The 57,671-nt window shown below is 71.3% G+C and carries 42 protein-coding genes, 1 tRNA gene, 3 rRNA genes, 1 pseudogene and 1 riboswitch (2 of these 48 only partly in view); of the genes and pseudogenes, 30 read left to right on the top strand and 17 right to left on the bottom strand.

Annotated elements, in window-relative coordinates:
* Together K0V08_RS08660 and K0V08_RS08655 are read right to left on the bottom strand one after the other, a co-directional pair.
* Positions 1 to 761 carry the beginning of a hypothetical protein gene (locus tag K0V08_RS08660; protein WP_231689067.1) on the bottom strand. The gene continues 1,141 nt to the left of window position 1, outside the view, so only the first 761 of its 1,902 coding nucleotides appear in the window; it begins with the start codon at positions 759 to 761; its stop codon lies beyond the left edge, outside the window.
* Between the two features lie 195 nt (positions 762 to 956).
* Positions 957 to 1,778 carry an oxygenase MpaB family protein gene (locus K0V08_RS08655; protein WP_012039238.1) on the bottom strand — a complete coding sequence of 274 codons (822 nt, stop codon included), beginning with the start codon at positions 1,776 to 1,778 and terminating at the stop codon, positions 957 to 959.
* A 247-nt stretch (positions 1,779 to 2,025) separates the two neighbouring features.
* Here K0V08_RS08655 and sucC point away from each other — a divergent pair, with 247 nt between their 5' ends.
* The 11 genes from sucC (at position 2,026) to K0V08_RS08600 (ending at position 19,378) form a co-directional block, all read left to right on the top strand.
* On the top strand, positions 2,026 to 3,189 hold the full coding sequence (gene sucC / locus K0V08_RS08650; protein ID WP_012039237.1) for an ADP-forming succinate--CoA ligase subunit beta: 1,164 nt from the start codon (positions 2,026 to 2,028) through the stop codon (positions 3,187 to 3,189).
* 27 nt (positions 3,190 to 3,216) lie between these two features.
* Positions 3,217 to 4,104 (top strand): succinate--CoA ligase subunit alpha, encoded by an 888-nt coding sequence (gene sucD, locus K0V08_RS08645; protein ID WP_012039236.1) that lies wholly within the window; start codon positions 3,217 to 3,219, stop codon positions 4,102 to 4,104.
* A gap of 160 nt (positions 4,105 to 4,264) precedes the next feature.
* Positions 4,265 to 5,545 (top strand): cell division protein PerM, encoded by a 1,281-nt coding sequence (locus K0V08_RS08640; RefSeq protein ID WP_012039235.1) that lies wholly within the window; start codon positions 4,265 to 4,267, stop codon positions 5,543 to 5,545.
* Positions 5,546 to 5,554: 9 nt separating this feature from the next.
* Positions 5,555 to 6,148: a phosphoribosylglycinamide formyltransferase gene (purN, locus tag K0V08_RS08635; protein ID WP_043561944.1), complete on the top strand. Its 594-nt coding sequence runs from the start codon at positions 5,555 to 5,557 to the stop codon at positions 6,146 to 6,148.
* Entirely contained in the window at positions 6,145 to 7,770 is a 1,626-nt protein-coding gene (gene purH / locus K0V08_RS08630) for a bifunctional phosphoribosylaminoimidazolecarboxamide formyltransferase/IMP cyclohydrolase (protein ID WP_079534264.1), read from the top strand. Before purN ends, purH begins: the two co-directional genes overlap by 4 nt.
* Positions 7,771 to 8,345: 575 nt before the next feature.
* Positions 8,346 to 9,865, top strand: a 16S ribosomal RNA gene (locus tag K0V08_RS08625).
* Between the two features lie 427 nt (positions 9,866 to 10,292).
* Positions 10,293 to 13,411, top strand: a 23S ribosomal RNA gene (locus K0V08_RS08620).
* Positions 13,412 to 13,528: 117 nt separating this feature from the next.
* Positions 13,529 to 13,645, top strand: a 5S ribosomal RNA gene (gene rrf / locus K0V08_RS08615).
* Together the 16S, 23S and 5S rRNA genes form the textbook arrangement of a ribosomal RNA operon.
* 276 nt (positions 13,646 to 13,921) lie before the next feature.
* On the top strand, positions 13,922 to 15,133 hold the full coding sequence (gene ddaH, locus K0V08_RS08610; protein ID WP_269435323.1) for a dimethylargininase: 1,212 nt from the start codon (positions 13,922 to 13,924) through the stop codon (positions 15,131 to 15,133).
* 673 nt (positions 15,134 to 15,806) lie between these two features.
* Positions 15,807 to 17,573, top strand: a complete 1,767-nt coding sequence (locus K0V08_RS08605) for an ABC transporter ATP-binding protein (protein ID WP_174240318.1) — start codon at positions 15,807 to 15,809, stop codon at positions 17,571 to 17,573.
* A complete protein-coding gene (locus K0V08_RS08600; protein ID WP_012039230.1) occupies positions 17,570 to 19,378 on the top strand; it encodes an ABC transporter ATP-binding protein in 1,809 nt (602 codons plus the stop codon). The genes K0V08_RS08605 and K0V08_RS08600 overlap by 4 nt, the downstream gene beginning before the upstream one ends.
* Positions 19,379 to 19,454: 76 nt before the next feature.
* Here the strand turns inward: K0V08_RS08600 and K0V08_RS08595 are convergent, their stop codons facing one another.
* From K0V08_RS08595 to K0V08_RS08585, 3 genes are all read right to left on the bottom strand, one after another.
* Positions 19,455 to 19,892, bottom strand: a complete 438-nt coding sequence (locus tag K0V08_RS08595; protein WP_227324698.1) for a hypothetical protein — start codon at positions 19,890 to 19,892, stop codon at positions 19,455 to 19,457.
* Between the two features lie 123 nt (positions 19,893 to 20,015).
* Entirely contained in the window at positions 20,016 to 20,336 is a 321-nt protein-coding gene (locus K0V08_RS08590) for an MGMT family protein (protein ID WP_012039228.1), read from the bottom strand.
* 3 nt (positions 20,337 to 20,339) lie between these two features.
* Entirely contained in the window at positions 20,340 to 20,792 is a 453-nt protein-coding gene (locus K0V08_RS08585; RefSeq protein WP_012298037.1) for a GNAT family N-acetyltransferase, read from the bottom strand.
* Positions 20,793 to 21,026: 234 nt separating this feature from the next.
* Between K0V08_RS08585 and K0V08_RS08580 the strand changes: the two genes are divergently transcribed.
* From K0V08_RS08580 to K0V08_RS08560, 5 genes and pseudogenes are all read left to right on the top strand, one after another.
* Positions 21,027 to 22,241 (top strand): NADP-dependent isocitrate dehydrogenase, encoded by a 1,215-nt coding sequence (locus K0V08_RS08580; protein ID WP_012039226.1) that lies wholly within the window; start codon positions 21,027 to 21,029, stop codon positions 22,239 to 22,241.
* Between the two features lie 247 nt (positions 22,242 to 22,488).
* Positions 22,489 to 26,088, top strand: a complete 3,600-nt coding sequence (locus K0V08_RS08575) for a S8 family serine peptidase (protein ID WP_079534959.1) — start codon at positions 22,489 to 22,491, stop codon at positions 26,086 to 26,088.
* A 309-nt stretch (positions 26,089 to 26,397) separates the two neighbouring features.
* Positions 26,398 to 30,015 (top strand): S8 family serine peptidase, encoded by a 3,618-nt coding sequence (locus K0V08_RS08570; RefSeq protein ID WP_079534957.1) that lies wholly within the window; start codon positions 26,398 to 26,400, stop codon positions 30,013 to 30,015.
* A gap of 132 nt (positions 30,016 to 30,147) precedes the next feature.
* Positions 30,148 to 31,026 (top strand): annotated as a pseudogene (locus tag K0V08_RS08565) (ATP-binding cassette domain-containing protein); the annotation flags it as partial.
* Positions 31,027 to 31,207: 181 nt separating this feature from the next.
* Positions 31,208 to 32,062, top strand: coding sequence for an ABC transporter permease (locus tag K0V08_RS08560; RefSeq protein WP_012039222.1), 855 nt, complete (start codon positions 31,208 to 31,210; stop codon positions 32,060 to 32,062).
* A gap of 30 nt (positions 32,063 to 32,092) precedes the next feature.
* Here K0V08_RS08560 and purU read toward each other — a convergent pair whose 3' ends face one another.
* Positions 32,093 to 32,965 (bottom strand): formyltetrahydrofolate deformylase, encoded by an 873-nt coding sequence (gene purU / locus K0V08_RS08555; RefSeq protein ID WP_012039221.1) that lies wholly within the window; start codon positions 32,963 to 32,965, stop codon positions 32,093 to 32,095.
* Positions 32,966 to 33,043: 78 nt separating this feature from the next.
* On the opposite strand from purU, the gene K0V08_RS08550 reads away from it, so the two are divergent.
* The 3 genes from K0V08_RS08550 to K0V08_RS08540 all read left to right on the top strand — a co-directional run bounded on the left by K0V08_RS08550 (position 33,044) and on the right by K0V08_RS08540 (position 36,706).
* On the top strand, positions 33,044 to 34,348 hold the full coding sequence (locus tag K0V08_RS08550; RefSeq protein ID WP_012039220.1) for an MFS transporter: 1,305 nt from the start codon (positions 33,044 to 33,046) through the stop codon (positions 34,346 to 34,348).
* 49 nt (positions 34,349 to 34,397) lie between these two features.
* Positions 34,398 to 35,327 (top strand): Cof-type HAD-IIB family hydrolase, encoded by a 930-nt coding sequence (locus K0V08_RS08545; RefSeq protein WP_043561052.1) that lies wholly within the window; start codon positions 34,398 to 34,400, stop codon positions 35,325 to 35,327.
* A gap of 128 nt (positions 35,328 to 35,455) precedes the next feature.
* A complete protein-coding gene (locus K0V08_RS08540) occupies positions 35,456 to 36,706 on the top strand; it encodes an Nramp family divalent metal transporter (protein ID WP_079534955.1) in 1,251 nt (416 codons plus the stop codon).
* Between the two features lie 21 nt (positions 36,707 to 36,727).
* On the opposite strand, the gene K0V08_RS08535 is transcribed toward K0V08_RS08540, so the two are convergent.
* Entirely contained in the window at positions 36,728 to 37,402 is a 675-nt protein-coding gene (locus K0V08_RS08535; protein ID WP_012039217.1) for a metal-dependent transcriptional regulator, read from the bottom strand.
* 118 nt (positions 37,403 to 37,520) lie between these two features.
* On the opposite strand from K0V08_RS08535, the gene K0V08_RS08530 reads away from it, so the two are divergent.
* The gene (locus K0V08_RS08530) at positions 37,521 to 38,552 is read left to right on the top strand and encodes an aldo/keto reductase (RefSeq protein ID WP_079534953.1); all 1,032 of its coding nucleotides are present in this window, start codon (positions 37,521 to 37,523) and stop codon (positions 38,550 to 38,552) included.
* On the opposite strand, the gene K0V08_RS08525 is transcribed toward K0V08_RS08530, so the two are convergent.
* Positions 38,461 to 39,927: an MFS transporter gene (locus K0V08_RS08525; protein ID WP_012039215.1), complete on the bottom strand. Its 1,467-nt coding sequence runs from the start codon at positions 39,925 to 39,927 to the stop codon at positions 38,461 to 38,463. The genes K0V08_RS08530 and K0V08_RS08525 overlap by 92 nt on opposite strands.
* 156 nt (positions 39,928 to 40,083) lie before the next feature.
* On the opposite strand from K0V08_RS08525, the gene K0V08_RS08520 reads away from it, so the two are divergent.
* Positions 40,084 to 40,941, top strand: coding sequence for a LysR substrate-binding domain-containing protein (locus K0V08_RS08520; RefSeq protein WP_012039214.1), 858 nt, complete (start codon positions 40,084 to 40,086; stop codon positions 40,939 to 40,941).
* Between the two features lie 30 nt (positions 40,942 to 40,971).
* On the opposite strand, the gene K0V08_RS08515 is transcribed toward K0V08_RS08520, so the two are convergent.
* Positions 40,972 to 41,466, bottom strand: a complete 495-nt coding sequence (locus K0V08_RS08515; RefSeq protein WP_079534951.1) for a hypothetical protein — start codon at positions 41,464 to 41,466, stop codon at positions 40,972 to 40,974.
* A gap of 40 nt (positions 41,467 to 41,506) precedes the next feature.
* Complete coding sequence (locus K0V08_RS08510) at positions 41,507 to 43,153, bottom strand: alpha-amylase family glycosyl hydrolase (protein WP_079534949.1); 1,647 nt, start codon at positions 43,151 to 43,153, stop codon at positions 41,507 to 41,509.
* 180 nt (positions 43,154 to 43,333) lie between these two features.
* Positions 43,334 to 43,417, top strand: a riboswitch (ZMP/ZTP riboswitch).
* 32 nt (positions 43,418 to 43,449) lie between these two features.
* Here K0V08_RS08510 and glyA point away from each other — a divergent pair.
* Positions 43,450 to 44,727, top strand: coding sequence for a serine hydroxymethyltransferase (glyA, locus tag K0V08_RS08505; protein ID WP_079534947.1), 1,278 nt, complete (start codon positions 43,450 to 43,452; stop codon positions 44,725 to 44,727).
* Positions 44,724 to 45,626 carry a bifunctional methylenetetrahydrofolate dehydrogenase/methenyltetrahydrofolate cyclohydrolase gene (locus tag K0V08_RS08500; RefSeq protein ID WP_079534945.1) on the top strand — a complete coding sequence of 301 codons (903 nt, stop codon included), beginning with the start codon at positions 44,724 to 44,726 and terminating at the stop codon, positions 45,624 to 45,626. Before glyA ends, K0V08_RS08500 begins: the two co-directional genes overlap by 4 nt.
* A gap of 63 nt (positions 45,627 to 45,689) precedes the next feature.
* Here K0V08_RS08500 and K0V08_RS08495 read toward each other — a convergent pair whose 3' ends face one another.
* From K0V08_RS08495 to galT, 3 genes are all read right to left on the bottom strand, one after another.
* Entirely contained in the window at positions 45,690 to 46,295 is a 606-nt protein-coding gene (locus tag K0V08_RS08495; protein ID WP_079534943.1) for a gamma carbonic anhydrase family protein, read from the bottom strand.
* A 73-nt stretch (positions 46,296 to 46,368) separates the two neighbouring features.
* The gene (gene galK, locus K0V08_RS08490; protein WP_079534941.1) at positions 46,369 to 47,529 is read right to left on the bottom strand and encodes a galactokinase; all 1,161 of its coding nucleotides are present in this window, start codon (positions 47,527 to 47,529) and stop codon (positions 46,369 to 46,371) included.
* On the bottom strand, positions 47,526 to 48,668 hold the full coding sequence (gene galT, locus K0V08_RS08485) for a galactose-1-phosphate uridylyltransferase (protein ID WP_079534939.1): 1,143 nt from the start codon (positions 48,666 to 48,668) through the stop codon (positions 47,526 to 47,528). Before galT ends, galK begins: the two co-directional genes overlap by 4 nt.
* Positions 48,669 to 48,760: 92 nt before the next feature.
* Here galT and K0V08_RS08480 point away from each other — a divergent pair, with 92 nt between their 5' ends.
* Together K0V08_RS08480 and K0V08_RS08475 are read left to right on the top strand one after the other, a co-directional pair.
* Positions 48,761 to 49,588, top strand: coding sequence for a DeoR/GlpR family DNA-binding transcription regulator (locus K0V08_RS08480; protein ID WP_079534937.1), 828 nt, complete (start codon positions 48,761 to 48,763; stop codon positions 49,586 to 49,588).
* A gap of 10 nt (positions 49,589 to 49,598) precedes the next feature.
* The gene (locus K0V08_RS08475; RefSeq protein WP_079534935.1) at positions 49,599 to 50,519 is read left to right on the top strand and encodes an aldose 1-epimerase family protein; all 921 of its coding nucleotides are present in this window, start codon (positions 49,599 to 49,601) and stop codon (positions 50,517 to 50,519) included.
* Here K0V08_RS08475 and K0V08_RS08470 read toward each other — a convergent pair.
* A complete protein-coding gene (locus K0V08_RS08470; protein ID WP_012039204.1) occupies positions 50,516 to 50,761 on the bottom strand; it encodes a hypothetical protein in 246 nt (81 codons plus the stop codon). The genes K0V08_RS08475 and K0V08_RS08470 overlap by 4 nt on opposite strands.
* Positions 50,762 to 51,002: 241 nt before the next feature.
* Between K0V08_RS08470 and K0V08_RS08465 the strand changes: the two genes are divergently transcribed.
* Positions 51,003 to 52,382 carry a hypothetical protein gene (locus K0V08_RS08465; protein WP_079534933.1) on the top strand — a complete coding sequence of 460 codons (1,380 nt, stop codon included), beginning with the start codon at positions 51,003 to 51,005 and terminating at the stop codon, positions 52,380 to 52,382.
* Between the two features lie 15 nt (positions 52,383 to 52,397).
* Here K0V08_RS08465 and K0V08_RS08460 read toward each other — a convergent pair whose 3' ends face one another.
* Together K0V08_RS08460 and K0V08_RS08455 are read right to left on the bottom strand one after the other, a co-directional pair.
* A complete protein-coding gene (locus tag K0V08_RS08460; protein ID WP_128516990.1) occupies positions 52,398 to 53,177 on the bottom strand; it encodes an SGNH/GDSL hydrolase family protein in 780 nt (259 codons plus the stop codon).
* 76 nt (positions 53,178 to 53,253) lie between these two features.
* Positions 53,254 to 53,982 (bottom strand): SGNH/GDSL hydrolase family protein, encoded by a 729-nt coding sequence (locus tag K0V08_RS08455; RefSeq protein WP_227266616.1) that lies wholly within the window; start codon positions 53,980 to 53,982, stop codon positions 53,254 to 53,256.
* A gap of 151 nt (positions 53,983 to 54,133) precedes the next feature.
* Here K0V08_RS08455 and K0V08_RS08450 point away from each other — a divergent pair, with 151 nt between their 5' ends.
* A complete protein-coding gene (locus K0V08_RS08450) occupies positions 54,134 to 55,174 on the top strand; it encodes an acyltransferase family protein (protein ID WP_079534926.1) in 1,041 nt (346 codons plus the stop codon).
* A gap of 45 nt (positions 55,175 to 55,219) precedes the next feature.
* Here K0V08_RS08450 and K0V08_RS08445 read toward each other — a convergent pair.
* Positions 55,220 to 55,292, bottom strand: a tRNA-Lys gene (locus tag K0V08_RS08445).
* A gap of 99 nt (positions 55,293 to 55,391) precedes the next feature.
* Between K0V08_RS08445 and K0V08_RS08440 the strand changes: the two genes are divergently transcribed.
* The 3 genes from K0V08_RS08440 to K0V08_RS08430 form a co-directional block, all read left to right on the top strand.
* The gene (locus tag K0V08_RS08440) at positions 55,392 to 56,024 is read left to right on the top strand and encodes a DNA-directed RNA polymerase subunit beta (RefSeq protein ID WP_079534924.1); all 633 of its coding nucleotides are present in this window, start codon (positions 55,392 to 55,394) and stop codon (positions 56,022 to 56,024) included.
* Between the two features lie 555 nt (positions 56,025 to 56,579).
* Positions 56,580 to 57,182, top strand: coding sequence for a sigma-70 family RNA polymerase sigma factor (locus tag K0V08_RS08435; protein WP_043561031.1), 603 nt, complete (start codon positions 56,580 to 56,582; stop codon positions 57,180 to 57,182).
* Positions 57,179 to 57,671: the 5' portion of an anti-sigma factor gene (locus tag K0V08_RS08430; RefSeq protein WP_079534923.1), read on the top strand. Its footprint extends 371 nt past the window's final position; the window shows 493 of its 864 coding nt (coding positions 1-493); it begins with the start codon at positions 57,179 to 57,181; its stop codon lies beyond the right edge, outside the window. Before K0V08_RS08435 ends, K0V08_RS08430 begins: the two co-directional genes overlap by 4 nt.

Genomic DNA, 57,671 nt, shown 5'->3' with positions numbered 1-57,671 from the left:
AGCCGCTGCGACGCTCCGTCATCGCCCACCGCGTCGAGGGCGTCTCCGTACGGGAGGGACGAGAATACGGCGCTCGCCGTCACGTGCAGCGTCGCCGACGATCCGGTCGCCCGCAGCGGCACCGCTGTGCCGTTCGCCACCTGCGCGGTCGTGCTCCCGTCGTCGAACACGGCGCCGTCGAGCGTGACGGCGCCGGTCTCGGATCCGGTCGGCACGTCCGAAGGCCCGCCCGCCACGAGGTCGGCCCGCAGATCGACGCGCACGGACCCGTTCCCGTCGTCCCCGAGGGTCACCGTCGCGGACGCGGACACCGAGCGCGACGCGCGAGCCGCCGTCTCCGCCAGCATGTCGCGCGCGCGGGCCTCGACGGTGCCCGCGTGGTCGCCGGCGCGAGCCGCGTACCAGGAGAGGTCGTGCGCGCCGAGGCCGGTGATGCTCCACGTCGCGAGCTGTCCTGCAGCGGCGGTGTCGGGATCCGCGGATCCGGCCCAGCGCCTCGAGATGTAGGCGAGCCGCGCCCGGTCGTCCGGCGATGCACCCGCGTCCTCGACAGGGGAGTACGCGTGGCCGGGTGGCGCGGCGAGCCCGACGTCGATGCAGAAGCCGAGCCGCCCGTCGTCCATCCGGTACGAGCCCAGCCAGCGGCCAGCCGACCCCGATGGGTAGCCGACTCCGTGCGAGACCGCGCTCAGCGCCTGCGCCGGCGGCACGGCGCTCGCCGCGAGGCCGAGCGCGAGGCCGACGCCGACGATCGCCGACACGAGCCGCGCGGCGCGCGGACGAAGGGGCGGGCGGTCCTGCCTGGGTCGGGCTGAGGAGGGTGAGGGGTGAGCTGCCGAGGGGTTCCGAGTCATGGCCGCACAGTGCGGGTCGAGCGCGGAGCCGCTGCACGCAGGTCGGCGAGCCGGGGACGGGTTCCGCCGCCGTGCGCCTGTGCAGGAGCGGCCGGGCGACGGCTACCCGGCGTCGCGGCGGAGGTACCTGCGGGTGATCACCGAGCGGTGCGCCTCGCGGACGGCACGCGGCAGCACCCGGTACACCGCGATGGCGGACCCCTGGAGCCGCGCGTGGCGCCGTTCGAGCCGCGCGTCCCACCGCATCCCGAAGCCCGACCTGATCCGAGGCGGCAGCAGCCCCGCCGTCATGAGCGCGACGAGGGGCATCACCGTCCGGATCACCGGGGGCCCGACGCGTCCGCCCAGGAGCGTCCGCGCCACGCGCCGCGCGTCCCCGGTCGGCTCGAGGGTCCGGATCCGGTCCTCCCAGTAGACGCGGAACGCCGCCCGGTCCGCGGGCCACCGGCCCTCGGGGACCTGCAGCGCGGTGCCGAGGACGGCGTACTCGCGGTAGACGCGGTCGGCGGCCTCCTCGGGCAGGCGGCCGAAGCACAGCTCGAACATCGTGATGGCCGAGTCGTACAGCGTCGCGGCCACCCACAGCTGCAGGTCGGGGTCGTACGCGGAGTAGGCCGGCGCGGATCCGTCGGCTGCGGGAGCAGCGGACCTGACCGGCGCGTGCGCGCGACCGACGATCCGCCGGGCGCGCGCGACCTCGTCCGGGGAGCCGAAGACGACCGCGTAGACGTAGCCGAGCGTGCCCTCCAGCCGGTCGAGCGGTCGCGACGCGAAGCCGCTGTGCTCGGCCACGCCGCGCGCGACGGACGGGTCGGCGATCTGGAGCAGGATGGCCCGTCCCCCCGCGGCCAGCAGGATCCCCTCGCCCGCGAGATCGCGGATGGATCCGTCCGGCCGGCATGCGGGATGCGTCCTCGACCTCATCCGCCCAGTCTCCCTCCCCAGGCCGCGGATCGCGCGTCGGCGCACGGCCCACGCGCACCCGGGCCGGCGCACCCGCGACCCGATAGGCTCTCCACGGTCGTCGACGCGGCGGGCCGGCCCACGCAGGTGGGCGGCGGGCACGTCGACCAGCCGCAACACACCGGGTGCCGCCGCCAGACGGTCGTGGCACCGCAGCCTCGAACGACGCACATGACCGCCGAGCGCGGGTGCGGATGGGATGACACGCGTGGATCTTTTCGAATACCAGGCCAGGGACCTCTTCGAGTCCTACGGCGTCCCGGTCCTCCCGGGGATCGTCGCCGACACCGCCGAGGAGGTGCGCGCCGCGGCCGAGAAGCTGGGCGGCACCGTCGTCGTGAAGGCGCAGGTGAAGACCGGCGGCCGCGGCAAGGCCGGAGGCGTGAAGGTCGCCCAGAGCGCCGACGCGGCCTTCGAGGCCGCCGAGGGCATCCTCGGGCTCGACATCAAGGGCCACACCGTGCACCGCGTGATGGTCGCGGCCGGCGCCCGCATCGCGCAGGAGTTCTACTTCTCGATCCTCCTCGACCGCGCCGAGCGCTCCTACCTCTGCCTCGCGAGCTACGAGGGCGGCATGGAGATCGAGGAGCTCGCGGTCACGCGCCCCGAGGCGCTCGCCCGCATCGAGATCGACCCGGTCGCCGGCATCGACGCCGCCAAGGCCGAGGAGATCGCCCGCGCCGCCTCGTTCCCCGAGGAGCTCATCGCCAAGGTCGCGCCCGTCTTCGAGCGCCTCTGGTGGGTCTACCGGGACGAGGACGCGACGCTCGTCGAGGTCAACCCGCTCGTCCTCACGGAGTCGGGCGAGATCATCGCCCTGGACGGCAAGGTCACGCTCGACGAGAACGCCGGCCTCCGCCACGAGGGCCACGCGGCCCTCGAGGACGCGGCCGCAGCCGACCCGCTCGAGGCGAAGGCCAAGGAGTCCGACCTCAACTACGTGAAGCTCGACGGCCAGGTCGGCATCATCGGCAACGGCGCGGGTCTCGTCATGTCCACGCTCGACGTCGTCAGCTACGCCGGCGAGCAGCACGGCGGCGTGCGTCCGGCGAACTTCCTCGACATCGGCGGCGGAGCGTCGGCCGAGGTCATGGCCGCCGGTCTCGACGTCATCCTCGGCGACGAGCAGGTCACGAGCGTCTTCGTCAACGTCTTCGGCGGCATCACGTCGTGCGACGCGGTCGCGAACGGCATCGTCGGCGCGCTCGACAAGCTGGGCGACGCCGCCACCAAGCCGCTCGTCGTCCGCCTCGACGGCAACAACGTCGAGGAGGGCCGCCGCATCCTCGAGGAGCGCGCCCACCCGCTCGTCACCGTCGTCGGAACCATGGACGAGGCGGCCGACAAGGCCGCCGAGCTGGCCGCCGCTTAACTCCCGAGAGAGAACAGGAACAGATAGATGTCGATTCTTCTCGACGAGAACAGCAGGATCATCGTCCAGGGCCTCACGGGCTCCGAGGGCACCAAGCACGCGGGCCGCATGCTCGCGTCCGGCAGCAAGGTCGTCGGCGGCGTCAACCCGCGCAAGGCCGGCAGCACGGTCACCATCGAGGGCGTCGAGCTCCCGATCTTCGGCTCGGTCGCCGAGGCCATGGCAGAGACGGGTGCCGACGTGTCGGTCATCTTCGTCCCGCCGGCCTTCGCCAAGAGCGCGGTGGTGGAGGCGATCGACGCGGCCATCCCGCTCGCGGTCGTCATCACCGAGGGCATCCCCGTCAAGGACTCCGCCGAGTTCTGGTCGCACGCCAAGAGCACCGGCGGGAAGACGCGCATCGTCGGCCCGAACTGCCCCGGCATCATCAGCCCCGGCAAGTCGAACGCCGGCATCATCCCCGCCACCATCACGGAGGCCGGCCCCATCGGCCTCGTGTCGAAGTCGGGCACGCTCACGTACCAGATGATGTTCGAGCTGCGCGACCTCGGCATCTCGACCGCCATCGGCATCGGCGGCGACCCGATCATCGGCACCACGCACATCGACGCCCTCGAGGCGTTCGAGGCCGACCCGGAGACGCGCGCCATCGTCATGATCGGCGAGATCGGCGGCGACGCCGAGGAGCGTGCGGCCGAGTACATCAAGGCGCACGTCACCAAGCCGGTCGTCGCCTACGTCGCGGGCTTCACCGCCCCCGAGGGCAAGACCATGGGCCACGCCGGCGCCATCGTCTCCGGCGGCAGCGGCACGGCCCAGGGCAAGAAGGAGGCCCTCGAGGCATCCGGCGTCAAGGTCGGCAAGACGCCGACCGAGACGGCGAACCTCCTCCGCGAGGTCTTCGCCGCGCTGTAGCGACGACGCTCTCGCGAGCGCACGACGACGGCCCGCATCCCCGGTGGATGCGGGCCGTCGTCGTGCCCGGGTCCTCCCCATGCGGATCGACCCGCGGATGCCCCGGCGCGCCCGTCGCCGCACGGGTCGCGCGCGGCCCGGCCGGTAGGGTCGTCGAGGCATGAACCGACACGCAACCGCCCTGTTCGCGGCACTCGAGGCGCTCCTGGTGGTGGGGGTCGGCGTCGCCCTGCCCCTCGTGCCGCTCACCGCGCTGTGGGCCGGCCAGTACGACCTGCAGATCGACTGGGGCGTCTTCGCGCGCACGGCCGTCGACCTGTGGCTCCTCGGCCACGGCGTGCCGCTCACGGCGTCGCTGGATCCGTCGCTCGCCTCGTCCCTCGGCCTGCCGGGGGTCGACGCGCCGTTCGCGCTCTCGCTGGCGCCCCTGGGCTTCGCGCTCCTCACGCTGCTCCTCGGGATCCGCGCCGGCCGCCGCATCGTCGAGACCGACCACCCCGGCGTCGGCGCGCTCTCCGCCGTGGCCACGACCGCAGTGCTGTCCCTCGGCCTCGCGCTCGCGGCCCAGCACGATGGCGTCTCGCCGGCCGTCGGCCGCGGAACGATCCTGCCGACGCTGGTCCTCGCGCTCGGCCTCCTCGTCGGCGGGATCGCGAGAGCCGATCGTGCGCGGGCCCGCCGGTGGTGGGGGTCCCTGTCGACGGGACGCGCGGCAGGTTCCATCCGTGGCGCTCGCGACGCCTTCGACCGCCTCCCGGACGGCGCGGCCTCCCTGGCGGCCACGGCCGTCCGCGGGGGAGCGGCCGCGGCCTTCGGCGTCGTCGCGATCTCCGCCGTGGTCGTCGCGGTGCTCCTCGGCCTCCAGTACGCGACCGTGATCACCCTCTACGAGACGCTGCAGACGGGGATCGTCGGCGGCGTCGCCCTCACGCTCGCGCAGATCGCGCTCCTGCCGAACCTGGTGATGTGGGCGGCGTCGTGGCTCGTCGGACCCGGCTTCGCCCTCGGCACCGGGTCGTCCATCTCCCCGCTCGGGACCACCGTCGGCCCGATCCCGTCCGTCCCGGTCCTGGGCATCCTGCCGCAGGGCGCGTTCGACCTCGGGTACCTGGGCATCCTCGTCCCGGTCGTCGTGTCCTTCGTCGCCGCGGTCGCCCTGTCGCCGCGGGTGGCCCGGATCCCCGAGCCCGAGGCGCGCCGCTGGCCGTGGTTCCTGGCCGCGGGTCTCGGCATGGGCCTCGTCGGCGCCGCCGTGCTCTCCCTGCTCGCGGTCCTCTCCGGCGGTGCCGCCGGACCGGGGCGCCTGGCCGACGTCGGCCCGGCAGGCGGGTGGATCCTCCTCGTCGCGTTCCTCGAGATCGGCGTCGCGGCCGTCGCGGGCATGTTCGTCTCGGGCCTCATGGCCCCCCTCGTCCGGCGCAGCCCCGAGGGACGCGGATAGGCTGTGCGCGTGCTCAACGTGGTCGTCCTCATCTCCGGCAGCGGGACCAACCTCCACGCCCTCCTCGAGGCGGCCGACCACGCGCGATACCCGGCGCGCGTCATCGCGGTCGGAGCCGATCGCGACGCCGACGGCCTCCGCTTCGCCGAGGAGCGCGGCATCCCCACCTTCACCGTGCCGTTCGCGAGCTTCCCCGATCGCGCCTCGTGGGGCGACGAGCTGGCGGCGGCGATCGCCGGGTGGGAGCCCGACCTGGTGGTCCTCAGCGGATTCATGCGGCTCCTCCCGCCGCGCGCCGTGGCGGCGTTCGCGCCCCGCATCGTCAACACCCATCCGGCGTACCTCCCGGAGTTCCCCGGGGCCCACGCCGTCCGGGACGCCATCGCCGCCGGGGCCACGAGCTCCGGAGCGTCCATCATCGTCGTCGACACCGGGGTCGACACCGGGCCGGTGCTCGCGCAGGAGCGCGTGCCCGTGGAGCCGGACGACACCGAGCACACCCTGCACGAGCGCATCAAGGTCGTGGAGCGCAGGCTCCTCGTCGACACGGTGCGCGCGATCTCCCTCGGCACCATCGACCTCAAGGAGCTGTCCCCGGCATGAGCGGACCCCGTCACGACCCGTCCCTGTTCCGCGATCGAGACGGGATCGAGGTGGCTCGCGCCCTCGTCTCCGTCAGCGACAAGACGGGGCTGCTCGAGCTGGCCGCGGCTCTCGCGGAGGCCGGGGTCGAGATCGTCTCGACCGGGTCGACGGCCAGCACCATCGCAGACGCGGGCTTCCCCGTCACGCCGGTGCAGGACGTGACCGGGTTCCCGGAGGCGCTCGACGGACGCGTCAAGACCCTGCATCCCGCCGTGCACGCCGGCCTCCTCGCCGACCTCCGGCTTGAGTCGCACGAGGCGCAGCTGGGCGAGCTCGGGATCTCGCCGTTCCAGCTCGTGGTGGTGAACCTCTACCCGTTCGTGGAGACGGTGGCGTCGGGAGCCCCCTCCTCGGACGTGATCGAGCAGATCGACATCGGCGGCCCCGCCATGGTCCGGGCGTCCGCCAAGAACCACGCGAACGTGGCGATCGTCGTGTCCCCGTCGAGCTACGACGAGGTGATCCAGGCCGTGCGCTCCGGGGGGACCACCCTCGACCAGAGGCGTCGCCTCGCGGCCGCGGCGTTCGCGCACACGGCCGACTACGACCGGGCTGTCGCGGACTACTTCCGGTCGACGGTCGTCGGCGGCGACGCCTCCGGGGATGCCGCCCCGGGATGGCCCGCGAGCTGGGACGTCGCGGGCGAGCTCGCCCAGGTGCTCAGGTACGGCGAGAACTCCCACCAGGACGCCGCGCTCTACCGACGGCCGGACGGCGCGGGCATCGCCCAGGCCGTGCAGCTGCACGGCAAGGAGATGTCCTACAACAACTTCGTCGACGCGGACGCCGCGGTCCGCGCCGCCTACGACTTCCAGGAGCCGGCGGTCGCAATCATCAAGCACGCGAACCCCTGCGGCATCGCCGTCGCGGCGCCCCGGGCGGTCGACGCCATCGCCGCCGCGCACCGCAGCGCGCACGACTGCGATCCTGTCTCGGCGTTCGGGGGAGTCATCGCCGCGAACCGCACTGTCACGCTGGGGATGGCGGAGACGGTGAAGGAGATCTTCACCGAGGTCCTCGTCGCGCCCGGGTTCGACGAGGACGCGCTGACCCTGCTGAAGACGAAGAAGAACCTCCGGCTGCTCACGCTCCCCGAGGGGTACCACCGCGAGGGGCTCGAGGCCCGCCAGATCTCGGGCGGGTACCTGGTGCAGTCCGGCGACGGGTTCCCGACCGACGGCACGCGCCTCTCGGCGTCGTGGACCCTGGCGACCGGGGAACCCGTGGACGAGCAGACGCTCGCGGACCTCGAGTTCGCGTGGAAGGCCTGCCGGGCGGTCAAGTCGAACGCGATCCTGCTCGCCCACCACGGTGCTTCCGTGGGAGTGGGCATGGGGCAGGTCAACCGCGTCGACTCCTGCCATCTGGCCGTGCAGCGCGCGGGCGACCGCGCCTCCGGGTCGGTGGCCGCGTCCGACGCGTTCTTCCCGTTCGCCGACGGACTGCAGGTCCTGCTCGACGCCGGGGTCCGCGCGGTGGTCCAGCCCGGGGGATCGGTGCGCGACGAGGAGGTCGTCGAGGCCGCCCGCGCCGCCGGCGTCGCCATGTACTTCACGGGCGAGCGCCACTTCTTCCACTGACGCGTCGCTGCGGCGGTCCCAAGGGGCCGCCACAGCGACGTCCGCGGAGGCCGTTGCGACACGCCCGGGATGCGGGTTGTTTTGCGGGGGTGGGGTGGTCCGCGTAATGTCTCCTCTTGTCGCCGGAACGGGCGGGAAGCGAGAAGCTTCCGGAGCTGTTCTGGTGGTGGTGATCCTGGTGAAACAGAAGTTGCCGTGGCCCTGAAGGGTTGCGTGTTTACCATCAACTGAGCTAGGGTCTGATTCTGCTTCCGACGTGAGTGCTGGGCCTTCTGGTCTGGGTCACTCCCACGGGGAGCGGTGGAGTGTGAGCTCCGATGGCTGGCTGTGATGGTCGGTGTCGGGAGCGTCCGTTCCTTGAGAACTCAACAGCGTGCACAATGTCAAATGCCAAATACCCGTTGCGGGTGTCCTTCGGATGCTCGTTTCGGATTCCTTTGGAATACATTTAAACAAACAAGCAAGTCAGTAATGATTTGTTCTGTCGGTTTCAAACTTGCTGGTTCGTGTTCGATTCCCGTTCACGTCTGGCTTTAGATGTGCCGGTCGCTTTCGGGTGGTCGTGCGTTTAAGCATTTATGGAGAGTTTGATCCTGGCTCAGGACGAACGCTGGCGGCGTGCTTAACACATGCAAGTCGAACGGTGATGTCAGAGCTTGCTCTGGCGGATCAGTGGCGAACGGGTGAGTAACACGTGAGTAACCTGCCCCCGACTCTGGGATAACTGCTAGAAATGGTAGCTAATACCGGATATGACGATTGGCCGCATGGTCTGGTCGTGGAAAGAATTTCGGTTGGGGATGGACTCGCGGCCTATCAGGTTGTTGGTGAGGTAATGGCTCACCAAGCCTACGACGGGTAGCCGGCCTGAGAGGGTGACCGGCCACACTGGGACTGAGACACGGCCCAGACTCCTACGGGAGGCAGCAGTGGGGAATATTGCACAATGGGCGAAAGCCTGATGCAGCAACGCCGCGTGAGGGATGACGGCCTTCGGGTTGTAAACCTCTTTTAGTAGGGAAGAAGCGAAAGTGACGGTACCTGCAGAAAAAGCACCGGCTAACTACGTGCCAGCAGCCGCGGTAATACGTAGGGTGCAAGCGTTGTCCGGAATTATTGGGCGTAAAGAGCTCGTAGGCGGTTTGTCGCGTCTGCTGTGAAATCCCGAGGCTCAACCTCGGGTCTGCAGTGGGTACGGGCAGACTAGAGTGCGGTAGGGGAGATTGGAATTCCTGGTGTAGCGGTGGAATGCGCAGATATCAGGAGGAACACCGATGGCGAAGGCAGATCTCTGGGCCGTAACTGACGCTGAGGAGCGAAAGCATGGGGAGCGAACAGGATTAGATACCCTGGTAGTCCATGCCGTAAACGTTGGGAACTAGATGTGGGGACCATTCCACGGTCTCCGTGTCGCAGCTAACGCATTAAGTTCCCCGCCTGGGGAGTACGGCCGCAAGGCTAAAACTCAAAGGAATTGACGGGGGCCCGCACAAGCGGCGGAGCATGCGGATTAATTCGATGCAACGCGAAGAACCTTACCAAGGCTTGACATATACCGGAAACATGCAGAAATGTGTGCCCGCAAGGTCGGTATACAGGTGGTGCATGGTTGTCGTCAGCTCGTGTCGTGAGATGTTGGGTTAAGTCCCGCAACGAGCGCAACCCTCGTTCTATGTTGCCAGCACGTAATGGTGGGAACTCATAGGAGACTGCCGGGGTCAACTCGGAGGAAGGTGGGGATGACGTCAAATCATCATGCCCCTTATGTCTTGGGCTTCACGCATGCTACAATGGCCGGTACAAAGGGCTGCGATACCGTAAGGTGGAGCGAATCCCAAAAAGCCGGTCTCAGTTCGGATTGAGGTCTGCAACTCGACCTCATGAAGTCGGAGTCGCTAGTAATCGCAGATCAGCAACGCTGCGGTGAATACGTTCCCGGGCCTTGTACACACCGCCCGTCAAGTCATGAAAGTCGGTAACACCCGAAGCCAGTGGCCTAACCGCAAGGGAGGAGCTGTCGAAGGTGGGATCGGTGATTAGGACTAAGTCGTAACAAGGTAGCCGTACCGGAAGGTGCGGCTGGATCACCTCCTTTCTAAGGAGCATGTGCACCTCTCCTCTGTATACAGGGAGATCAAGGGTGCCAAGTCACGCGTCAGGCGTCTGTTCTGGCGGTGGCGCTCATGGGTGGAACATTGACATTGATGCCGGCTGATGTGTCGGGCTGCTAGTACGCCTCCTTGTGGGGTGGGAACGTGGTCTGGTGTGTCGAGGGCATGTTGCACGCTGTTGGGTCCTGAGGGACCGGGCCGCACCTTTTGGGTGTGTCTGGTTTCTTGTCGGACCCTTTCCGTCGTCCTGTTGTGGATGGTGGTGGGGTACCGCCCGTATATTGAGAACTACACAGTGGACGCGAGCATCTTAGATTCACCGGTTTTCCGGTGGATCACAAAGATCTATTTATAGATCATTGGTCAATTCTGTCTCCCTTCGGGGAGGCGAAACGATTCAATCTCATGTGATTTCAAGATTCTAAGGGCAAACGGTGGATGCCTTGGCATCTGGAGCCGAAGAAGGACGTATAAATCTGCGATAAGCCTCGGGGAGCTGATAATAGAGCTTTGATCCGAGGATCTCCGAATGGGGAAACCCCGCCAGGCCCTTTGGGTGACCTGGTGACTCCCGCCTGAATATATAGGGCGGGTAGAGGGAACGTGGGGAAGTGAAACATCTCAGTACCCACAGGAAGAGAAAGCAAAAGCGATTCCGTTAGTAGTGGCGAGCGAAACCGGAAGAGGCCAAACCGATCATGTGTGATATCCGGTAGGAGTTGCATGGTCGGGGTTGCGGGACTTTCCGTACAGTTCTACCGAGCTGTGAGGGCAATGAGCGCGATATAGACGAATGGTCTTGAAAGGCCAGTCATAGAGGGTGCGAACCCCGTAGTCGAAATGTCGTCGCCTGTCCGGAGAGTATCCCAAGTAGCACGGGGCCCGAGAAATCCCGTGTGAATCTGTCAGGACCACCTGATAAGCCTAAATACTCCCAGATGACCGATAGCGGACAAGTACCGTGAGGGAAAGGTGAAAAGTACCCCGGGAGGGGAGTGAAATAGTACCTGAAACCGTTTGCTTACAAACCGTTGGAGCGCCCTTGTTGGTGTGACAGCGTGCCTTTTGAAGAATGAGCCTGCGAGTTAGTGATATGTGGCGAGGTTAACCCGTGAGGGGCAGTCGTAGCGAAAGCGAGTCTTAATAGGGCGTATGAGTCGCATGTTCTAGACCCGAAGCGAAGTGATCTATCCATGGCCAGGTTGAAGCGACGGTAAGACGTCGTGGAGGACCGAACCCACTTCAGTTGAAAATGGAGGGGATGAGCTGTGGATAGGGGTGAAAGGCCAATCAAACTTCGTGATAGCTGGTTCTCTCCGAAATGCATTTAGGTGCAGCGTTGCGTGTTTCTTGCCGGAGGTAGAGCTACTGGATGGACGATGGGCCCCAAAAGGTTACTGACTTCAGCCAAACTCCGAATGCCGGTAAGTGAGAGCGCAGCAGTGAGACGGTGGGGGATAAGCTTCATCGTCGAGAGGGAAACAACCCAGACCACCATCTAAGGTCCCTAAGCGCGTGCTAAGTGGGAAAGGATGTGGAGTTGCATAGACAACCAGGAGGTTGGCTTAGAAGCAGCCACCCTTGAAAGAGTGCGTAATAGCTCACTGGTCAAGTGATTCCGCGCCGACAATGTAACGGGGCTCAAGCACGCCACCGAAGTTGTGGCATTTATATTATAGGCAGGCCTTCGTGGTCCAGTCGTATGGATGGGTAGGAGAGCGTCGTGTGGCCAGCGAAGCGGCGGTGTGAACCAGCCGTGGAGGCCACACGAGTGAGAATGCAGGCATGAGTAGCGAAAGACGGGTGAGAAACCCGTCCTCCGAAAGACCAAGGGTTCCAGGGCCAGGCTAATCCGCCCTGGGTAAGTCGGGACCTAAGGCGAGGCCGACAGGCGTAGTCGATGGACAACGGGTTGATATTCCCGTACCGATGAAGAACCGCCCAAGACAATCCAGTAATGCTAAGTGTCTGAATCCTTGATTCGATCCCTTCGGGGTGACGGTCTTGGCCTAGCACACGACCCTACGCTGGGGCGTTTAGCGTATTAACAGGTGTGACGCAGGAAGGTAGCTGAGCCGGGCGATGGTTGTCCCGGTCTAAGGATGTAGGGCAGAAGATAGGCAAATCCGTCTTCTATGTAGCCTGAGACCCGATGGGTAGTCCTCACGGACGAAATCAGTGATCCTATGCTGCCGAGAAAAGCATCGACGCGAGGTTCCAATCGCCCGTACCCCAAACCGACTCAGGTGGTCAGGTAGAGAATACTAAGGAGATCGAGAGAATCGTGGTTAAGGAACTCGGCAAAATGCCCCCGTAACTTCGGGAGAAGGGGGGCCTGAGGCGTGTAGGGATTTACTCCTGAAGCGTTTGAAGGCCGCAGAGACCAGTGGGAAGCGACTGTTTACTAAAAACACAGGTCCGTGCTAAGTCGCAAGACGATGTATACGGACTGACGCCTGCCCGGTGCTGGAAGGTTAAGAGGAACGGTTAGCACGCAAGTGCGAAGCTGAGAATTTAAGCCCCAGTAAACGGCGGTGGTAACTATAACCATCCTAAGGTAGCGAAATTCCTTGTCGGGTAAGTTCCGACCTGCACGAATGGCGTAACGACTTCCCAGCTGTCTCAACCGCGAACTCGGCGAAATTGCACTACGAGTAAAGATGCTCGTTACGCGCAGCAGGACGGAAAGACCCGTGACCTTTACTACAGCTTGGTATTGGTGTTCGGTGTGGCTTGTGTAGGATAGGTGGGAGACTGTGAAGCTCGGACGCTAGTTCGGGTGGAGTCATTGTTGAAATACCACTCTGGTCACTCTGGATATCTAACTTCGAACCGTAATCCGGTTCAGGGACAGTGCCTGGTGGGTAGTTTAACTGGGGCGGTTGCCTCCTAAAGAGTAACGGAGGCGCCCAAAGGTTCCCTCAACCTGGTTGGTAATCAGGTGTCGAGTGTAAGTGCACAAGGGAGCTTGACTGTGAGACTGACAAGTCGAGCAGGGACGAAAGTCGGGACTAGTGATCCGGCAGTGGCTTGTGGAAGCGCTGTCGCTCAACGGATAAAAGGTACCTCGGGGATAACAGGCTGATCTTGCCCAAGAGTCCATATCGACGGCATGGTTTGGCACCTCGATGTCGGCTCGTCGCATCCTGGGGCTGGAGTAGGTCCCAAGGGTTGGGCTGTTCGCCCATTAAAGCGGTACGCGAGCTGGGTTTAGAACGTCGTGAGACAGTTCGGTCCCTATCCGCTGCGCGCGTAGGAAATTTGAGAAGATCTATCCCTAGTACGAGAGGACCGGGATGGACGAACCTCTGGTGTGTCAGTTGTTCCGCCAGGAGCACCGCTGATTAGCTACGTTCGGAACGGATAACCGCTGAAAGCATCTAAGCGGGAAGCCGGCTTCGAGATGAGATTTCCATCCCTTTTAGGGTGAAGGCTCCCGGCTAGACTACCGGGTTGATAGGCAGGATGTGGAAGCGAGGACTAAAGACTCGTGGAGCTGACCTGTACTAATAAGCCGATATCTTGAAAACACTTTGCTTGCGTCCACTATGTGGTTCCCGATATACGGTCGGGTGCTAATTGAACAACCAGCTTGACTGGTCGATTCATCACAGATTTCATGCCCCGTGTGGGTGTGTATGAGGTGTTTCGGCGGCCATAGCGAGAGGGAAACGCCCGGCCACATTCCGAACCCGGAAGCTAAGACTCTCAGCGCCGATGGTACTGCAGGGGGGACCCTGTGGGAGAGTAGGACACCGCCGGACTTAACTTGAGAGTGATCGGGGAGGCCCGTCGCACATCGTGCGGCGGGCCTTTCTGCGTTGACACCCGAACCACACCGTCGTTCGAGGTGCGTGCCTGTCAGCCCCCTCACATGCCGGTCATAAGGGGTGCCGTTATCGTCGTCGTTCGTGACCGAATCCCGCGAGAACGACCGCACACCCGGCCAGCCCGGCGACTCCGCTGACGGTGGACCGTCCACGACCTCAGCGACACCCACGGACAACCGTCCATCGGCGACGCGTGCCTCGCGCGCAGGGATGTCGAATGCTCCCCTCGGCAGGGCGCTCTCCGCGGCTCTCGTGTCCGCGGGCGTATCGGCGATCATCGGCCTGCTCTTCAGCGTCCTGACGCTCTTCAGCTCCAACCAGCCGAGCGCTGCCGTGCTGGTGACGCTCCTCGACTACTGGACGGTGCACACGCTCGTCGCCTTCGTCCTCCTCGCGGCGCTCGCGGGGGTGGGCATGCACCGGCGCCTGTGGACGTCGATCCTCGGATCCGTCGCGGCCGCGGTTGTCGGCGCGCTCACCGGGAGCCTCGTGGGTGCCCTGGGGCAGGGCGCCACCTTCAGCGGCGACATCGTCGGTCCGCTGCTCGAGACGCTCCTCGGCCTCAACCTGATGTTCGTCCTCGGCGTCGCGCTGACGTCCATCCTCCTGGGCCGTCGGCTCTGGATCCGGCTCGTCGCCGCGGCGGACGGGGAGGTCGAGCCGGAGCGCATCGCCCTCGTACGGATCCCGTCGTCGCGACTCGCCGACGGCGAGCTGACGCACCTGGACCGCCGGCCCGTGGATGCCGAGCTCGCGGACCAGCAGTGGGAGCGCTACGTGCTCGCGCTCGAGGAGCACGGATGGTCGACCCGCGAGGTGCCGCCGGCCGACGACCACCCGGACTCGGTCTTCGTGGAGGATGCCGTGCTCGTCCTCGGCACCACAGCCGTCCTGCTCACCTCCGGGGCCGATTCGCGCCGCGGGGAGCGCACCGGCGTGGAGCGTGCGCTCGAGGACATGGACCTGTCGGTCACGTCCATCGACCTGCCCGCGACCCTCGACGGTGGCGACGTGCTCGCGGTCGGGCGCACGCTCTACGTCGGTGCGAGCGGCCGGACCAACGCGGCGGGGATCCAGCGGCTGCGCGAGATCGCCCGGCCCCTCGGATACGCCGTGGTCGGCGTCCCGGTCAGCCGGACCCTGCACCTCAAGTCGCAGGTCACGGCGCTGCCGGACGGCACGGTCATCGGGTACGAGCCGCTGGTCGACGCGCCGCGGCTGTTCCCGTCCTTCCTCCCCGTCCCCGAGGCGGAGGGCGTGGCCGTCGTCGCGCTCGACGACGACACCCTGCTGCTGTCGGCCGCCGCTCCTCGCACGGCGGACCTGCTCCGCGGACTGGGCTACGCGGTCGTCGCCGTCGACATCAGCGAGTTCGAGAAGCTCGAGGGCTGCGTCACCTGCCTGTCGGTCCGCATCGGCTGACGTCCGCGGCAGGCGCGTCCGCACCACGGGACGCGTCAGCACCGCACCACTCGAGCCCGGCCCGCATCCTCGGATGCGGGCCGGGCTCTTGTGCGTGGGTCTCGCGCTCCATATCCTGGAAGGCTGCCTGGGGTGGCCATTCACGTGGTCGATCGGCGCGGCCCAGACGTGAATCGCATACGCAGCCAGGGAGGGTGTCATGACCACGACATCGACGACATACGCACGCACCATCTCGCACCGGATCGACGAGGTGGCCGCGACCGCGTCCTCCCGCTCCGCCAGCTGACCTCCCCGCTCGACGCCCCGGCGTCGGGCGCGCGGCGGGCGACCGAGAGCGATAGGGCCGGAAGCGCGGCTCGGCCTCGCCGAGCGATCGCGTCTCGGTGCGGATCGCCGGTGGCACCCGCGGCGCCCGATCGGATCCCCCGTCTGCTCCACCGCTCCCGTCTCGCCGGGGAGCTGCTCGCCCTCCCCGAGATCCATCCACCCCCGATCCTCCGCCGCGCGCGTCCTGACGCGCGCGGTCGCCCCGCACGCCCGGCCGCGCATCGGCCGATCACAGAAGGAATGACTCGTGTCCACCTCACCGCCCGCATCGTCCGACCAGGCGACGTCCGACCAGGCGCCCTCCGAGCGGCGCGGCCCCCGTCCCGGCACGATCGCCGTGCTCATGCGGCTGCTGCCGTTCGCCCGGCCTGCCATGCCCAGCATCATCGCGGGCATGGTGGTCGCGCTCGTCGGCTCGCTGCTGTCGCTCGTCATCCCGCAGATCCTCCGCGGCCTCGTGGACGGCCCGCTCGGCGACGGCGACTCGGCTGCCGTGGTGCCTGCCGTGCTCCTGATCCTCGGCCTCGGGATCCTCGAGGCCGCCATGATCGCGCTCCGTCGCTGGTTCGTGCTGAAGCCCGGCACGCTCATGGAGGCGGACATGCGGAACGCGTTCTACAGGAAGCTGCAGCGGCTGCCCGTCGCGTTCCACGACCGGTGGCAGAGCGGGCAGCTGCTGTCGCGCATGGTCAGCGACCTGAACCTCATCCGCCGCTGGATGGCGTTCGGCCTCGTGCTGTTCATCGTGAACATCCTCACGATCCTGGTGGGCATCGGCTTCCTGGTCTCCATCGACTGGCGCCTCGGGCTCGGCTTCCTCGTGTGCTCCATCCCGCTCTGGGTCTACGGCTACCTCTTCGAGCAGAAGTACTCCTCGGTGGCGCGGCTCAGCCAGGACCAGTCCGGCGACCTCGCCACGAGCGTCGAGCAGTCGGTGCACGGGATCCGCGTGCTGAAGGCGTTCGGCCGCGGCAAGCACATGCACGACGCGTTCGCGGAGCAGGCGGAGGAGCTGCGCGGCACGGAGATCAAGAAGGCGAAGGCCATCGCCGGCATCTGGCTCTGGCTGCTGCTGGTGCCCGACCTGACCTTCGCCCTGGCGCTGCTCGGCGGCGTGCTGCTCGCGTCCGCGGGTGAGATCTCGGTGGGCGACCTCGTGGCGTTCTTCGCGACGGCCGCCGTGCTGCGCTGGCCGATCGAGTCGATCGGCTTCCTCCTGTCGATGACCTTCGACGCGCGGACGGCCATCGACCGCTACTTCGAGGTGATGGACGAGGAGGACGCGATCACGGATCCGGCGAACCCCGTGCGGATCGCCGAGCCCCGCGGGCACCTCGTCTTCCGCGGCGCGCGCTTCCGCTACCAGGACGCCTCCGCGGGCCAGCCCGACCTCATCGACGGGGTCGACCTCGACCTGCGGCCGGGGGAGACCATGGCGCTCGTCGGGGTCACCGGCTGCGGCAAGTCCACGCTCACGGCGCTCACGACCCGGCTCTACGACGTGACCGGCGGCAGCATCGAGCTCGACGGCGTGGACATCCGCGACCTGGGGCTCGAGGAGCTGCGGAGCCGGATCGCCATGGCCTTCGAGGACGCGACGCTGTTCTCCTCGAGCGTCCACGACAACGTGCTGCTCGGCCGACCCGACCTCGCCGCCGGCGGGCCCGAGGCGGAGCGGGTGCTGCAGGTGGCGCTCGACATCGCGCAGGCCGGCTTCGTGCACGACCTGCCCGACGGCGTCGAGACGACCGTCGGCGAGGAGGGGCTCAGCCTCTCCGGCGGTCAGCGGCAGCGGCTCGCCCTCGCGCGCGCCGTCGCCGCGGCGCCGGACGTGCTCGTCCTCGACGACCCGCTGTCGGCGCTCGACGTCGACACGGAGGCGCTCGTCGAGGCGGCGCTGCGCCGCGTGCTCGCCTCCACCACCGCGCTGATCGTCGCGCACCGCCCCTCGACCGTGATGCTCGCGGACCGGGTGGCGCTCATGCAGGACGGCCGCATCACCGCGGTCGGCCGGCACTCCGAACTGCTCGCCACGAGCGAGCACTACCGGTTCGTCATCTCGAGCCTGGACGTGGAAGGGAACACCGTGCGCGAGGAGGCCTCAGCATGAGCGTCACCGGAGTCACCGGCGAGGAGAGGGACGACTTCTCCCGCGTCGAGAGCAAGCAGATCCGCCGCCGCTCGACCAGGCTGCTCGTCAGCACCATCCAGCCGGTCAAGCGGACGCTGATCCTCACGGCCGCGACGATCCTCGTGGCCACGGCCGCGAACGTCGCGGGCCCCGCCCTCATCGGCATCGGCCTCGACCGCGCGCTGCCGTCGCTGCTGGGCACCGGCGACCCTACGCTGCTCGCGCTCGTGATCGGGGCGTACGTCCTCGTCGCGGTCACGGGCGCCGTGCTGGTCGCGAAGTACCAGGTGATGTCGGCGCGCATCGCGCAGGAGATCCTCCTCGACCTCCGCAAGCGCATGTTCCTGCACACGCAGAAGCTGAGCCTGGAGTTCCACGAGACGTACACGTCGGGCCGGATCATCTCCCGCCAGACGAGCGACCTCGACTCGATCCGGGAGCTGCTGAACGGCGGCATCAACCAGCTCGTGCAGGGCGCGCTGTACATGGCGTTCACCGCGATCGCGCTGTTCTCCTTCGACTGGGTCTCCGGCCTCGTGCTGCTCGCGGCGCTCGTGCCGCTGTTCTTCCTGAGCCTCTGGTTCGCGGTGAAGTCGCAGGCGCTGTTCCGCCAGACGCGCGTGAAGTCCGCGCGGCTGATCGTGCACTTCGTCGAGACCATGACGGGCATCCGCGCGGTGAAGGCCTTCCGCAAGGAGAAGCGCAACGCGGAGGAGTTCTCCGAGCACGTCGAGGGCTACCGCGACACCAACATGCGCGTGATCCAGGTCTTCGGCATCTTCGACCCGGGCCTCATCCTGATCGGCAACATCACCGTCGCGGTGGTGCTCCTGGTGGGCGGGCTGCGCGTCGCGGACGGGCAGCTCGGCATCGGCGCGCTGCTCGCGGTCGTGCTCTACACGCGGCAGTTCTTCGGGCCGGCGCAGGACATGGCGATGTTCTACAACAGCTACCAGTCGGCGTCGGCCGCGCTCGAGAAGATCTCGGGCGTGCTCGAGGAGGAGCCGAGCGTGCCGGATCCCGTGACGCCGGTCGACCTGTGGGAGTCCACCGGTCACGTCTCCTTCGAGGGCGTCGAGTTCGGGTACGGGAAGGGCAAGACGATCCTGCCGCGCTTCGACCTCGACATGCCGGCGGGGCAGACGATCGCGCTCGTCGGATCCACCGGCGCGGGAAAGACGACGCTCGCGAAGCTCATCTCCCGGTTCTACGACCCGTCCGGCGGCCGCGTGGCGCTCGACGGGATCGACCTCCGCGACCTGCACCCGAAGGACCTGCGCCGCGCCATCGTGATGGTGACGCAGGAAGCGTACCTGTTCTCCGGATCCGTCGCCGACAACATCGCGATCGGCAAGCCCGACGCGACCCGGGGCGAGATCCGGGCGGCGGCGGAGGCGGTGGGTGCGCACACGTTCATCGAGTCCCTGCCCGACGGATACGACACGGACGTGAACAAGCGCGGCGGCCGGGTGTCGGCGGGGCAGCGCCAGCTGATCTCGTTCGCGCGGGCGTTCCTCGCGGACCCGGCGGTGCTGATCCTCGACGAGGCGACGAGCTCGCTCGACATCCCGAGCGAGCGGCTCGTGCAGCAGGGCCTCACGACGCTGCTCGCCGACCGGACGGCGATCATCATCGCGCACCGGCTCTCGACCGTCGCGATCGCGGACCGCGTGCTCGTGATGGAGCAGGGTCGCATCGTCGAGGACGGGACGCCGGAGTCGCTCATCCAGGGCACGGGCCGGTTCTCGCAGCTGCACGCGGCGTGGCGGGAGTCGCTGGTCTAGCGCTTCGCGTGATCGTGGCCCGGGTGCCTCCCGATGGGGAGGGGCCCGGGCCGCGTCGCGTCCGGACACCGTGCGGTCAGAGGTCGAGCGCGGGGGAGCCCTTCGGCAGCCACGCGTGCACGGCGTCGCCGTCCGCGGCCGCCAGCCAGCCGTCGCCGCACGTCATGGCCGCGGTGGGGGACGGATCCGGCCACCAGGTGTCCTGCACGGTCGGTGCGGGGGCGTCGGCGGGCGCGGCGGCGCAGCCCAGCCGGTCGGCCCGCGTCGCGGAGCGGAACTCGAGGATCGCGCCCTCGCCCCGCAGCGAGGTCTTGATGCGGATGTCGGTCGCGTCCGCGGGGATCCACGTCGGGATGCGTCCGTCGGCGTCCGCCGCCGTGGCGTAGACGCGCGCATCCGCGGGGGTGGTCATCCCGCCGACGGTGCTCGCGGCGCCGCAGCCGGTGAGGGTCAGCACGACGAGGATCGTGAGCGGGGCGGTGGCGAGGGATTGAGCGGACGGGCGATGGGGCATGCTCCCAGTCCAGCGGAGCGGGATCCGCCGCGCATCGGCCGCGAGGCCCCGGCCGTGGTCCCGGAGCATGACCCGCGCTCGGCCGTCAGGCGGACGGGCGCAGAGCGGCGAGCGGTCAGCGGATCACGGGAACCAGCGTGCCGCCTCGAGGTCGACGCGGTAGCCCGCGTCGGTCGGGGCGTCGACCAGCGGCGTGCCCTCAGCCTCGTAGCGGGGACGGGCCTCGTCGGCGAGCCCGGTCGGCGGGTGCCCGCCGGCCCGGAGCACGCGCCACCAGGGCAGCCCGGCGCCGTGGTAGCGCAGCACCATCCCGACCGCTCGGGCACCACGGCGGCCGAAGACAGCGGCGACGTCGCCGTAGGTCATGACGCGGCCCGACGGGATCTCGGCGACGACCTCGAGCACGCGGTCGGTGAACTCGCCCGGGGTGGCGAAGACGGCCACGCGCTAGAGCGCCAGCGCGCCGATGGCCTCGCCGTACTGGGTCTCGCCGATGACCTCGAAGCCGACGTGGGTGAAGAACTCCTCCGGCCCGTCCTCGCCCGGCTCCCACACGACCGTCAGCCGATCGAAGCCGCGCGAGCGCGCCTCGTCCGCGAGCGCGAGCACCGCGAACCGGCCGACGCCGTGGCCCTGCGCGTCGGCGTCGACGTTGATGCGCCAGATGCAGCTGCGGAAGATCTCCTCGTGGGCCTCGGGGTCGAAGTTGCCCATGATGAAGCCGACCACCTCGCCGTCCTCCATGACCACGCGCGGCCATGCGGTGGTCGGATTGACGTAGGCCTCGGCGATGGAGTGCGACACGGGGGCGACGAACGCCTCCTGGCCCGGCTTGAGCGTCAGCGTGTTGGCCGCCACGATCGTTCGGGCGCTCAGCTCTTCGAGTGTCATGTCGCTCATGGGCACAGGGTATCGGGCGGGCCTCCGTCGGGCCAGGTGCGCCTGGCCGGGTCGGAGGCGGCGTCCGGGCGCGGCGTCGGGGCGCGGATCCGACCCGGACCCGCCGATGTCTCGATGTCGAGAGACAGGGCCCGCCGGGTAGGCTGGCCCACGGATCCACCGGCGACGAGCCGGACCCGGCGCGCGCCGACGGAGACGCGCACGGAGGCGACCGACGAGCATGAGGAGGACTTCGTGGAGAAGATCAAGGTAGAGGGGACCGTCGTCGAGCTCGACGGCGACGAGATGACGCGCATCATCTGGCAGTCCATCAAGGACACGCTCATCCACCCGTACCTCGACATCGACCTCGAGTACTACGACCTGGGCATCGAGAAGCGCGACGAGACCGACGACCAGATCACGATCGACGCCGCCAACGCCATCAAGAAGCACGGCGTCGGCGTCAAGTGCGCGACCATCACGCCCGACGAGGCGCGCGTCGAGGAGTTCGGCCTCAAGAAGATGTGGCGCTCGCCGAACGGCACCATCCGCAACATCCTGGGCGGCACGATCTTCCGCGAGCCCATCATCATCAGCAACATCCCGCGCCTCGTGCCCGGCTGGAACAAGCCGATCATCGTCGGCCGCCACGCGTTCGGCGACCAGTACCGCGCCACCGACTTCCGCTTCGAGGGCGAGGGCACGCTCACGATGACCTTCACGCCCAAGGACGGCTCCGAGCCGCAGCAGTTCGAGGTGTTCCAGAGCCCCGGATCCGGTGTCGCGATGGGCATGTACAACCTCGACGACTCGATCCGCGACTTCGCGCGCGCGTCGCTCTCGTACGGCCTCGCCCGGAACTACCCCGTGTACCTCTCCACGAAGAACACGATCCTCAAGGCCTACGACGGCCGCTTCAAGGACCTGTTCCAGGAGGTCTTCGAGGCCGAGTACGCCGACCAGTTCGCCGCAGCCGGCCTCACCTACGAGCACCGCCTCATCGACGACATGGTCGCCGCCTCGCTCAAGTGGGAGGGCGGCTACGTCTGGGCCTGCAAGAACTACGACGGCGACGTGCAGTCGGACACCGTCGCGCAGGGCTTCGGCTCGCTCGGCCTCATGACCAGCGTGCTCACCACGCCCGACGGCAAGGTCGTCGAGGCGGAGGCCGCGCACGGCACGGTCACGCGCCACTACCGCCAGCACCAGCAGGGCAAGCCCACGTCGACGAACCCGATCGCGTCGATCTACGCCTGGACGCGGGGCCTCGCGCACCGCGCCAAGCTCGACGGGAACGACGCGCTGAAGACCTTCGCGGACACCCTCGAGGACGTCGTCATCACGACGGTCGAGAGCGGCAAGATGACGAAGGACCTCGCGCTCCTCGTCGGACCGGACCAGCCGTACCAGACGACCGAGGAGTTCCTCGCGTCGCTCGCGGAGAACCTGCAGACGCGCCTGGCCTGATCCCGCGGGTGTCAGCGCGACGCCACCGCACGCCGAGAGGCCCCGCCCCCGAACCGGGGGCGGGGCCTCTCGACGTCCCGGGCGGGCGACGCGTGTGCAGAGGACCGACGGGCAGCGTCGCTCCCTCCCTACGGTTCTGCCCATCGCGTCGACGACGCGACTCCGCGACGGGGGCTCGCGCGTGCTGCGCGTCCCGGCCTCCGCGGATCCACGAGCCGGTCGATGCCGGCGACAGGGGGGAACAGCCATGCCCATCCATCGAGACCCGCTCCTGCCGGACCGGAGGCGCCGCCTGCGTGCGGGCCGTCCGCTCGCGGCCTGCGCCCTCGCGTTCGCGCTCGTCGCGGCCGGCACCACGACGGCCAGCGCGGACGACGCTCCCACCGCGGTCGTCCCCGTCGGCGCGGGGGACGGCAGCTACCTCGTGACCCTGCGGGACCAACCCGCGGCGTCCTACGACGGCACCCTCGACGGGCTCGCGCCCACGCGGGTCGAGCCGGGCGCCCGCCTCGACGCGCAGTCGGACGCCGTGCAGCGCTACTCCGACCACCTCACCCGGCTCCAGGACTCGGCCGCGAGCGCGGCGGGGGTCACCCCGACCAACCGGTACGCCCTCACCGTCGACGGCTTCTCGGCCGAGCTGACGGCGGCGCAGGTCCAGGCGCTCGGCCACGATCGCGACGTGCTGAGCGTGGAGCCCGACCGGACCCTGCACACCACGTCCACGCCGGACTCCCGCTTCCTCGGGCTCGAGGGCGACGACGGTCTCTGGTCGAAGGTGGGCGGCTCCGACAAGGCCGGCGAGGGCACGGTGATCGGCGTCCTCGACACCGGCATCGCCCCGGACAACCCCTCCTTCGCGGGGAAGCCCCTCGGGTCCACGCCCGGGGCGGATCCTTACCTCGACGGCTCCCGCATCGACTTCCGGAAGGGCGACGGCACCGTCTTCCACGGCACGTGCGAGACCGGCGACGGGTTCACCGCCGACGACTGCTCCACCAAGATCGTGGGCGCGCGCTCGTTCGAGGCCGGACGAGCCGCCTCGGGCGATCCCAACGGGCCGCAGGAGAAGCTGTCGCCCCTCGACACCGCGGGCCACGGGAGCCACACCGCGAGCACGGCCGCGGGCGACGCGGGCGTGGCGGCGACCGCGGGCACCATCCAGGAGACCATCGCCGGCATCGCCCCCGCGGCGAAGATCGCGGCCTACAAGGTGTGCTGGAGCGGGCCCGACCCGTCGAAGGAGGCGGACGACGGCTGCGAGCTGTCGGACATCGTCGCCGGGATCGAGCAGGCCACCGCCGACGGCGTCGACGTGCTCAACATGTCGCTCGGCGGCCCCGGCAAGACCGAGGACGCGTTCCAGCGCGCCCTCCTCGGCGCGGCGGACGCCGGCATCTTCGTCGCGGCGTCGGCGGGCAACAGCGGCCCAGACGCCGGCACGGTCGAGAACACCGAGCCGTGGGTCACCACCGTCGCGGCCAGCAGCGTGCCGCGCAACTACTCCGGGACGGTCACCCTCGGCAGCGGAGCGAAGTTCGCCGGCGCCTCCGCGACCGTGGGATCACCCGTCTCGGGCCCCCTCGTGCGCGCGGTGGACTCCGGGGTGAAGGGCGCCACGTCGCCTGAGCTCTGCGGCAAGGGGACTCTGGATCCCACCAAGGTGCGCGGACGCATCGTTCAGTGCGACCGCGGCGTGTCGCCCCGCATCGAAAAGAGCGCGGAGGTCAAGCGCGCGGGCGGCATCGGCATGGTGCTCACCAACGTCAAGCCCGACTCCCAGGATCTCGACCGCCACACCGTCCCCACGGTGCACCTCGACGCCGACGCCCGGCAGACGATCGTCGACTACGCGGCGAAGGCGGGAGCCACGGTGACCCTGACGGACGGCAACACGACGGGAGTCGAGCGCCCCGCGCCGCAGGTGGCGGGATTCAGCTCCCGCGGCGCCTCCGAGGACGTCGACGGCGGCGACACCATCAAGCCCGACATCACGGCGCCCGGCGTGGGGATCCTGGCCGCGATCAGCGACGACGGGGGCAAGCCCGCCTTCGCCCCGTACTCGGGCACGTCCATGTCCTCGCCGCACATCGCCGGATTCGGGCTCGTCTACCTCGGCGTCCACCCGAAGGCGTCTCCGGCCGAGGTCAAGTCGGCGCTCATGACGACCGCGACCGACACGCTCGACGCGAACGGCAAGCCCGCCACGGATCCCTTCGCGCAGGGAGCGGGGCAGATCGCGCCGGACCGGTTCCTGAACCCGGGCCTCTACTACCCGAGCGGCGCGAAGGACTGGGCCGGCTACGCCGCGGCCACGGGGCTCGCGCTGCCGCACCCGGTGGCTCCCGTGGCGCCGTCCCAGCTGAACCTGCCGAGCATCGGCGTCGGCAAGCTCCTGGGATCCACGACCGTCACGCGCACCGTGACGTCGCTGACCGCGGGCACCTGGACGGCATCCGTGCAGGGCCTGTCCCAGGCTGATGTGAAGGTCACGCCCGCCCGGCTGACGTTCACGGCCCCCGGCCAGACGAAGTCCTTCCAGGTGCGCATCACCGCGAAGCGCGGTGCGCCGTCCGACGTCTGGTCGACCGGTTCGCTGACCTGGACGGGATCCGCCGGCACCGTCCGCAGCCCCATCGCGGTGCGGCCCACCGCGATCGTCGCCCCGGCGTCGGTCGACGGCACCGGCAGGAGCGGGAAGGCCGACGTGTCGGTCAACGCGGGCACCACGGGCCGGATCCCGCTCACGACCGCCGGGCTCGCGGCCGGTGAGCTGCTGAGCGACGGCGACACCGGCCACCCCGGCCACTCCGGCAGCGTCACCGCCACCGACGCCGACGGGGCCGAGATCACGGTGAAGGCGGGCGAGAAGGCGCTGGTCCTCGACGCGGCGCCGGTCGACGGGGCATCCGACCTCCTGCTGTACCTCCAGAAGGTGGGCAAGACCGACGACGACCGGAAGCTCATCAGCCTGCAGCAGACGTCCTCGCTGTCGGAGCGCATCGTCGTGCAGGCGCCGGAGGCGGGCGACTACATCGTCGGCGTGCAGGCCTCGAAGCTCGCGGGTTCGGCGACGAGCGTCGACTTCGACCTCACGCGGTACGACGTGCAGGGCACGGGCGGGGAGGGATCCTTCGCGGTCTCGCCGGCCCAGCTCCCCGTCACCGCGGGGAAGAAGGCCACCTACACGGCCTCGTGGTCGGGTCTCGCCGCCGGGAGGTCGTACGTCGGGCTCGTGGGCTACGGCGGCTCGACCGCCACCACGATCGTGGGCGTCACCACGCCCGCGGCCTCCGCGGCTCCCACGGCGACCACGGCTCCCGCCATCACAGGAACGCCGGACGTCGGGCAGACGCTCACGGCGTCGACGGGCACGTGGACGCCGCAGGGCGTCACGCTCGCGACGCAGTGGCTGTCGAACGGCACGCCGATCGCCGGGGCGACGGGATCCACGTTCCGCGTGACCTCCGCGGTCGCGGGCACGGCGCTCGCCGTCCGGGTGACCGCCACCGCATCCGACGGGCGGACGGGCGTCGCCACGAGCCCGACCGTCACGGCACGCGACGCTGCGACGGTGCATCTCCAGGTGACGCAACCGCGGGGCACCGCGAGCGGCACCGTGCACGTGCGGGTGTCGGTGACGTCGGCCGGGAAGCAGGCGGCCACCGGGGTGGTGCGGGTGACCGTGGACGGCGCGGAGCACGACGTGCCCCTCGACGGCTCGGGCACGGGCTGCGCCGACATCGCGGGCATCGCGCCGGGGACCCGCACGGTGCAGGCCTCCTACGCGGGCGACAACCTCGTCGGCGGGGGCACGAGCCGCGCGCAGAGGATCCTCGTGCGCTGATCGTCGCGTGAGGCGAGCGGAGGGCGGGTGCCGGACGGCACCCGCCCTCCGTCGTGCGTGCGGCACCTGGTCGCTACACGGAAGGAGATGACGAAGCCTGAACGGCTGCCGTGCAGCAGGCGATGGTGATGCACGGTGGGCGGTGCGCGATCGGAGCGGATGCCTGTCACGGCGGGACTCGTGCGCCGGCCGGCAACTGTTACACGGCGGTAACACCGATCCGTTCTCAGGGCGAATACCCGGGGTATGTTGAGGATTCGCGCGTGTCGCAAGGGGTGCGCGCGGGCCACTCATCCCCACTTGAAGGACGTGTTCGTGATCCCACGCTCCCCCCGGCTCCGCTCGGAGTCCGACCGCGCATCATCCCTGCGCAGGGCGACGGCCTCCGTCGCCGCCACCGCCCTCGTCGCCGCCGGCCTCGTCACCTTCGGAGCAGCAGGGGCCATGGCGGCCCCGGCGCCGACCGTGGCGACGCCGGCATCGGCGCTCGAGGACGGCCGCTACATCGTCACCCTCGCGGACGACGCCGCCGCGACCTACAGGGGCGGGGTCGACGGGCTCCCCGCGACCCAGGCCCGGTCGGGCGCGCAGCTCGACGCGAAGGCCGGTCCGGTCGTCGCCTACACCGACTACCTCGAGGACCAGCAGGAGGATGTGGCCGCCAGCGTCGGCGCCGACATCGAGTACTCCTACTCCCTCACGGTCAACGGCTTCTCCGCCGACCTCACGGCCGAGCAGGCGTCGAAGCTCTCCGGCGACCGGGAGGTCGCCTCCGTGGAGCCCGACCGGATCTACCACCCCACGTCCACTCCGGCGGCCGACTTCCTCGGGCTCACGGGCGCCGACGGCGTCTGGGCGAAGACGGGCGGTCAGGAGGAGGCGGGCGAGGGCGCGGTCATCGGCGTCATCGACACCGGCATCGCTCCCGAGAACCCCGCGTTCGCGGGCGAGCCGCTCGGCACGACGGCGGGCGCCGAGCCGTACCGCGACGGATCCGCGATCGCGTACGCCAAGGGCGACGGCACCACCTTCCGGGGCGCGTGCCAGACCGGCGAGCAGTTCACGGCGGCCGACTGCTCCACGAAGATCGTGGGCGCGCGCTACTTCGTGACGGGCTTCGGCCAGGAGAACATCGGCACGGCTGCGACGGGCGAGTACGTCTCCCCGCGCGACGGCGACGGCCACGGCTCGCACACCGCATCCACCGCCGCCGGCGAGGCGGACGTGACGGCCACCATCGACGGCAACGACCTCGGGGAGATCTCGGGCGTCGCGCCCGCCTCCAAGATCGCGGCCTACAAGGTCTGCTGGTCGGGTCCTGACCCGGCCGTGCAGACGGACGACGGCTGCGCGGGAGCGGACCTCGTCGCCGCCATCGAGCAGGCCACGAAGGACGGCGTCGACGTCATCAACTACTCCATCGGCGGCGGATCCGCGCGCACCACGTTCTCCGCGACCGACAGCGCGTTCCTCGGCGCGGCCAGCGCGGGCATCTTCGTGGCGGCCTCCGCGGGCAACTCCGGCCCCGGCGCGTCGACCCTCGACAACGCGTCGCCGTGGATCACCACGGTCGCCGCGAGCACGGTCGCGGGCAACTTCGAGGCCACGGCCCAGCTCGGCGACGGGCAGGCCTTCGCCGGATCGTCCATCACGGTCACGGAGCCCGTCACGGGCTCGTTCGTCACGGCGGCGTCCGTCGCGGCGGCCGGAGCCACCACTCCGGCCCTCTGCGGGCCCGGCGTGCTGGATCCCGCGAAGACGGCCGGCAAGATCGTGCTGTGCGAGCGCGGCACGTTCGACCGGGTCGCGAAGTCGGCCGAGGTCGAGCGCGCGGGCGGCATCGGCATGGTGCTGGTCAACCCGACGCCGAACTCGGTCGACGCCGACACGCACTCCGTGCCGACCGTCCACCTCGACGCCGACGTCTACGCGGCCGTCTCCGCCTACGCGGCGACGCCCGGCGCGACCGTCACGCTGGTGCCCGACAACACGACGGGCGTCTCCGCCCCGACGCCCCAGGTCGCGGGCTTCAGCTCGCGCGGCCCGGTGCTCGCGGACGGCAGCGACATCCTGAAGCCCGACGTCACGGCGCCCGGCGTCTCGATCATCGCGGCGACCAACAACGCCGAGGGCGAGGATCCGACCTTCGCGCTCCTCTCCGGCACCTCGATGGCGGCCCCGCACGTGGCCGGCCTCGCGCTGCTGTACCTCGGCGAGCACCCGAAGGCGACGCCCGCCGAGATCAAGTCGGCGATGATGACCACCGCGTACGACACGGTGGACGAGGACGGCGGGAAGGTCACGGATCCGTTCACCCAGGGTGCCGGCCACGTCGACGCGCGCCGGTACCTCGACCCCGGCCTGCTGTACCTCAACGACCGCGCCGACTGGCTCGCGTACCTCGCGGCCACCGGCTACGCGTCGGGCATCGACCCGGTCGACCCGTCGGAGCTCAACCTGGCGAGCATCGCGATCGGCGCCCTCACCGGCTCCGAGACCGTGACGCGCGAGGTCACGTCCACGCGCGCCGGGTCCTACACGGCGAGCGTGCAGGGCCTCGCGGGCGTCACGGCCGAGGTGACCCCGAAGACGCTCGAGTTCACCGAGGCGGGGCAGACGAAGTCGTACGAGGTCGCGTTCACGCGCACCACGGCCGACATCGACGCCTACGCCACCGGATCCCTCACCTGGACCGACGGCGACACCACGGTGCGCAGCCCGATCGCGGTGAACCCGGTCTCCATCGCCGCGCCGGACGAGGTGCAGGGGAAGGGGATCACGGGATCCGTCGACGTGACCGTGACGCCCGGCACCACCGGGCCGATCGCGCTCACCGCGGAGGGCCTGACCGCCGGCCGCGTGTACTCGAACCCGAAGGACGCGTCCTCGCCCATCTCGGGCACGGGTCCGGCCAAGGCGGAGCTCCAGTACGCGACCACCGTCCCGGCCGGCCAGCTGGCGACCCGGATCGACCTCGACTCGGCCGACGACAAGGCCGACCTCGACCTCTCGGTGTTCCGCCTCGAGGGCGGGGAGCCGGTCGAGCAGTTCGACTCGGCGACGGAGTCCGCAGACGAGTCCGTGACCATCGAGACCCCGGAGGCCGGCGACTACGTCGTGGTCGTGTCCATCTTCTCGATCCCCGCGGGCGCGACCACGCAGGACTTCACCGTCACGCAGTTCGACCTGTCCGAGTCGACGGACGAGGGCGCCTTCACGGTGTCCCCGAACCCGCTCGACGCGGTGCAGAGCCAGCCGATCACGTACACGGCGTCGTGGAGCGGGCTCGCGCCCGAGACCGCGTACCTCGGACGGGTCGCCTACGCGGGTACGGAGGCGCTGACCTACGTGCGCGTCGAGTCGGGCGCGATCCCGGCGCCGGCGGCGACAGCGCCGCCCGTGATCACCGGCACGCCCACCGCCGGCCAGACGCTCACAGCGTCACCCGGCACGTGGGACCAGGAGGGCCTGAAGTTCTCCTACCAGTGGTTCGCGGACGGGAAGGCGCTCGCCGGCCAGACGCGCGCGACCTACAAGGTCTCGCCGTCGGTCGCGGGCAAGTCGATCACCGTCGTCGTGACGGCGAAGCCGGCCACGGGACCCACGGGCACCGCGACCAGCGAGGCCGTCGTGATCAAGCTCGCGAGCACCGTGACGGTGAGCGTCAAGCCGCCCGTGCTCACGAGCGCGCAGAAGGCCGTCGTCACGGTCAAGGTCGACAGCGCGGCGAAGGCGGCGCCCACGGGCACCGTCACCGTGAAGGTCGGCGCGGACTCGTTCGAGGTCGCGCTGGACGCGGCGGGCACCGGCCGCGTGGAGCTGCCGGCGTACGCGAAGGGCCGGTACACCGTGACCGCGACCTACGCGGGCGACGCCGCCAACGCGGCGAAGGCCAGCTCGCCGAAGTACCTCTACGTGAGCCGCTGATCCGGTTGACGTAGCGATCCACCGCGGAGGGGCGGGTGCCGGGAGGCGCCCGCCCCTTCCGCGTGGCCGGCGTCGTCGACCCGACGCGCGGAGATCCATTGCGCGGGGAAATGCGCGGGATTACCATGCGCCATGGCTGTCATCGAAGCCGAGGGGCTCGTCAAGACCTACCACCCGCGCGGGGCACCGACCGTGCACGCGCTCGCGGGCCTCGACCTCGAGGTGCCGGAGGGCACGGTGCTCGGGTTGCTCGGCCCGAACGGCGCGGGGAAGACCACGGCCGTGAAGGTGCTCACCACGCTCATCCGCCCGGATGCCGGCCGGGCGGCGGTCGACGGCGTGGACGTCCTCACGCGTGGCGCCGAGGTGCGGGCCATGATCGGCGTCTCCGGCCAGTACGCGGCGGTCGACGAGAACCTCACCGCGTTCGAGAACCTCGACATGGTCGGCCGGCTGTACCACCTGGGCCGCCGCGCGTCCCGGGCGCGGGCCGACGAGCTCATCGGCGCCTTCGGGCTCACCGAGGCGCGCGACCGCGCGGTGAAGGGGTTCTCGGGCGGCATGCGCCGGCGCATCGACCTCGCGGGCGCCCTCGTCGCCCGCCCCCGCGTGCTCTTCCTCGACGAGCCCACGACCGGGCTGGATCCCCGCAGCCGCCTGGGCCTCTGGGACGTCATCACGCAGCTCGTCACCGAGGGCACGACCGTGCTCCTCACCACCCAGTACCTCGAGGAGGCCGACCGGCTCGCGGACGACATCGCGGTGATCGACGGCGGGACGGTCATCGCGCGCGGCACGGCCGACGAGCTGAAGAGCTCCATCGGCGGTCACCGGGTGGAGGTCGCGCTCGTGGACGACGCCGACGGGCCGGAGGCGCGCGGCATCCTCGAGCGCGCGGGCACGACCGCACCCGCCGTCTCCTCCGACGGCCGGACGCTGTCCGTGCAGGTGGACGACGGTCCGCGAGCGCTCGCCGCGGTCGTCGGGCGCCTGACCGAGGCGGGCATCGAGCTGCACGACGCGGGGATGCGGCGCCCGACGCTCGACGACGTCTTCCTCCGGCTCACCGGGCACGGGACCGCGACGGACGACGACGACGGAGGCGACGATCCCGGGCAGGGCACCTGCGCGGCGGGGGGCCGGATGCCGCCGCCCATCGCGTCGCAGGCGGAGCGCAGGGGACGGCGGCGCCGTGACCGCCGTCGAGCGCCGCGCCCGCGCGGGGGCCGCCGGTCCCGAGGAGCCCGCCACGGCGGCCGCATGGCTGAACGACGGCTGGATCGCCACGCGCCGCAACCTCATCAAGATCAAGCGGCTGCCGGACATCCTCGTCTTCACGCTGATCCAGCCGATCATGTTCGTGCTGCTGTTCAGCTTCGTCTACGCGGGCGCCATCGACATCCCGGGCAGCGACTACAAGGAGTTCATCATGGCGGGCATCTTCGCCCAGACGGTGGTCTTCGGGTCGACCTACTCCGGCTCGGCGATGGCGAACGACCTCAAGGACGGGATCATCGACCGGTTCCGGACCCTGCCGATGAGCCCGTCGGCCGTTCTCGTGGGTCGGACCAACGGGGACCTCCTCATCAACGTCTTCTCCATGGTGGTGATGCTCGCGACCGGCTTCGTGGTGGGCTGGCGCGTGCGCTCCAGCCTCCTGGAGGCGCTGGCCGGCGTGGCCCTGCTGCTGCTGTTCGCGTACGCGCTGTCGTGGGTGATGGCGTTCCTCGGGATGAGCGTGCGCAGCCCGGAGGTGATCAACAACGCCTCGTTCCTGGTGCTGTTCCCGCTCACGTTCATCAGCAACGCGTTCGTGCCGAGCGACTCCCTGCCGACGCCGCTGCGGGTGTTCGCCGAGTACAACCCGGTCTCCTCGGTCGTGCTGGCCGCGCGCCAGCTGTTCGGCAACGTGCCCGCGGGCACGCCGGTCCCCGACGCGTGGACCCTGCAGAACCCGGTGGCGACGACGCTCATCTGGGCGGGGGTGCTGCTCGTGGTGGCTGTGCCGCTGGCCGTGCGGAAGTACCGGACCATCAGCACGCGCTGACCCGGCGGCCACGGCGTCCCGCCGCGCGCGTCAGCGGAAGATGATCGTGCGCGCGCCGTCGAGCAGCACTCGGTGCTCCGCGAACCAGCGCACGGCCTGCGTGAGGGTGCGCGACTCCTCGTCCTGGCCGATCGCCATGAGCTCGCGGGCGCTGCGCGAGTGGTCGACCCGCACGACGTTCTGCTCCACGATCGGGCCCTCGTCGAGGTCGCTCGTGACGAAGTGGGCGGTCGCGCCGATGAGCTTGACACCGCGCGCGTGCGCCTGCTTGTAGGGGTTCGCGCCCTTGAAGCCGGGCAGGAAGGAGTGGTGGATGTTGATGATCCGGCCGCTGAGCCGTGCGCAGAGCTCGGGCGAGAGGATCTGCATGTAGCGCGCGAGCACCACCAGCTCGATGTCGTGCTCCTCGACCGCGCGGATCACGCGCTCCTCGAACGCCCGCTTCGACGCGTCGTCGCTGACGGGCACGTGCTCGAACGGCACGCCGTAGAAGCCCGCGAGGTCGGCCAGCCTCCCGTGGTTGCTGAGCACGAGCGGGATCTCGACGGGCAGCTGGCCCGCGCGCTGCCGGAACAGCAGGTCGTTCACGCAGTGCTCGGCGGTGGATCCCAGCACGAGCGTGCGCAGCGGCCGGCCCACCTCGTCGAGGTGCCACGTCGCGTCGTACCGCTCGACGACCGCGGCCAGCGCGTCGGCCAGCCGGTCGTCGTCGGCCGCGCTCTGGATCTGCAGGCGCATGAAGAAGCGTCCCGTGTCGGCGCTCGAGAACTGCTGCGACTCGGTGATGTCGCCGCCCGCCTCGACGATCGCGCCCGCGATGGCGTGCACGATGCCCGGGCGGTCGTCGCAGGAGAAGACGAGGACGCGGTGCGGCGCGCGCGCGGGGGTGGCCTGATCGGTCATCCGTCTAGGCTATTCCCTGGCTGCGCGGATCCCGCCGGCCCCGGGAGCACTCCCGCCGTCGACGTCCTGTGGGTCTCCATGACGAACACCTCCCCCATCTTCCTGCCCGACCTCGAGCGCGCCGAGCGTGCCGGACGCCGCCGACCGCGACCGGGCGTCGACCCGTCCTTCCGCTTCCCCTGGGTCGGGATCCTCACGCTCGCCGCGTGCGTGTTCCTCAGCGTCACGAGCGAGATGCTGCCCACGGGCCTCCTCAGCGAGATGAGCGGCGACCTCGGCGTCGAGGAGTCGCGCGTCGGCCTCCTCGTCTCCGTGTTCGCGGTCGCGGTGGTCGTCTCCAGCGCGCCGCTCGCGGCCCTCACCCGACGGGTCCCGCGGCACGCGCTGCTGCTCGCGGTGCTCGCGGTCTTCGCGACGAGCAACCTCCTCACGGCGCTCGCGCCCACCTTCGAGCTCGTCACCGCGACGCGCGTGCTCGGCGGCCTCGCGCACGGGCTGTTCTGGGCGGTCGTCGGCGCCTACTCGGCGCACCTGGTGCCGCCCGCGCTCATCGGCCGGGCGGTCGCGCTCACGGTCGGCGGCGGCAGCCTCGCGTTCGTGCTCGGCGTGCCCGTCGGCACCGCGGCCGGGCAGGCGTTCGGCTGGCGGGCGGCGTTCGCGGGGATCGGCGTGCTCACGCTCCTCGGCATCGTGCTGGTCTGGCGCTTCCTCCCGGCGGTCGGGCGGCCCGAGCGCGCGGCGCCGGTCGACGCGCCCTCGGGTGGTCGCGTCGGGATCCGGCAGCGCATGGCCGGGCAGGGCCTCGGCGGGGTGCTCCTCGTGTGCCTCACGGCGATGGTGATCATGATCGGCCACTACGGCTTCTACACGTACGTCGACCCGTTCGTCACGCGAGTGATGGGGATCCCCGAGCAGCAGCTCAGCGCCATGCTCTTCGGCTACGGCATCGCCGGTGCGGTCGGGCTCCTCGTCGCGGGCACCGTGTTCGCGAGCCGCCCGCAGCTGGGCGTGCTCGCGGGGCTCGCGGCGGCGGCGGCGGGCGTCAGCGCGCTCGCGTTCGTACCCGGCCTCTGGGCCGTGGCGATCCCCGGCTTCCTCCTCTGGGGCCTCGCGTTCGGCGCGATCCCGACCCTGCTGCAGACGCGCATGCTGCACGCCGCGCACCCGTCGTTCCGCGACACCGCGAGCTCCTTCTACACGACCGCGTTCAACGTCGGGATCGGCGGCGGAGCCCTCGTGGGCGGCGCGCTGCTCGACGGGCTCGGCATCGCGTCGCTGCCCGGGGCGTTCCTCGCGGTGATGGCGGTGGCGGTCGTGCTCGTCATCGGATCCGCGGGCCGCGCCGCCCGGGGTCGCGCGGCCGCCGCGCGCGCCGCCGCCTGATCCGACCGCCCTCCCCAGTCGCATCGGCGCGCCCTCGGCCTGCGGGAGGATGGGAGCCGTGACCACGACCCCCGCGCCCCTCGGCCTCCTCCTCGACGTCGACGGCCCCATCGCCAGCCCGATCACCCGCACCCTCGCCATCCCGAGCATCGCCGCCGACCTCGTGGAGCTCGCGGCCGCGGGCGTCCCGGTCGTCTTCAACACGGGCCGCTCGGACGCCTTCATCCGCGAGCAGGTCGTCGGCCCCCTGCTCGCGGCCGGTCTCCCCGCGGGGGCGCGCGTGCACGCCGTGTGCGAGAAGGGCGCGTCCTGGTTCTCGATCACGGCGGACGGCGCGGGGGAGGTGCACGTCGACCGGTCGCTCGCGCTCCCCGAGGCCTACATGCGCGACATGGAGCGGCTCGTCGCCGAGCGCTTCGCCGACTCGATGTTCTTCGACACCACCAAGCACGCCATGGTCTCGGTCGAGCAGCTCACGAGCGTCTCCTCCGCCGACTACCTCCGGCTGCAGCCCGACCTCGACGCGCGCGCCGTCGAGATCCTCACGGCGCACGGTCTCGGCTCGGTGCTCGAGGGCGTCGAGGTGCCGGATGCGCACGGCGAGGTGCAGGTGCGCGTCGATCCGACCATCATCTCGACCGACGTCGAGTCGATCCGCCTCGGCAAGGACCTGGGTGCGGCCCGCGCCCTGGAGCTCCTCGCCGACGGCGGCCCGCTGCCGCTGCGCTGGCGCACGGTCGGCGACTCGCGCACCGACTACGCGATGGCGCGCTGGCTGCACGAGAACGGGCACGAGGTCGCGCACGTCGACGTGCGGCCCGCCGACGGGATCCCCGCGACGCCGTACCCCGTGCTCACGGCGGGCGACCTCATACACGACGAGGCGGGCGCCGCGCTCCTCGCGCAGTGGGTGCGCATCGTGCGCGGCGAGGCCGATGACGACTCCGCGTTCCTCGCGCCGGGGCGCATCGCCAGCTGAGCCGCGCGGGCGCTCGCCGCGCCCGAACGACCCGCAGGACCCGAGGGCCCGTCCGCTTCCGGACGGGCCCTTCCGCGTGTGCGCGAACAGATGTTAGCCTCGGCTAACACTTCGACGGAGAGGCCGCCATGACCCGCACCGCCCCCGAGCGCGCCCGCGCGCGCCGGCCCGTCTCGGGCCCGCGGCTCGTGCTCCTGCTGGGGCCGGCGTTCGTCGCGGCCATCGCGTACGTGGATCCCGGCAACGTCGCCGCGAACCTCACCGCGGGCGCGCGCTACGGCTACCTGCTGGTGTGGGTGCTCGTCGCCGCGAACCTCATCGCCGTGCTCGTGCAGTACCAGTCGGCGAAGCTCGGGCTCGTCACGGGCCGCAGCCTGCCGGAGCTGCTCGGCCAGCGGCTGCCGACCACGCGCCGCCGCGCGTTCTGGGTGCAGGCCGAGCTCATCGCCGCGGCGACCGACGTCGCGGAGGTCATCGGCGGGGCGATCGCGCTGCACCTGCTGTTCGGGATCCCGCTCGTCGCGGGCGGCGTGATCGTCGGCCTCGTCTCCATCGGCCTCCTCGCCGTGCAGTCGCGGCACGGGCAGCGGCCGTTCGAGCTCGTGATCGGCGCGCTCCTCCTCGTGATCACCGTCGGCTTCCTCACCGGCCTCGTCGTGAGCCCGCTGTCGGGATCCGGCATCGCCGGCGGGCTCGTGCCCCGCTTCGACGGGCCGGACAGCGTGCTGCTCGCCGCGAGCATGCTCGGCGCGACCGTCATGCCGCACGCCGTCTACCTCCACTCCTCCCTCAGCCGCGACCGGCACGGCGTGCAGAGGGACCCGGGCGTGCTGAAGCGGCTCCTCACCGCGACGCGCTGGGACGTGATCACCGCCCTCGCCGTGGCCGGCGCCGTCAACATCTCCATGCTCCTCATCGCGGCCGCGAGCCTCGGCGGCGTGCCGGGCACCGACTCGATCGAGGGCGCGCACGCGGCCATCACGGCGTCGCTCGGTCCGGTCGTCGGCGTGGTGTTCGCGGTCGGGCTGCTCGCGTCGGGGCTCGCGTCGACCTCGGTGGGCGCCTACGCGGGCGCGGCGATCATGGGCGGCCTGCTGCACGTGAAGGTGCCGCTGCTCGCGCGGCGCGTGGTGACGCTGATCCCGGCGCTCGCGATCCTCGCGATCGGCGTCGACCCGACCACGGCGCTCGTGATCAGCCAGGTCGTGCTGAGCCTCGGGATCCCGTTCGCGCTCGTCCCGCTGATCCGCCTGACGGGCGACCGGCGCGTGATGGGCGAGCACGTCGACCGACCGCTCACGCGCATCGCGGCATGGGTAGCGGTGTCGCTCGTGGTGGTGCTGAACGTCGCGCTCGTCGTGCTGACCTTCACGGGCTGACGCACGCGGGCGGGCCGGGCGTCAGCCGGCGTCGGAGACCCAGACCGCGGAGGCGGCGGCGGGCGTGAGCGGCCTCGCCGCGGATCCGTCGACCGTCACGCGCACGGCGCCGGGAGAGCCGGATGCGGCCTCGCGCACGAGCGTCGCGTCGAGCCCGATGCCGTGCTCGGCGAGCTCGCGCAGCAGGCGCGGGTCCTCGTCGGAGATCCGCCGCACGCGCATGGGCCGGTCGGCGGCCGCGTCCGCGAGCACGGTCGCGTCGGGCAGGTGCGGCTCGCCGTCGGCCGAGGGGATGGGGTCGCCGTGCGGATCCCGGGACGGGTGCCCGAGGTGCTGGTCGATGCGCGCCACGAAGTCGTCGGACACCGCGTGCTCGAGCACCTCGGCCTCGTCGTGCACCTCGTCCCAGCCGTAGCCGAGCACCTCCACCAGGAACGTCTCGAGCAGCCGGTGGCGCCGCACCATCTGGATCGCGTGGCGCCGCCCGTCGTCCGTGAGCTCGATGCTGCCGTAGGGCCGGTGCTCCACGAGGCCCTGCGCGGTGAGGCGGCGGATCCCGTCGGACGCGGTGGCGGGCCGGATCCCGAGCCGATCGGCCAGGCGGCTGACGGTCATCGGCTGGTCGGTCCACTCGGTCGCCGACCAGATGAGCTTGAGGTAGTCCTGCGCGGCGCTGGAGAGCTCGTCGACGGACATGCCGCCATGGTACCGAGCGGCCCGGGGAGGCCCGCGGTCACGCTGCGTGCCCGGGCGGTGCAAGCTGGACGAGGACCGCGGGCAGGGACGCCCGCGGCGGATCCGATGGAGGAACCACATGCAGTACCGGAAACTCGGGAACAGCGGCGCGGTCGTCTCGACATACGCGCTCGGCACCATGACCTTCGGCGCGGAGGCGGACGAGGAGACCTCGGGGCGCATCCTCGAGGCGTACGTCGCCGGCGGCGGCACGTTCATCGACACGGCGGACGTCTACACGTCGGGCGTCTCCGAGGAAATCGTCGGCCGCTGGCTCGCGGCGCACCCGACCGAGGCTGACCAGCTCGTCGTCGCCACGAAGGGCCGCTTCCCGATGGGGGAGGGCAACAACGACGTCGGCACCTCGCGCCGCCACCTGACCCGTGCGCTCGACGACTCGCTGCGCCGCCTCGGCGTCGACACGATCGACCTGTACCAGATGCACGCGTGGGACGCCGTGACCCCGCTCGAGGAGACCCTGCGCTTCCTCGACGACGCGGTGCGCGCCGGCAAGATCTCGTACTACGGCTTCTCGAACTACCTCGGCTGGCAGCTGACGAAGGCCGTGGGGCTCGCCAAGGCCCTCGGGTACACGCCGCCCGTCACGCTGCAGCCGCAGTACTCGCTGCTCGTGCGCGAGATCGAGTCGGAGATCGTGCCTGCCTCGCTGGATGCGGGCATCGGCCTGCTGCCGTGGTCGCCCCTCGCGGGCGGCTGGCTCACGGGCAAGTACCGCCGCGACGAGACGCCCACCGGCGCGACCCGCCTCGGCGAGGACCCGGAGCGCGGCATGGAGGCGTTCACGCCGCGGAACGGCCAGGAGCGCACGTGGGCGATCCTCGACGAGGTGCGCCGCATCGCCGACGCGCACGGATCCAGCTCCGCCCGCGTCTCGCTCGCGTGGCTCGAGGCGCAGCCGGCGGTGACCAGCGTGATCCTCGGCGCCCGCACCGTCGAGCAGCTCGAGGACAACATGGCCTCCGCCGACCTCGAGCTCACGGCCGACGAGATCGCGTCGCTCAGCGCGGTGAGCGCGCCCGTGGTGTCCGACTACCCGTACGGCCCGGCCGGCGTGCAGCAGCGCCACCGCGCGATCGACGTGCGCGGCTGAGCCCCCCGCCGGTCGTCCCCTCGTCCGCTCCGGCGACGCGGGGGCGCCCGGCGCCCGGCGTGCGGGGCGTGATCCGAACGCGCGGCACGTGCCGGCGCACCACGACCTCGAGGGTCAGCTGGCCGCGGCGGGCGAGGATCACGGCGACCACCGCGGCGGCCAGCGCGGGCATCCCGCCGGACACGACCATGCCGGCGTGCACGCCCCACGCCTCGACGATCCCGCCCATGAGCGGACCGCCGATGGCCTGGCCGCCGAGCAGCACGAGCACGTAGACGCTCATCACGCGGCCGCGGATGGCCACGTTGCTGGAGAGCTGCACGAGCGAGTTCGCCGCGGTCTGGAACAGCAGCGACGCCATGCCGACCGTCACGAGCAGCACCGCGAACGGCGCGATCCCGGGCATGAGCCCCGCGGCGGCCTGCAGCAGGCCCGTGATCCCGACGCCGACCACGATGGTCCGCAGCCGCACGGTCGCGCGCCGGGTCGAGAGCAGCGCGCCCGTGAGCGCGCCGATCGCCACCATCGAGTTGAAGAACCCGTAGCCGCCCGCGCCCACGTCGTAGACCTGGCTCGCGAATGCCGCGAGCAGCACGGGCATCGTGAGGCCGAAGACGCTGAACACGGCCACGAGCACGACGGGCCACAGGATGGTCGGCTTCGACCGCGCGTACCTGAGACCCTCCGCGAGCTGGCCGCGGCGGCGCGGGGCGGGCGGGATGCGGATCAGGTCGCGCGTCTTCAGGCTCCAGAGCGTGAGGACGACGACGACGCACGCGAGCGCGTTGATCGCGAACGACCAGCCGGCGCCGACCGCGAGCAGCAGGATCCCGCTGAGCGCGGGCCCCACCATGCCGCCGAGCTGGAACACCGACGAGTTGACGCTGATCGCGTTCCGCAGGTGCTGCTGCCCCACGATCTCGGTGACGAACACCTGGCGCGCCGGGTTGTCGATCACCGTCACCAGCCCGGTCGCGAACGCGATGGCGAAGATGTGCCACGCCTCGACCGCGCCCGAGAGCGTGAGCACGGCGAGCAGCGCGCTGAGGACCGCGTAGGTGCCCTGCGTGATCATCATCAGCATGCGCTTCGAGCACCGGTCGACGATGACGCCGCCGAGCAGGCCGAAGAACAGCATCGGCGCGAACTGCATCGCCACCGTGATGCCGACCGCCGTCACGCTGCCGGTGAGCTCGAGCACGAGCCAGTCCTGGGCGATGCGCTGCATCCAGCCCGAGGTCATGGCGATGACGTTGGAGGCCGTGAACCGGCGGAAGTTCGGCACGCTCAGGGCGATGAGCGTGTGGCGCCACGGCGGGCGGCGGGTCTGGATCGGGAGCGGGGCGGTCGGGGGGAAGGCGTTCGGCGGGGTCACGGTGTTCCTGCGGTGGCGGTTGCGTATGGGTGGCGTCGGTTCTGCATGGATGCGGCTCGGCGTCGAGCCGTCGTCGACGCTACCCGCGGGCTTCCCATTCGGATCCCGTCTCGACATGATGAGTGGCATCACGTTCTCGAATGACCGGGAGGCGCCGTGCTCGATCCGACCCTGCTCGCGACCTTCCTCGCCGTCGCGGACACCCGCAGCTTCACGCAGGCGGCCGCGCGCCTCGGGATCAGCCAGCCGACCGTGAGCCAGCAGGTGCGCCGGCTCGAGCGGGCCGTCGACCGCACGCTCATCGCGCGCGACACCCGGGCGATGCGCCTCACCGACGCGGGCGACGCCATGGCGGGCTTCGCGCGCACGATCCTCGCGGCGCACCGGGCGGCGGAGAGCTACTTCGGCGGATCCGAGGTGAGCGGCCGCCTGCGCTTCGGCACCGCGGACGACCTTGCCATCACGCAGCTGCCGCGGATCCTCCGCCACTTCCGGCAGCTGCACCCGCAGATCGAGCTGGAGCTCACGGTCACGCAGAGCGGACCGCTGCACCGGCGGCTGCTCGCGGGCCAGCTCGACCTGATCCTCACCAAGACCACGGTCGACGAGCAGCCGACCGCGCGCCTCGTGGGCCGCGACCGGATGGTGTGGGTCGGGCTCGAGCGCACGCTGGTGGAGCCGGGCGCGACCGTGCCGCTCATCGCGTACCGCGCGCCGAGCATCAGCAGGCAGATGGCGATGGACGCGCTCGAGCGGGAGGGCCGCACCTGGCGGATCACGTGCAGCACGCGCGACGTGAACGGGGTGCTCGCCGCGGTGCGCGCCGGCATGGGCGTCGCGGTGCTGCCGCAGGCGCTGATCCCGACGGACCTCGTGAAGGTGACCTCGCGGCTCGGCCTGCCCGAGCTCGACGAGGTGGACTACGTGCTGATGGACAACCCGGCCGGGCCGCGCGCCTCCATCGAGGCGCTGACGTCGGCGATCATGTCTCGCGGGGTGACGCGCGCGAGCTGATCGGCGTGAGCTGACGAGCGGTGGCCGCCGCTACCAGCGGGCGACGGGCGGCAGGTCGTCGGGCCAGGCCTCGCGCGCGCGGTCCTTCCGGCCCCGGCCCCGGCCGGTCGACTGGTGCGGCGGCTCGGGCTTGTCGGGATCCGCGCCCGGCGTGCCGGGCTGCTCGAGCTGCATCGCGAGCGCACGGAGGCGGGCGTCCAGCTCCGCGTGCGCGGCGGCGGCCTCGTCGAGCCGGGCGCGCTCGTCGTCGACGTCGGCGGGGATCCGCGTGGCCTCCTCGAGCGGCAGCGCCTCCGCCTCCGCCTCGGCGAGACGGCGCGCACGGCGGCGCGAGGCGATGATGCCGAACGCGCCCACGCCGATCTGGAACATGCCGAGCCAGCCGGACGCGTCGTTGACGGGCGCGAGCACGTGCCACGCGCCGAGCGCGATCCAGCCGATGTTGACCCACATGGGCCACGCGAACCCGGATGCGGCGCGCGCGCCCTCCCTGGGCTCGTCCGTGCCGCGTCCCTCGTCGCTCATGCCGTTCCTCCGTGCCGACCCGCCAGTGACCGCGAGTGTGTCACGCGAGGTCGTGAGTCGCCTGGAGCCAGACGAACGTGCGCGGGCTGAGGACGATGCCCTTGGTGAGGCGGAGCCGCTCGTCGCGCACGAGGTCCACGGCGTGCTCCGCGAACCCGCCGAGCGTCTCCGCGGAGACCGTCGCCGGCTCGTCGCCGAGGTTCGCGAGCACGAGGACCGTGCCGTCGTCGTGCGGGCGCTGGTAGCCGAGCACGTGGGGGTCGTTCGCGTCGAAGCCGACGACGCGCGTGCCGCCGAGCGCGGGCGTGGCGCGGCGGACCGCGACGAGCCGGCGGATCCCGGCGTGGATGACGCCCGTGCTCGTGGTGCGGTCGTCGCGCTGGTCGTAGCGCTCGAACGGGTAGAGCGGGCGGTTCACCCACCTGCTGTCGTCGGCGTGCGCGGGGACGTCGTCGTAGCCGTAGTCGTTGAGCTGGCCGACCTCGTCGCCGAGCACGATCAGCGGCAGGCCGCCCGTGCTGAGCGCGATGGAGTGGGCGAGCAGGATCCGCTCGACCGCGCCCGGGTCGTCCTGCTCGAGGCCCGCGAGGGACGCCGTGGTGCCGGCGACCGCGCCGCCCGGGTGCCAGATGCCGCGCGCGTGGCTGCCGGGGAACCCGCCCACGTGGTACTCGGCGAGGAAGCGGCGGTGCTCGTCCGGGTCGATGCCGAGGGCGCGCGCGTCGTCGTCGTCGAAGGCGAAGCGGAGCGCGTCGTGGCTGCGGACGCGCGCGGTGCGGGCGGAGCCGGCGGGCACGTCGCCGCGGTGCTCGAGGGCGCGCCCGAGGAGGGCGGCGGATCGGGTGGCGAGCGCCTCCCAGACGAGCGCGGTCAGCGCCGGGTCGTCGGCGAGGCGCACGGCGTCGCCGTCGAGCAGCTCGGCGGATCCTCGGGGGTCGGCGTCGGCGGCGACGGCCAGCGCGAGCGCGGGGGAGGCGCGGCGGCCGAGGGCGGCGATGACGCGGAGGAGCGCGGCCCGGTCGGCGTCGGGGTGCTCGCCGAGGACGTCGGCGGGATCCACCCGGACCACGTCGGCCCCGACGGCGGCGAGGGCGGCGGCCTCGCGGACGGCGCCGCGGATCCGGTCGGCGAGGGGCGCGTCGGCGTCGGCGGGGGAGAGGTCGACCGCGAGCGCGAGACCGCCGTCGTGCAGGGCGTCGGCCAGGTCGCCGAGGTCGGCGGCGGATCCGAGGCCGGCCCGCACGCGCACGCCCGGCGCCAGGAGCGCTGCGGGATCGGCGTCTGCGGCGGCCGGCTCGGCGACCGGCGTGATCTGCAGGTGCGTGAGGCCGAGGTCGCGGAGGGCGGGGATCCTCGCGGCGAGGCCACGGAGGTCGTCGGCGTAGCGGTCGACGTAGCAGACGCCGCCCGTGCGGCGGTCGAGGTCGAGGCCGTCGGGGGATCCGTCGGTCGGCGTGCGGCGGGGGCGCACCTCGCAGAGGTCGTCGGCGAGCGCGTCCGCGAGCGCGTCGGCGTCGTCGCCCACGAGCGGACGGAGGTCGGCGGCGATGGCGTCCCGGTCGAACGGGGGCGCGGCGGCCGGGTCGGCGAGGGCGCGGTCCTCGTGGGTGGACGCGTCGTCCGCGCGCGCGTCGTCGCGGTCGCGTCCGCCTTCCGCGGGATCGGTCGTGAGCGCTGCGCTCCCCATGCTCGGTCCTTCCTCCGCATCCGGCGGGCACCGTCGCCCGACCCCCTGATCCTACGGGCGGGCGGCGCCTGAGACCGTCTGAACCGTTCGTGCCCTTCGGATCTCCTCGCTCGGCGGCCAGGTGCAGGCGCGTCCCGGGTGGCCGCGCGCCTCGCGGGCGCGCGCCCGCACGGGTAGGATCGGACCCGTCGCGACTGGCGTTCGGATGGGTCACCATCGGGGAGCGACTCACACGGTTGGTGGCCGTACGCCTGGGCCACGACGCATCCATTCGTCCACCGTGCTCAAGGAGTCCCATGCCCGTCGACCAGTCCTTCAACGCCCCCCTCTCCGAGGTCGACCCGGAGATCGCGGCCGTCCTCGAGCAGGAGCTCGGGCGTCAGCGCGGCACCCTCGAGATGATCGCGAGCGAGAACTTCGTGCCGCGCGCGGTGCTGCAGTCGCAGGGATCCGTGCTCACCAACAAGTACGCGGAGGGCTACCCGGGCCGCCGCTACTACGGCGGCTGCGAGTTCGTCGACGTGGCCGAGCAGCTCGCCATCGACCGCGCGAAGAGCCTCTTCGGCGCCGAGTTCGCGAACGTCCAGCCGCACTCGGGCGCCACCGCCAACGCCGCCGTCCTCGCCGCCATCGCGCAGCCCGGCGACACGATCCTCGGCCTCGAGCTCGCGCACGGCGGCCACCTCACGCACGGCATGAAGCTCAACTTCTCCGGCAAGCTCTACGACGCGGCGGCGTACGGCGTCGATCCCGACACCTTCCTCATCGACATGGACGTCGTGCGCGAGAAGGCGCTCGCGCACCGCCCGCAGGTCATCATCGCGGGCTGGTCGGCGTACCCCCGCCACCTCGACTTCGCCGCGTTCCGGTCGATCGCCGACGAGGTCGGCGCGAAGCTCTGGGTCGACATGGCGCACTTCGCGGGCCTCGTGGCCGCGGGCGTGCACCCCTCGCCCGTCCCGTACGCGGACGTCGTCTCCTCCACCGTGCACAAGACCCTCGCGGGCCCCCGGTCCGGCGTGATCCTCAGCCGCGACACCGCGCTCGCCAAGAAGCTCAACTCGGCCGTGTTCCCGGGCCAGCAGGGCGGCCCGCTCATGCACGTCATCGCGGCCAAGGCCACGGCGTTCAAGATCGCGGCCACCGAGGAGTTCGCGGACCGCCAGCGCCGCACCATCCAGGGCGCGCAGATCCTCGCCGAGCGCCTCGTCGCGGCCGACTCCACCGAGGCCGGCGTCTCGGTCCTCACGGGCGGCACGGACGTGCACCTCGTGCTCGCGGATCTGCGGAACTCGCCCATCGAGGGCAAGCAGGCGGAGGACGCGCTGCACGAGGTCGGCATCACGGTCAACCGCAACTCGGTGCCGTTCGACCCGCGCCCGCCGATGGTCACCTCCGGCGTCCGCATCGGCACGTCCGCGCTCGCGACCCGCGGCTTCGGCGAGACCGAGTTCACGGAGGTGGCGGACATCATCGCCGAGACCCTGAAGCCCGGCAGCGACCTCGCCGCCCTGCGTGCGCGCGTGCTCACGCTCACCGACGGCTTCCCGCTCTACGAGGGCCTCACCCAGTGACCGCGGTCGTGCTCGACGGCGTCGCCACCGCGTCGGCCGTCAAGTCGGAGCTCGCCGTGCGGATCCGCGCACTCCGCGAGCAGGGCCTCGTCCCCGGGCTCGGCACGCTGCTCGTAGGCGACGACCCGGGATCGCGCGCATACGTCGCGGGCAAGCACCGCGACTGCGCCGAGGTGGGGATCGAGTCCATCCGCGTCGACCTCCCGGCCGACGCCACCGAGGCCGACGTGCGCCTGGCGATCGAGCGGCTCAACTCGGATCCGGCCGTCACGGGCTACATCGTGCAGCTGCCGCTCCCGGCGGGCATCGACGAGAACGCCATGCTCGAGCTCATCGACCCGTCCAAGGACGCGGACGGTCTCCACCCCACCAACCTCGGGCGTCTCGTGCTCGGCGTGCAGGGCGAGCTGACCTCGCCGCTGCCGTGCACTCCCGCCGGCATCGTCGAGATGCTCCAGCGGTACGAGGTGCCGATCGCCGGCCAGCACGTGGTCGTCGTCGGCCGCGGGCTCACGGTCGGACGACCGCTCGGCCTGCTGCTCACGCGCAAGGGCCTCGACGCCACCGTCACGCTCACGCACTCCCGCACGCGCGACCTCGAGCAGGAGGTCCGCCGGGCGGACATCGTGGTCGCGGCCGTGGGTGTCGCGCACCTCATCAGCCCCGAGTGGGTCAAGCCGGGCGCCGCGGTGCTCGACGTCGGGATCACGCGTGTCGTGGATCCCGAGACCGGGAAGGCGCGCCTCACGGGCGACGTGGATCCGGCTGTCGCCGAGGTCGCCGGGCACCTGTCGCCGAACCCGCGCGGGGTCGGGCCGATGACCCGCGCGATGCTGCTCGCCAACGTGGTGCAGGCCGCCGAACGCGACGCGCGCCTGGCCGCCGAGCTCCGCGGCTGACGGCGCTCGCCGCGACCGCGCTCGACTCGAGCGTGCGGCGGTGATGCAGGAGGGGACGGCCGGTCAGGCCGTCCCCTCCTCGCGTGCGGGCCCCGTCGCCTCGACGCGCTCGGCGCCCAGGAGCACGGCCGGCGTGGGGATCGCGCCCGCGTGCAACCGGGCGTTCTCCACGTAGTGGTCGGCGTTCGCCCGGAGCCCCGCGACCTCCTCGTCGGTGAGCTCGCGCCGCACCTTGCCGGGCACGCCGGCGACGAGCGAGCGCGGCGGGATCACCTGACCCTCGAGCACGACGGTGCCGCCGGCGAGGAGCGACTCCCGGCCGACGACGGCGCCGTTCATCACCGTGGCGGACATGCCCACGATGCAGTCGTCCTCGATCGTGCAGCCGTGCAGCACCGCGTTGTGGCCGACGCTCACGCCCGTGCCGACCGTGAGCGGGAAGCCCGCGTCGACGTGGCAGCTGACGTTGTCCTGGAGGTTGGAGCGCGCGCCGATCCGGATGTCCGCCGCCTCCGCGCGCAGCACGGCGTTGAACCACACGCTGGATCCCGCGGCGAGCGTCACGCGCCCGACGACGCGCGCGCCCGCCGCCACGAGGACGTCGGGCGCGATGTCGGGCGCGGGCGATCCGGGGAGCGCGCGGACGGTGGCCTGGGGATCGACGGTCATGCCGCCAGGGTAGGCCGCGCGGTCAGGCGGACGGGCGCATCCGCGTGCCGCAGAGCCTAGGGGGGGCCTGCCCCTACTGCTCCGCCTTCGCCCCGTCCGACGGCGTGACCGTGAAGACGGTCGGCCCCGTGTAGCCGTGCTCCGCGAACGCGCCGTCGATGGCGACCTGCAGGCGCGACAGCGAGTCGACGTCGATGAGCGCGATGGCGGATCCGCCGAAGCCCCCGCCCGTCATGCGCGCGCCGATCGCGCCCTCGTTCTGCGCGACCTCGACCGCGAGGTCGAGCTCCGGGACGCTGATCTCGAAGTCGTCGCGCATGGACCGGTGGCTCGCGTCGAGCAGCTCGCCGATGGCGCGCGGGCCCTCCTCGCGCAGCGCGCGCACGGTGTCGAGCACGCGCTGGTTCTCGGTGACGATGTGGCGCACGCGGCGGAACGTCTCGTCGTCGAGCACCTCGCGGGCGCGGACCAGGTCGTCGACCGCGAGGTCGCGCAGCGACGCGACGCCCATCAGGCGCGCGCCCTGCTCGCACGACTCGCGGCGCGCGCGGTAGCCGCCGTCGGCGTGCGCGTGGGCGACGTGGGTGTCGATCACGGCGATGGTGAGGCCGGCCGCCTCGAGCCCGAGCGGGATGACCTCGGCGTCGAGCGAGCGGCAGTCCAGGAACACGCCCGCGTCCTGCTGGCCGAGGAGGCTCGCGGACTGGTCCATGATCCCGGTCGGCGCGCCCACGATCTCGTTCTCGGCGAGCTGCCCCACCGCCGCGAGGGTCGGCCGGTCGAGGCCCAGGCGCCAGATGTCGTCGAGCGCGAGCGCGATGGATCCCTCGAGCGCGGCCGACGACGACAGCCCCGCGCCCACGGGCACGTCGCTGTCGATGAACACGTCGAAGCCGGGGACGGCCGCGAGGTCGGCCCCGCGCTGGCCGAGCGCCCAGGCGACGCCGAGCGGGTAGGCCTGCCAGCCGTCGATGCGCTCGCCGGTGAGGTCGGCGAGGCGCGCCTCCACGACCTCGTCGGAGAAGGAGCTGGCGAGGCGGATCCGGTCGTCGTCCCGCGGCGCGAGCGCGATGACCGTGCGGCGGTCGATCGCGAACGGGAACACGAAGCCCTCGTTGTAGTCGGTGTGCTCGCCGATGAGGTTCACTCGCCCGGGCGAGGACCACACGCCGTGCGGCTCGCGCTCGAAGCGGGCGCGGAATCCCTCGCGCACGTCGTCTCGGATGTCGGTCATGCGTCCTCCACTGCCTTCCGGATCATCTCGGCCGCCTTCTCCGGCGGCACGTCGCCGATCCAGGCGCCCATGGCCGCCTCGGATCCGGCAAGGAACTTGAGCTTGTCGGCCGCGCGGCGCGGCGACGTGATCTGCAGCATCAGCCGGATCTCGTCGCGGTGCGCGTCCACCGGCGCCTGGTGCCAGGCGGAGATGTACGGCGTCGGGGTGTCGTAGAGCCGGTCCATCCCCTGGAGCAGCTCCAGGTACATCGTCGCGAGCTCGTCGCGCTCGGCCTCCGTCGTCTCGGCGAGGTCGGGCACGTGGCGGTGGGGCAGCAGGTGGATCTCCACGGGCCAGCGCGCCGCGAACGGCACGAACGCCGTGAAGTGCTCGCCGCGCAGCACGACGCGCTCGGACGCCTGCTCTGTCTCGAGGATCCGCTGGAACAGCCCCGGCCCGAACCGCTCGATCGACTCGACGAGCCGGCGCGTGCGCGGCGTGATGTAGGGGTACGAGTAGATCTGCCCGTGCGGATGGTGCAGCGTCACGCCGATGGCCTCGCCGCGGTTCTCGAACGGGAACACCTGGCGGATGCCGGGCATCGCCGAGAGGGCGCGGGTGCGCTCGGCCCACGCCTCCACGACGGTGCGGGCGCGCGACGGCGTGAGGCCGCTGAACGAGCCGGTGTGCGCGGGGCTGAAGCAGACGACCTCGCAGCGGCCGACCGAGGTGCGGGTGCGCTCCAGGCCGATCGCGGTGAGGTCGTCGTCGTCGACGGGCGCGTCCACCCCCGCGGTGTCGGCGAGCGCGGGCCCGAAGGACGGCGACTTGTTCTCGAAGACCGCGACGTCGTACATGCTCGGGATCTCGGACGGGTTGCTCGGGGTCGCCGGGGCGAGGGGATCCAGCTCGGCCGGCGGCAGGTGCGCGCGGTTCTGGCGCGCGGCCGCGATGGAGACCCACTCGCCCGTGAGCACGTCCTGCCGCATCGTCGCGGTGGGCGGGCGGGGTGCGGCGGGCCGGGCGTCGGCGGCGCGCTCGGGCGGGAGGGTCGTGTCGGCGTCGTCGAAGTAGACGAGCTCGCGGCCGTCGGACAGCAGCGTGCGGCGCTGCGTGATCCCGGACGGCGACGTCGTGACGGTCTGGTCGGCATGCATGATCCCTCGATCCTACGGGCTCGCGGGCGTCGGATCTGCGCTCGCGAAACCCTCGGCTTGCGTTCTTGCAAGCGGTGGGCGAGGCTCGCGGCATGGCCGACGACACCGCATCCGTCCCCGCGGCGACCCGCCGGTCGCGCATCCTCGAGCGGCTCGCCGACCGCGGCTTCGCGACGGTCGCCGAGCTCGCGGCCGACGCGGGCGTCTCCGCCGTCACCATCCGCGCCGACCTCGACGCGCTGGCTGACTCCGCCGCCGTCCAGCGCGTGCACGGCGGCGCCGTCCTCCGCTCCGGCCTCGGCGCGCGCGAGCAGAGCCTCGAGGTGACGCTCGAGTCGGCCGCCGACGCCAAGCGCGCCATCGGCCGCGCCGCCGCCGACCTCGTGGAGAGCGGCCAGAGCGTGCTGCTCGACGTCGGCAGCACGACCCTCCAGGTGGCCCGCGCGCTCGTGGCGCGCGAGGACCTCGTCGACGTCACGGTCATCACGAACGGGCTGACCCTGGCACTGGAGCTCGAGCGGGCGATGCCGCGCTTCACCGTGGTCGTCACCGGCGGCACGCTCCGGGCGCTGCAGCACAGCCTCGTGGATCCGCTCGCCACCGTCGTGCTCGACCGCCTCCACCCCGACGTCGCGTTCATCGGCTGCAACGGGATCGACGTCGACCGCGGCGTCACCAACGTCAACCTGCCCGAGGCCGAGGTGAAGCGCCGGATGGTCGCCGCGAGCGCGCGCACCGTGGTCGTCGCCGACGGGGCCAAGCTCGGGCGCACGCACCTCGGGTCCGTCGCGCCGCTCGACCTCGTCGACACGCTGCTCACGGACGCCGACGCCGACCCGCACGAGGTCCGCCGGCTGCGCGACGCCGGCCTGCGCGTCGTCGCCGCGGCGGGCCGGCCGTCCGCGGCCGCGCGGCCGTAACGTGGATCCCATGAGACCCGTCACCGGAGAGCAGCACCACCTCGTCCACGCCGGCCCGTCGGGCGAGCTCCGCGCCACCGTCGTGCAGCTCGCCGCCGCGATCCGCGGCCTCACCCTCGACGGCGTCGACCTCGTCGAGCCCTACGGCGACGTCGTCGTCGCCCCCATGGGCGCCGGCATGGTCCTCGTGCCGTGGCCGAACCGGATCCGCGGCGCCCGCTACGACCTCGACGGGAAGGCCCAGGCGCTCGACGTCTCCGAGCCGTCGCTCGGCAACGCGTCGCACGGGCTCCTCCGCAACACGGGCTACGCGGCGTCCGACCGCGGCGACGACCGCGTGACCCTCTCCGCCACCGTCTTCCCGCAGCACGGCTACCCGTTCCTCCTCGACACCTCCGTCACCTACCGGCTCACGGACGACGGGCTCGTCGTCACGCACCGGATCCGCAACGACTCCGCAGCAGCTGCCCCCGTCGCGGTCGGCGCGCACCCGTACCTCGCGATCGGCGGCGTCCCCTCCGCGGAGCTCACGCTCACGGTCCGCGCCGACACGTGGTCCGAGGTCGACGACGCGCTGATCCCCGTCGCCGACCACCCGGTCGACGGCGCCGCCGAGGACCTCCGCACCGGACGCGTCGTCGGCGACCTCGACCTCAACACCGGCTACGGCGACGTCCACGTGGAGGACGGCACGAGCCGCCACGGCCTCACCGCGCCCGACGGCCGCGGCGTCGAGCTCTGGGCCGACGCGTCCTTCGGCTTCCTGCAGGTCTACACGCCGCGCGAGTTCCCGACCCACGGGCGCCAGGCCGTCGCGATCGAGCCGATGACCGCGCCCGCTGACGCCTTCAACTCCGGCGTCGGCGTGCGCCGCCTCGCGCCCGGCGAGGAGTGGATCCTCAGCTGGGGGATCCGCGCGACGGGCTTCTAGCCCTCGTCCTCCTGCGCCCACTGCAGCGCGACCCGCTGCGTGTAGAGCTCCAGCGCGATCCGGTTCTCCTCGGGCTCGCGCAGCCCGTCGATGTAGGCGAGCAGCCGTCCGACGACGCCCGAGAGGTACTGCACTCCGCGGTCGTCGTGCTCCTCGAGCGCGGACTTCAGCAGGTCGTAGCGCTCGCTCGTCTCCTCGGCGGTCAGCATCGCGATCACGAGTTCGTCGGCCTGCATGCTCATGCGCCCAGCATCGCATCGGCTCCGCCGTGGCCGTCGCGCGGCAGGCGACGGGATCCCCATGCGCACGCGGATCCGGGCCCCGTGGAGACGGCGATCGCGCCTCCCCGAACTGGGGGTACGCTCCGGGCGGCAGCAGGCCGCACCCTTGCCCTATCCAGCGTGGGGCGTCCGGTGCTCGGGGGAGCGGATCGACGCGACCCGACCGCGCCCGTCAGCACGGCCCACCCGGAAGGCTCCCCCTGTGTCCCAGTCACGCGCGCACGCGCACGCGCCCACCACCGACCCACCTGCCCAGGCTCTCGCCCAGGACGCGCCGGCGCCCGCCGAGAGGCCGCCGCTCCTCGGCCGCCGCGCCGTCTTCCTCGCCGCCGTCGGCGCGACAGCAGGTGCGGCATCCGTCGCCGTGCCCGCCGCGGCGCCGGCCGCCTCGGCCGCCGCCGTCGTGGGCGACCAGTCGCGCGTCTACTACCCGGAGCAGTTCGGCTTCGTGCCGTCGGCCGCCGATCACACCAAGGCCATGGCCGCGTTCTTCGCGGCGCTGCAGAAGACCGGCGGCCGGGGGATCCTGCCGCCGTGCGAGATCCGCGTCACGTCGACCGGGATCGACTACTCGGGCTCCGCGTGGCCGAAGCAGCCCCTCTCGGGCGCGCCGTACGGGTACCCGGCCATCTCGATCGAGGGCTACGGGCGGCGCGTCACGACCATCCGGCAGATCGCAGGATCCACGGGCGACGTCTTCAAGGTGCAGGGCAAGACCGGCGCCGACGCCGGTCCCGCGGCGAACAACAAGGCCACGGTCTCGCTCACCGGCTTCAGCATCACCGGAACGCGCACGGGCCGCCACGGGCTGTACCTGCGCTCGCTGCTGCACTGCCGGATCACCGACATCGAGCTGAACTCCACCGGCGGCGCCGGGGTCTTCTTCGCGCGCGCGGCCTTCACCGCGGCCAGCGACGAGTACTCCTACGCGAACGTCATCGAGGGCCTGCGCGTCATCACCGCGGGCACCTGGGGCGTGGACTGCGACGGGGTCAACGCCATCGACATCGTGATGCGCGACACCGAGATCGTGAACTGCGCGGCGGGCGGGATCCGCATCGCCCCCACCAACGCGCGCTTCGAGAACACGCGCGTCATCGGCTGCGGCGCCGGCAACAAGGCGGCCCGCGGCTTCCTCGCGATCCCCACGAGCAACGCGTCGTCCATGGTCTCCGAGCTCGGCATCAACGGCATGCGCCTCGAGGGCAACTCGGGTGCGGGCGGATATCAGCTGGAGATCGGGGCGGGCGTCGGCGCCACCGTCGTCGGCTACAACATCGTGACCGGCGGCGACCTCGGCGCCCACGGCATCGGCGTGGGCATCGTCGACCAGGGCGGGCGGCTCGCCCAGGACACGTTCGTCGGCCGCGGCACCATGTTCATGACCCCGAGCAAGTACCCGTCGCAGCGCGTCGTCGTGGTGGGCGCGTTCGCGCGCGACACCCGCGTCGAGCGCCCGTCCCTCCCCAACAACCCCGACACGCCCTTCGCCTCGATCGTCACGGACCGCGGCGTCCGCAGCGTCGACGGCTTCGGCCGCCCGCTCACCGATCCGGGGACGGGCTCGGCGCCGGCGGCCTGACGGTCGGGCGCGGCGTCAGCCGGCGAGCGACGTGAGCGACATCTGCATCCCGGCCGCGATGACCTCGTGCCCGGTGGCGCTGGGGTGCCACTCGTCCTCCGTGCGGAGGTCGGGACGGTCGACGGGCAGCCAGGTCTCCGGACCCGTGGCGTCGATCACGTGGGCCTTCCCGAGCGCGGGTCCCGTGTACGCGGACGCGAGCTTCTCGTAGCTCTGCACGCCCGTCATCGGCGTGATGATCACGGTCTGGGCGTCGGGCCAGCGCTCGGCGATGTCGGCGAGGATCCGGGTCACGCCGCTGCGCACCGCGGACTCGCCCGGCTTGATGTCGTTGACGCTGCCCTGGAGGACCACGAGGTCCGGCGTGAAGTCGTCGCCCATCGCGGCCAGGCGATCCGGGTACGCCGGCTGGTCGGACGTGGCGGCGAACCCGGTGCCGGCCGCCGCGTTCAGGCGCACGTCGGTCCAGCCCTCGAGGTCGGCGAGGAGCGCGGGGTAGGCGGGTCGCCCCGACGTCTCGATGCCGTGGCCGAGGATGAAGGAGTCGCCGAACATGAGGACCGCGGGATCCTCGGGGAGCTCCAGCGGCGCCACGGGTGCGATCGTGTTGCCGGGCCCGGAGACGAAGCCGGACTCCGCGACGGCGCCCGCGTTCTCGACGGGTTCCGCGCCGCTGCCGACCGCGGCGATCACCAGGCCGACGGAGCAGGCCGCGGCCACCGCACCCGCCGACCAGCCGGTGATCCGCCACGCCGATCGCGACCGCACGCGCTCCCCGGATCCGTATTTCCCCACCCGTGAACCCTAAGCGCGCCGCCCTCTCGACGGGGGCCGCGCGGGCCCCCCGTTCGGGTCCGTCCTGCGCGGGCGATCAGTCCTCGAGCGCGGCGATGACGGCGGGCAGCTGCTCCCGTGCGGCCTTCGCCATGAGATCGGATTCGGCGGCGTTGGCATGGCGTCGATCGCCCGTGAGCCCGTCCGCCCACGACCCGTCCGTGTCCGCGACCGCCGAGTAGACGTCGAGCAGCGGGATGCCCTCGGCTGTCGCGGCGTCGCGGATCGCCGTGTTGAGCGCCACGACCGCTGCCGGCACCTCGTCGGACGGCGGCACCAGGGCGGCGACGGGCTCGGCACCGCGGTCGCGGACTCCCTGCCACAGGTCGGCGATCCCGTCGGCGGCCTGCGCGGGCGTGCGGCCGGAGAGGAGGTCGTTCGTGCCGACCTGCACCACCACCGCGCCGCCGGTCGCGGTCGCCTGGTCGAGCAGCGGCACCAGCGACGTCGACGCCGCCCCGGGCTGCGATGCCGTCGTCCCGAGGTAGATGCCGGGGAACGTGCCGGTCGCGACCGTCTGGCGCCACCACGAACCCGTGTTGTAGGCGTGGGAGTCGCTCAGCACCGACATGCGCAGCGGGTCGCCGTCCGCATCCGTCGTCGCGGGCGTCTCCGGGAGGGCGGCCACCTGGCCCGCGCTGGCCGGCCGATCCATCCGCGCCTCGTCGAGGGCGAGCGACGACAGCGCGAACGTCGCCACCGCCGTCACGCCGACCCCGGCCAGTGCCCATGTCCTGCTCGACCAGCGGCGTCGCGTCTTCTTCACGGATCGACGACATCCAATGGTGAGGGAGCAAAGCGTTCGTGGACGTTCCGCGGATGCACGACGAAGCGGGGCACTGGGATCACCACTGATCCGCCTGCCGTCGCCGCCCTCCGACACGAGCCGGACACATCGACCCGATACGGTGCCGAGCATGTCTGGGGGAGACGGAACGACGATCACCGCTGCGCGCGCGGACTGGGTGGATGCGGCCAGGGCGATGGCCATCCTGCTGGTGGCGCTCTTCCATGCGGGCCTCCTGCTGATGCAGGAGGACCTCGCCTCACCTGTCTGGGCGACCATCAACAGCGCGTTCGTCACCTTCCGGATGCCGATCTTCTTCCTCGCGTCGGGGCTCCTCGCGGGATCCGCCGTGCGCCGCTCCTGGCCGGAGCTCTGGAACTCCCGCATCGCGATCCTCGTGTGGGCGCTCGCGATCTGGTCGGTGCTGCGATTCCTCTACTTCTCTGTGGTGCCGCTCGACTCGCGTCCGCACGAGGGCGACCCGCGGGCGCTGCTGCTCGCGTTCGTGTTCCCGGCGACGGGCCTCTGGTTCCTGCACGCGCTCGCCGTGTTCCTCGTCGTGGCCAAGATGGCGTACGGGCGGGTGCCGCCGTGGATCCAGCTGGGCGTCGCCGCCGTCCTCTCCGCCCTCTTCCTCAGCGTGCTGCGCATCGGCAGCCTCAGCTGGGACGGCATGGCGAAGTACCTCGTCTTCTTCCTCATCGGGCTGCACGCCAAGGACCTGGTGTTCCGCGTCGCGTCCCGGCCGCGGCCCATCGCGGCCGCGGCCGCCCTGGTCGCGTTCGGCGCGGCGGGGGTCGCCGTCGAGCTGACCGGCATCAGCGGTGTCCCCGGCGTGCTGCTCGTCGTCTCGTGCCTCGCGATGGCGGTCGGCGTGCTCTGGGCGGCCCTGCTCGCGCGCACGCGGCTCGTGCGACCGCTGCGCTTCCTCGGCCGGAACACGCTGCCGATCTACGTGGCGCACGTCCTCGTGATCGCCGCGGCCTGCGCCGTGCTCGACGCCGTGGGCTTCGAGGCGTCCGGCGCCGTGCCGTACCTGCTGCCCCTGGTGGTCAGCGTCGTCGCGATCGCGGCGTCCCTTGCCCTGCACGCGGTGGCGATGCGCACGCCGCTCCGGTTCCTCTACCGCACGCCGCCGTTCCTCGTGCTGGACCGGGGCGGTCGGGGCTGATCCCGCAGGGCGCCGACGTGCCGGACGTCCGTTGATCCGTGCCGGTGGGCCCCGTCGGGCTCGAACCGACGACCCAGGGATTAAAAGTCCCTTGCTCTACCAACTGAGCTAGAGGCCCGCGCCCCCGATGCTACGGGATGGGCGGTGGCCGCCTCGGAAGCGGGGTGACGTCGCGCGAGGCCGTCCGGGAGGATCCGTCCGGCGTACGCTTGCCGGGATGTCCGGCGAATACCACAAGCCCACCAAGTTCTCCGGGGCCAAGTTCGAGAGCATGCTCGGCGGCGACGACCCCGCCACGATCAGCCGCGTCGCCCACGAGACCGCGTCGGCCCTGCTGGCGCGCGTGCGGGCGGATCCGGACCCGGCGGTCGTCGAGCGCCTCATCGCGTACACCGACGAGCACGGCATCGACGCGGTCGCCGAGCTGTGGTCACGCGCCAGCCCGCGCAGCCTGCCGGGCGCCCTCTGGCGGCTCTACCTCATGCGCGCGCTCATCCGGCAGGATCCCGACGGCATCAGCCTCCTCTACCAGCGCGGCGCCGAGGTGGCCACGACCATCGACCCGGTCGTCGCCGGCGCCACCGCTCCGACCGGTCCGGCGGAGATCGTCGAGCTCGCCGACAGCATCCTCCGCGGCCTCTTCATGGGCGACTTCGCGGTGGCCCTCGACCGCGCGGGCGCGTTCAGCCGGCTGGCCGCCCTCGGCGCGACGAGCGTCGCGGACGACCTCGACGCGACGGCGTCGCCGGAGCGCGCGGGGGATCTCACCACGCGCGCCCTGCAACTCTCGCAGATGGCCGCCGACCTCGTGCAGTGCGCCCGGCTCTGGCGGAGCGAGCGGCTCGACTGACCCGTCGCGGCCGCGGATCCGCCCGTTCGCTGTGAGCGCGACCCCCGGGACGACAGCCCGCGCCGACTCGGTTACAGTGGTTCCTGGTCGGGCCGCAGTACTCCCGGGTACCAATATTCGCCGCTCCGAGCGGCCTCGCGCCGAGAGGCGTCCTGCGGCCCGGCTCCTCATCTCCCTTCCCCTCCTCCGCTGAGGGACGGCCCCCGCGCGAGCGGCCGAGATCCCCGCGTCCGCACCGCCGGATCCCCACGGCCTGTGACCAATCCGTGACGCGACTCGCGCCGAAGAGTCATCGTGAGGCGCTCACCCGCCTCGCATCCGTCACCCGCGAGGGTGCGACCCGCATCGGTCGGGTCCTGCCCGCGTGGCAGGCCGCCCGGCCATCCCAGATGTCCCGCACCGCGGGATCCCGGCTGGTGCGGGGCACCGCATGCCCGCGGATCGGCTCCCCACCATCCGCACCACGACCGGAAAGCACCACATGACCTCCCCGCAGCACCACCCAGGCCAGGCGGGCCCCGCCCTGCCTGCATGCGGTTCGCTCGCGGGTCTGAGATGCTGGGGCTCGTGCCTTCATCGATCGAGCGTCCCGACCTACCCGGGCCGGCGGACCCCGAGTCGAAGGAGTCGCTCCTCGGCCGCGTCGCCCAGGGCGACCGGCGTGCGTTCTCGGAGCTCTACGACCAGCTCGCTCCTCGCGTCCTCGGACTCGTCCGCCGACTCCTCGTCGACCACGCGCAGTCGGAGGAGGTCACGCAGGAGATCTTCCTGGAGATCTGGCAGTCCGCTTCCCGCTTCGACCCCGCCAAGGGCGCAGCGACCACGTGGGTCCTCACCATGGCCCACCGCCGCGCGGTCGACCGCGTGCGTGCCTCCCAGTCCAGCCGCGATCGCGATGTCCGCATCGGCATCCGCGACCACGAGAACGGCTACGACCAGGTCTCCGAGACCGTCGAGATCAGCATCGAGCACGAGAGGGTGAAGAAGGCCATGACGAAGCTCACCGAGATCCAGCGCCAGGCCGTCTCCCTCGCGTACTACGGCGGCTACAGCCACAGCGAGGTCGCGTCGATGCTCGACGTGCCCATCGGCACCGTGAAGACACGTCTGCGCGACGGCATGATCCGCCTGCGCGACGAGATGGGGGTCGCATCATGACCACCGACGACGACATCCGCACGCTCACCGCGGCGTACGCGCTCGGCGCGGTCGACGCCGAGGAGGCCGCCGAGTTCGAGGCCCTCCTCGAGCGCGACCCCGTCCTGCGCGCCGAGGTCGAGGAGCTGCGGGCGACCGCGGCCGACCTGGCCTGGACCGCCGAGCCGGTGGATCCCTCGCCTCGCCTCAAGGTCGACATCATGGCCATGCTCGACGCCACCCCGCAGCTGCCGCCGCTCGTCGCGCCGAGCGCGGCGACGGACGACGACCGCAGCCCCGCGCCCGTCACCGAGCTGCGTTCCGCCACCTCCGGAGGAGCCGTCACCGGTGCTCCCGCGACGTCCTCCTCCCCGTCGCGCGAGCGCCTCGGATCCGCATCCGCCCGGGCCTCCGAGCGCTGGTTCCGCAAGCCGGGCGCCCTCATCGGCGTCGCCGCGGCAGCCGTCGTGCTCGTCGTGGGCGGCGTGGTCGTCGGCACGAACATGGGCG

It is taken from the genome of Clavibacter michiganensis, assembly GCF_021216655.1.
GTDB classification, from domain to species: Bacteria; Actinomycetota; Actinomycetes; order Actinomycetales; family Microbacteriaceae; genus Clavibacter; species Clavibacter michiganensis.
The sequence above is the reverse complement of the archived record's forward strand: the minus strand, read 5'-3'. Positions and strand labels throughout refer to the sequence as shown.

What these genes read in the sequence shown, in the direction of transcription:
- K0V08_RS08655 (WP_012039238.1), bottom strand. Translation starts at nt 1,778, where the DNA reads ATGAGGTCGAGGACGCATCCCGCATGCCGGCCGGACGGATCCATCCGC.
- sucD (WP_012039236.1), top strand. Translation starts at nt 3,217, where the DNA reads ATGTCGATTCTTCTCGACGAGAACAGCAGGATCATCGTCCAGGGCCTC.
- K0V08_RS08640 (WP_012039235.1), top strand. Translation starts at nt 4,265, where the DNA reads ATGAACCGACACGCAACCGCCCTGTTCGCGGCACTCGAGGCGCTCCTG.
- purH (WP_079534264.1), top strand. Translation starts at nt 6,145, where the DNA reads ATGAGCGGACCCCGTCACGACCCGTCCCTGTTCCGCGATCGAGACGGG.
- ddaH (WP_269435323.1), top strand. Translation starts at nt 13,922, where the DNA reads ATGTCGAATGCTCCCCTCGGCAGGGCGCTCTCCGCGGCTCTCGTGTCC.
- K0V08_RS08605 (WP_174240318.1), top strand. Translation starts at nt 15,807, where the DNA reads ATGCGGCTGCTGCCGTTCGCCCGGCCTGCCATGCCCAGCATCATCGCG.
- K0V08_RS08600 (WP_012039230.1), top strand. Translation starts at nt 17,570, where the DNA reads ATGAGCGTCACCGGAGTCACCGGCGAGGAGAGGGACGACTTCTCCCGC.
- K0V08_RS08595 (WP_227324698.1), bottom strand. Translation starts at nt 19,892, where the DNA reads ATGCCCCATCGCCCGTCCGCTCAATCCCTCGCCACCGCCCCGCTCACG.
- K0V08_RS08585 (WP_012298037.1), bottom strand. Translation starts at nt 20,792, where the DNA reads ATGAGCGACATGACACTCGAAGAGCTGAGCGCCCGAACGATCGTGGCG.
- K0V08_RS08575 (WP_079534959.1), top strand. Translation starts at nt 22,489, where the DNA reads ATGCCCATCCATCGAGACCCGCTCCTGCCGGACCGGAGGCGCCGCCTG.
- purU (WP_012039221.1), bottom strand. Translation starts at nt 32,965, where the DNA reads ATGACCGATCAGGCCACCCCCGCGCGCGCGCCGCACCGCGTCCTCGTC.
- K0V08_RS08550 (WP_012039220.1), top strand. Translation starts at nt 33,044, where the DNA reads ATGACGAACACCTCCCCCATCTTCCTGCCCGACCTCGAGCGCGCCGAG.
- K0V08_RS08545 (WP_043561052.1), top strand. Translation starts at nt 34,398, where the DNA reads ATGGGAGCCGTGACCACGACCCCCGCGCCCCTCGGCCTCCTCCTCGAC.
- K0V08_RS08540 (WP_079534955.1), top strand. Translation starts at nt 35,456, where the DNA reads ATGACCCGCACCGCCCCCGAGCGCGCCCGCGCGCGCCGGCCCGTCTCG.
- K0V08_RS08535 (WP_012039217.1), bottom strand. Translation starts at nt 37,402, where the DNA reads ATGTCCGTCGACGAGCTCTCCAGCGCCGCGCAGGACTACCTCAAGCTC.
- K0V08_RS08530 (WP_079534953.1), top strand. Translation starts at nt 37,521, where the DNA reads ATGCAGTACCGGAAACTCGGGAACAGCGGCGCGGTCGTCTCGACATAC.
- K0V08_RS08515 (WP_079534951.1), bottom strand. Translation starts at nt 41,466, where the DNA reads ATGAGCGACGAGGGACGCGGCACGGACGAGCCCAGGGAGGGCGCGCGC.
- K0V08_RS08510 (WP_079534949.1), bottom strand. Translation starts at nt 43,153, where the DNA reads ATGGGGAGCGCAGCGCTCACGACCGATCCCGCGGAAGGCGGACGCGAC.
- glyA (WP_079534947.1), top strand. Translation starts at nt 43,450, where the DNA reads ATGCCCGTCGACCAGTCCTTCAACGCCCCCCTCTCCGAGGTCGACCCG.
- K0V08_RS08495 (WP_079534943.1), bottom strand. Translation starts at nt 46,295, where the DNA reads ATGACCGTCGATCCCCAGGCCACCGTCCGCGCGCTCCCCGGATCGCCC.
- galK (WP_079534941.1), bottom strand. Translation starts at nt 47,529, where the DNA reads ATGACCGACATCCGAGACGACGTGCGCGAGGGATTCCGCGCCCGCTTC.
- galT (WP_079534939.1), bottom strand. Translation starts at nt 48,668, where the DNA reads ATGCATGCCGACCAGACCGTCACGACGTCGCCGTCCGGGATCACGCAG.
- K0V08_RS08480 (WP_079534937.1), top strand. Translation starts at nt 48,761, where the DNA reads ATGGCCGACGACACCGCATCCGTCCCCGCGGCGACCCGCCGGTCGCGC.
- K0V08_RS08475 (WP_079534935.1), top strand. Translation starts at nt 49,599, where the DNA reads ATGAGACCCGTCACCGGAGAGCAGCACCACCTCGTCCACGCCGGCCCG.
- K0V08_RS08470 (WP_012039204.1), bottom strand. Translation starts at nt 50,761, where the DNA reads ATGAGCATGCAGGCCGACGAACTCGTGATCGCGATGCTGACCGCCGAG.
- K0V08_RS08450 (WP_079534926.1), top strand. Translation starts at nt 54,134, where the DNA reads ATGTCTGGGGGAGACGGAACGACGATCACCGCTGCGCGCGCGGACTGG.
- K0V08_RS08440 (WP_079534924.1), top strand. Translation starts at nt 55,392, where the DNA reads ATGTCCGGCGAATACCACAAGCCCACCAAGTTCTCCGGGGCCAAGTTC.
- K0V08_RS08435 (WP_043561031.1), top strand. Translation starts at nt 56,580, where the DNA reads ATGCTGGGGCTCGTGCCTTCATCGATCGAGCGTCCCGACCTACCCGGG.